Source organism: Clostridium sp., assembly GCF_016650035.1.
Taxonomy (GTDB): Bacteria; Bacillota; Clostridia; order Clostridiales; family Clostridiaceae; genus Clostridium_AD.
Window position 1 is genome coordinate 1 of record NZ_JAENWM010000030.1, and the last position, 41,989, is coordinate 41,989.

Here is a 41,989-nt window from a genome sequence, read left to right on the forward strand (position 1 = left end):
TACGCTATTTAAATATTCTGCTTCTTCCACCATTTTTTCAGCAGTTAAGCTAACAGCTTGAACATGAAGCATTGACTCATTACCTATAATTTTTCTGATACCTTTTAAAATATCTAAAAAGCTTTTGTTTTCTTTGGAAATAATTGTTGGATTAGTAGTAACACCAGCCATAGGGTACAAGTTGTAAGCCCTTTCTATAGCCTCTAAATTTGCAGTATCAATTATATATAACATAATTATCTCCTTTGGTTTATAAATTTATTTTAAATTCACTTAAGCATTTTTTAATTCCATCTGTTGACTCTGAAAACTCTAAACCATAGCTTTTAATTTTATCAGTACATAACCTTACATCTCTATTATGTTCTTTATATTTTTCTGTGTCTGCTTCTAATAATTCATTAATTCTATGTTCTAAACCAACTTCTTTAAATATTAAAGAACATATATCATAACGGCTTAAAGTATTATGACTTCCTACATGATAGATGCCATAAGGAATTTCAAATATCATTGGAAATTGGTCTATAACTTCATGAACATAAGTTAGGCCTCTATACTCGTTTGTTGTAACCAATGCTTTTTTGCCTCGTAAAATATCACTTAAGGTACCCCAAAGTATATTAGGAGACATACCACAATTTCGCTCAGGAACACCAAAGAGCCAAGTAAATCTTACAACCCAAAGTTCATCTAACACTTCTTTTAATAAGCCTTCAGCTTCAAGTTTATTTTTTCCATACATTGTATCGGGACAAGGTGTAGATTCTTCTGTATATGGACCACTTTCAATATTGCCATTAAAAACCTGCTCAGTGCTAAGAAAAATCATTTTTGCATGTACTTGTTTACAAGCTTTTGCAACGTTTAAAGCTCCAGTAACATTAATTTTATATGCGAGGTCTGGATTTTTGTCACAAAATTCTGTACTTGCTTTGGCCGCTGCATGAATAACATAGTCAGGATTAAAGTTTTTAATAGTTCCATTTACCTGTTCTTCATCAGTTACGTCAAGCATTGATGAACTAGCTGAGAGAATTTCGTAAGTGTTCTTATACCTCTCTACAAATCTAGTACAAAAGAAACCATTTCCACCTGTTAATAATATTTTTTTCATTTTTACACCTCATCTTTAAAATTTTTAGTTCTCTAATTACAAAACAAAACAAAACCACAGCACATTAAGACCATTATATCTCATTTCAGTTGTTATTTTTTTATATTTTCATATAAATATTTTCTAAGAATGATATTCTAAGAATGATATTCTAAGAATGAGTGAGAGAACAAGAGTACCTTATAATATAGGGATGAAGGAATGAAATTAGGACTTTTCAAAAGGTTGACAGGTACAAATGTAAACGATATACTAACAATGGATGATGTCGTTTTTTGAATTAAATTGCAGAATTCTAATTGATTTTATAACTTAGTAGGGGGTATGTTCATGAAAAAAACAAATGAAAAGCCGAAAAGAGAACAGTGGAGTTCAAAAACAGGATTTATACTTGCTGCTGCTGGATCTGCAGTTGGCCTTGGGAATCTTTGGAAATTTCCTTACACCGCAGGTAGTAATGGTGGAGGGGCTTTTGTCGTAGTTTATATTGTAATGCTTTTTTTAGTTGGGTTTACTTTAATGATGGCGGAGCTTGTACTCGGTAGACATACACAGCTAAGTGCAGTAGGTGCTTATAGGAAAGTTAAGGAAAAATGGGCATGGGTTGGATTTATAGGAGTAGGGGCATCATTTTTAATATTATCATTCTATAGTGTTATTGGTGGATGGGTATTAAAGTATATTGTTACAGCATTTTCAGGTGGATTTAATACATCAGACCTTGGCGCACTTGAAGGTATATTTACGACCTTCATAGGAAGTCCAGTTCAGCCAATTATTTACCATGGTATATTTATAGCATTAACATTATTAATAGTTATGGGTGGTGTTAGTGGTGGTATCGAAAAGTTTAGTAAAATTTTAATGCCATCATTATTTATAATGATGATTGTGATTATGATTAGATCCGTTACACTTCCAGGTGCTATGGAAGGTGTTGAATTTTTATTAAAACCAGATTTTTCTAAAATTGACAGCTCTGTTATATTAGCAGCAGCGGGGCAGGTATTCTTTTCCCTAAGCCTTGGTATGGGTGTTATTATTGCATACGGTAGTTATCTTTCGAAAGATGATAATCTTGTAGAAAGTGCTTTTTTTATTCCAATGATTGATAGTATAATAGCAATAATTGCAGGACTTACAATTCTACCAGCAGTATTTGCTTTAGGATTTGACCCAGCTGGTGGGCCTGGACTTCTCTTCATAACATTACCAGGTGTATTTGCTAAGATGCCTTTAGGCTCTTTCTTTGCTGTGTTATTCTTCATATTAGTCTTATTTGCTGCTATTACATCTTCGATTTCACTGTTAGAGTCGGCGGTAGCAGTATGTATTGACGAATTTAAATGGGAACGTAAAACTGCAACAATTGGACTTGCAATTCTTGCCTTTCTTATTGGTATACCTTCGTCATTAGCTAATGGACCTATTATGTCGGATATGGTATTTATTAGAGGTCTTAATTTCTTTGACTCAATGAGCTATCTTGCAGAAAGTATCCTTCTACCACTTGCAGGATTACTGTTAAGTATATTCATCGGATGGGTATGGGGCATAGACAAAGCTATAGCTGAAGCTACTAATGACGGAAAAGTAAAATTTGGGCTTGCCCATTTTTGGGGATTCCTTATTAAGTGGGTGGTTCCAGTTGCTGTATTTGTAATTTTATTACAGAGTACTGGCATATTAGATTGGGTTTTATCTGTTATTAAATAGTATGAATTTGTATAATATAAAAAAGTCAACCTGTAAAAGCTTTTACTGGTTGACTTTTTTTTGACCAATAAGCCATTATCATAGCATGCTTTTGAATTTTACTCCGTAAGTACTTTGACTAAAAAGTCATAGATAATGTCTGCTGTTTTTTTAATAGAACTTATGGTAGCATATTCATCAGGACCATGAATATGTTCACCTTCAGCACCGAAAATTATTACAGGCGCATTTAACCTTGAACCTAAGTGGTTAAAATCACCTATGCATTGAAAATAAGAGATACTTGCGTCGCAACCACAAACATTCTTTATTGATTGTAAGAAGGTAGCGACAAGGCAATTTTGTTGTGGTACTATATATGGCAAATAGCCTGGGTTACCGTCTGAAGGGGCATCTCTAAAAGTAATTTTATAAGTGCTTTTAATATTTGTTTTTTTTATTGCACTAATTATATAACTTTCTATCTTTTCTTCATCTTCTCCCATGACAACGTGCCAAAACAGTCTAACTTTAGCATAATCCGGAACACTGCAGGCACCGCCATCGCTTTCTACTGCAATGACACATGCAATACCTTTTCCTAAAAATAATCCTTCAACATAATCGATTTTTTCTAATTCACATATGAATTTTGAAGCATCAACTGCTGCATTGATACCTGATGTTGGTAGCGCCGCATGGCAAGCTTTACCGAAGAATTCAACCTCAAGACTATAGCCACCTCTTGCCCCAAGAGATACATCTGGAAAAGAACGATTATTGAAACCCGCGCTTGGCTCAGTACTGATTATAAAATCCACGTCTTTAAGTAATCCTTCTTCAATTAATGCATTTGTTCCAAGACCGTAAGGGCCTTCTTCATCAGAAACAAATGTTGCAATAATCTTCCCTTTAAAATCTTTGTAAAGTCCATTAAACTTTCTGAGTGCAAGCATAGAAGCACAACAACCGGATTTCATATCAAGAGCACCAAGTCCATAAATTTTATCACCTTCTAAAAGTCCAGTGTAGGGGTTTTTGGACCACCCATTAGAAAGATTAACAGTATCTAGGTGACAATTTATACATATAATAGGGCCATCACGCTGGCCAGTAATTTCACAGATAACATTTTTGCCCATGAAATTAGTTATTTTTGACTCATGGTATAAATGAAGGAACGCTTTCATATGATTATTAATAATCCATTGGTAGGTAAAATCCATAATGCTATCTTCAAAAAAATAGGGACTTGGTATGTAGATCAATTCTTTCATTAATTTAATTGCTTCAAATGTTGTGATTTCGTCATAGGATGCAGTCTCTTCAGTTATTTTGGTCATACAGAAATCTCCCTAAAATTGCTTTCAATATATGGTATGTTTAAACAATGAAAATAAAACCAATGTGTAAAGAATATAAATACAATAATTTGAATCATGCATTAATAATGAAGAATATTGAATAAATTAAATCATAAAAATAATTTTTATGATTTAATTCATGTCGTATACAGTATTGTTTAATGAAAAAATGATTTTTGTTAAAAAAAAACTTGCATTTATTTGACTATAATGATAATATAGTTAACAATTAATACATAATATTAGGGGGTTATTTGTTAAGGTAAAAACACATTCAAGGGGGGCAAATTAATATGAAAAGAAAATTTATTGCTATTATGCTGACAGGAGCGCTTGTATTAGGTACTGTACTTACAGGTTGTGGGAGTAGTGCATCAAATAATGCAGCAAAGCCTGCAACAGAAGATACTGCAACAACAAAGACATTAGTTTATTCTCAAGGAGCAGATCCCAGAGGGCTCGATCCTGCCTATGTTGACGATGGTGAGTCTGCAAAGGTTATATCTAATGTTTATGAAGGTTTAATCAAATACAAAGATGGATCCACGGAAATTGAACCTTGTCTTGCTCTAGACTGGGAAATTAGTGAGGATGGAAAAGAATATACTTTCAATTTAAGACAAGATGTAAAATTTCAAGATGGAACACCTTTTAATGCAGATGCTGTGATATTTAATGTTGAAAGACAACTTCCTCCAAAGGCAACAGATGATATGCCGTATGCATCTTTTACCTATGGACAAGTAGCTAAAATTGAAAAAACTGGAGATTATTCAGTTAAGTTTACATTGACAAGTAAATACACACCGTTTTTAGCAAATCTTGCGATGTCTCTTGCAGCTCCAGTTGTAAGCCCAACAGCAGTAGCAAAATTCGGTGATAAATTTATTGAAAATCCGGTTGGAACAGGCCCATATTCTTTTGTGTCTTGGGATAAAAATCAATCATTGAAACTTACGAAATTTGATGGATATTGGGGAGATAAACCAAAGGTGGATAACGTAGTATTTAAATTTACAAAAGAAAATTCAGTTCGTGCCAGTGATTTAATGACCGGTGGAACAGATATAATTGACGGAGTTGATCCTAATGATATTGAAAAATTAAAATCTGAAGGTATGGAAATATACCAAAGTGATGGAATGAATATTAATTATATGGCATTTAATTGTTCAAGAGAACCATTTAATGATCCTGCGCTTCGTGAAGCTATTTCTCATGCTATTGATAGAGAAGAATTAGTTAAATATTTATATCAAGGATATTCAAGTGTAGCAAACAGCCCACTTCCAACGTTTATACCTGGTTATGACAAGGATGTTGAGCCATATAATTATGACGCGGATAAAGCAAAACAAATGCTTAAAGATGCTGGAAAATCAGACCTAGAGGTTAAGATTATTACTTATTCTAATCCTAGACCTTATAATACAGTTGGCGGACAAAAACTTGCAGAATCAGTTCAAAACTACCTAGCAAAAATTGGAGTAACTGCAACAATAGATTCTTACAATTGGACTGATTATAAAGGAAAGCTTGCGAATGGAGAAGGAGATATATTCTTCTATGGTTGGACAGGTGATAATGGTGATGCAGATAACTTCCTTTCACTATTCGATTCAAATGAAATTAAATCTACTTTGAATTCAGCTCAATATTCTAATCCAGCAGTTGATGCGCTACTTTTAAAAGGTAGAGAACTGGAAAACGGAGAGGAAAGAAATAAAATTTATAAAGAACTTCAAGAGATAGTTGCAAAGGATGCACCATGGCTTCCAATATCTCATTCACAAGCACTTGCAGCCTATTCACCTAATGTTACTGGCTTTAGTATGCATCCAACTGGATCAGTATTCTTTAGCGGTGTTGATAAATAATTCTATTTTAGAACAATTTTTAGGTGGAATATCGTATCATGCGGTCTTCCACTTTTTTTTTAGATTTAAAGAGGAGGGTAACCATGGTTAAATATATTATTAAACGACTGCTTTTACTGATACCAGTTATTATTGGAGTATCAATGCTTGTTTTTTTGGTTATGCACATGTTTACCACTGATCCAGCTGCCACAATTCTTGGGCAGCATGCAAAGCAAGAGCAGATTCAAGCTCTAAGAGAACAACTCGGACTTAATAAGCCTATTTTTGTTCAATATTGGGACTTTTTAAGAGGAATACTTCATGGAAATTTTGGGGATTCACTTATGACAAAAACTCCAGTATGGGATGAAATAATGGCACGTTTCCCAGCTACAATTGAACTTGCATTAGCTGGTGTTATATTTGCTTCTATTATAGGGGTATTTATGGGTGTTATCTCTGCAATAAAACAAAACTCAATTGTTGATTATGTCTGTATGGTAATATCCCTTCTAGGAGTATCCATGCCAATATTTTGGTTAGGACTAATTTTTATATTAGTTTTTGGAGTTCAACTTCAGTGGTTACCAGTATCGGGTAGAATAGACATTGGCCTGGAACCAATTAGAATTACAGGACTATACTTATTTGATTCTTTAGCTTCTGGCAATATGCCTTCGTTTTATAGTGCTGTAAGACATCTAATTATGCCAGCAGTAGCCCTTGGATCCGCATCTACTGCTATTATTGCAAGAATGACTCGTTCTACCATGCTTGAAGTTGTTAGACAGGATTATATAAGGACAGCCAGAGCAAAGGGTCTTTTAGAAAGACCGGTTATTTTTGGACATGCACTTAAAAATGCCTTGATTCCAATTATAACAGTAATAGGACTTCAGCTAGGCACCTTGCTTGGTGGAGCAGTATTAACAGAAACTGTATTTTCATGGCCAGGTGTTGGTAAATACGTAGTACAAGCAATTTTAGTCACAGATTATCCTGTGGTGCAAGGTACAGTAATGATGATGGCAGTAATTTTTGTGCTTGTTAATTTAATCGTAGATATAATTTATGCGTTTATAGATCCAAGAATTAAATATTCTTAAAGGAGTGAAATAAATGACAACTAAAAATTTAAATGAAAATGAAGAAACACAACTTGAACAAGCTCCTAAAGAAGAATCTAAACTTGGAAATGCATGGTACATGCTTAAGAAAAATAAAGCAGCACTTGTAGGACTTATAATAATAACAATCCTTTTGATCATTGCCATTTTTGGACCCTTAATTATGCCTTATAAACCAAACATAGGAGAGTTATCACAAAGCCTTCAAAAACCATCTTTTGCTCATTGGTTTGGTACGGATGAACAGGGCCGTGATATTTTAAGTAGGATAATAGACGGTACTAAAATATCTTTAAGAGTTGGTGTTACAGCTGTTGCAATAGCATTATCTATAGGAATTGTTGTAGGCTCCATTGCAGGGTATTATGGTGGTAAAGTAGACATGTTAATCATGAGATTTATGGATATTATGCTTGCATTTCCATCATTATTACTTGCAATTGCATTCATGAGTGTATTAGGTAAAGGTATAGATAACGCTATAATTGCAATAAGTATTGTTACCATTCCTGAATACGCTAGAATTGTTCGAGGCTCGATATTGTCAATTAAAGATAGTGAGTATGTTCAAGCTGCAAGAGTTATCGGGAATAGTGATGTAGCTATAATATTTAAACATATTTTGCCTAACGTAATTTCTCCTATAATTGTGCGTGCGACTCTTGGAGTATCTAATGCTATTTTAGATACGGCGGCTCTTGGATTTTTGGGACTTGGAGTACAACCTCCACAAGCAGAATGGGGAAGCATGCTGGGAGCAGGGCGTGGTTATTTTTATAATGCACCTCATATAATTCTTTTTCCAGGTATTGCTATAACTATAACTGTACTAGCTTTCAATCTATTTGGTGATGGACTACGAGATGCACTAGATCCAAAACTTCATCAATAAGGGGGATACATAATGTTATTAGAAGTTAAAAATTTACGAACACAATTTAGAGTTAAGGGTGGACTAGTTAATGCAGTAGATGGTGTGGATTTTGAAGTAGATAAGGGTGAAATACTAGCCATTGTTGGCGAGTCTGGTTCAGGCAAAAGTGTAACCTCCCTTTCGATTTTGAGCCTTATACCAAGTCCCCCTGGCAAAATTATAGGTGGAGAAATTTTGTTTAAAGGTGAAGATTTGTTAAAGAAAAGTAATAAGGAAATGCAAGATATAAGAGGAGATAAAATATCTATGATATTTCAAGAACCCATGACTTCTTTAAATCCTGTAGTTACCATAGGAAAGCAAATATCAGAAACTATAATTAGACATAAGAAGTTAAAAAAGAAAGAGGCTACATTGGAGGCAATTAAGATGCTAGAGCTTGTAGGTATTCCAACTCCAAAGAAGAGAATAAATGATTATCCACACCAATTAAGTGGTGGTATGAGACAAAGAGTAATGATTGCTATTGCGCTATCGTGTAATCCAGAATTGCTTATTGCAGATGAACCTACTACAGCACTTGATGTTACTATACAAGCCCAAATACTAGAATTAATTATAAGCTTAAAAAATAAACTTAATACTGCGATTCTTTTAATTACCCACGATCTTGGTGTAGTAGCAGAAACAGCAGATAGGATTGCGGTAATGTATTGTGGTAAGCTTGTTGAAAAAGCAACTTCGCTTCAGCTTTTTGAAAAGCCTTTACATCCCTACACCGAAGGGTTATTGCTTTCTATACCTAAGGTAGATGAAAAGGTAGAAGAGTTATTCATGATTCCAGGAATGGTACCTAATCCACTTAATATGCCAAAGGGATGTCCCTTTAGTGATAGGTGTAGTAAATGTATGGATATTTGCAAACAAAAGGAACCAGCACTTGTTGAATATGAGGGTAGAAGTGTTCGTTGTTTTTTATACAGTGATAAACAGGAAGGACAGGTGTAAATATGGAACCATTAATACAAGTTAAAAATTTAAAAAAATATTTTCCTGTACAATCTGGTGTATTTGGTAAAACTACAGATTATGTTAAGGCTGTTGACGATATATCATTTAATATTTTTAAGGGTGAAACCTTAGGACTCGTTGGGGAATCTGGTTGTGGTAAATCAACTACTGGTAAAATGTTAGTTAATTTACTTTCTCCAACCTCAGGACAGGTGATTTTTGAAGGACGCGATATTGCAAAGTTATCAAAAAAAGAGCAAAAGGGTATGAGGAAAAATATTCAGATTATATTTCAGGATCCTTACTCTTCACTTAATCCAAGGATGAACATTGGGGATATAATAGCTGAACCTATGAAGGTGAATAAAACAGAGAAAAAAGGGGATATAGAAAAAAGAGTGCTTTCACTTTTGAATTATGTGGGACTTGCTAGTTTTCATAGAAATAGATATCCACATGAATTTAGTGGTGGTCAAAGACAAAGAGTTGGTATTGCTAGAGCTCTTTCTTTGAATCCTAAGCTTATAGTTTGTGATGAACCAGTATCTGCTCTAGATGTTTCTATACAGGCTCAGGTACTAAACTTGCTTCATGATTTGCAAAAAGAATTTGATTTGACTTATCTATTCATTGCCCATGGACTAAATGTAGTGAAACATGTAAGTACAAGAGTTGGCGTAATGTATCTAGGAAAGATGGTTGAAATTGCAGATGGAGATATACTTTATAATGGACCTAAACATCCATATTCACAGGCTCTACTTTCAGCCATTCCAATTCCAGATCCAACTAAGAAGAAAAACAGAATAATATTAACTGGAGATGTACCAAGCCCAATTAATCCACCTTCTGGCTGTAGTTTTCATACTAGATGTTCTAAATGTACAGAGATTTGCACAAGAGAGGAGCCTAAATTTGAAGACTTAGGTGGAGGACACAAGGTAGCTTGCTTCCATTTATAAATTTACAAAAATAGACAACTAAATGTTGTCTATTTTTACGTTGTGTATAGCATTATTACATATGAGTCTAATAAACTCTTATCAGCTAAGTTTATAGGGATAATACCTTATATTTAAAGATATATAGGTATTTACATATAGATATGAAAGTAATATTATAGATGGTATGGGTTTAAAAAAAGGAGGTGCATTATTATTAATATAAATGCTTTTATAAGTTTAGGTACAGCATTGATTGTAGGTATTATATTTGGTAAGATAGTAAATAAATTCAAAATACCGTCCGTTGCTGGTTACATAATTGCAGGATTAATTCTTGGAGTTTCGGGATTTAATATTGTTAATCCTGATATGATAAATAAGCTATCATTTGTTAGTGATTTTGCATTAGCAATTATTGCTTTTAAAATCGGAAGTGAACTAGAAGTATCAGTTATTAAAAAACTAGGTAAGTCTATTTTCATAATTGCAACATGTGAAGCTCTAGGGGCTTTTTTCTTAGTTACAATTGCAATGTATTTTTTAACACATAGTATAGCGATTGCTCTAATACTTGGTGCGGTAGCATCTGCAACTGCTCCAGCTGCTACAGTAATGGTTTTAAAGGAATGTAAAGCTAAAGGGCCATTAACTAGCACACTCCTTGGAGTTGTGGCCGTGGATGATGCAATCTGTCTTATGATATACTCTGTCGCATCGTCAATAGCAAAGGTTTTTATAAAACATCAACAAATAACAGTTTTTAAGGTTCTTGTACATCCAATAGCAGAAATTGTATTATCACTTGGATTAGGTTGCGTTTTAGGAATAGCACTATGCTATTTACTTGCTAACTGTCGCAATAAAGAAGAAGATCTTGGCTTCGTAGCAGGAACATTATTATTATTAATCGGTATTTGTACAATATTTGACCTATCTTCGCTACTTACAGCCATGACATTGGGTACAATAGTAGCTAATGTATCATCTTACAGCAGAAAAGCATTCTTTAATATAGATACTTTTTCGCCACCTATTATTGCTGCATTCTTTATATTAGCGGGTTGTAGATTAGATATTGCACTATTACCACAAATCGGCTGGATAGGCGTTGCTTATTTCATTTTTAGGATGATTGGTAAAATCTCTGGTGCGTCGCTTGGTGCAACATTGTCAAAAGCACCTGAAACGGTTAAGAAGTATATAGGTTTTGGACTGCTTTCACAAGTCGGTGTTGCTATTGGACTCGCTATTACGGTAAGTAAAGAATTTAGTGGTACGCCACTCGGTTCTACTGTAATAACAATACTTTTAGCTACTACAATTGTTACAGAGTTAGTTGGACCAATACTAACTAAAAATGCTATAATAAGAGCTAAGGAATCTAATATTTAATTAAGGAGAGATAACATATGTATGCAGTTTTTATTATATTGAGTAACATTAATAAATTAGATGATATTTCTAAGGTGTTTTATGAAAATGGTTGTGGTGCTACAACTATAGATAGTGAAGGACTAGGTAGTGTATTACTTGAAAACAATATTGATATTCCAATATTTGCAGGTATAAGAAGACTGGTTGAAGGAACTAAGCCTTTCAATAAAACTATAGTAAGCGTAATAGAAGGAGAAACTAAACTTAGATTAGTTGTAGATACAATAAGTAAAGATTTCACAGAAGAACCTGGTACTGGTGTTATGTTTGTAATGCCTATTTTAGAATCTTATGGAGTTAAAAATGAAGCGTATGAAACACATTAGAAAGTAGCTAGACTATAGAAAAAAACATCCCATACATAAACCTAGGTTTATGTATGGGATGTTTTTTTCTGTCTCTACTCTCTTTTTTCCTTTAAGCTATCGGCCATTGACACACTGAGTACCTTTCTCCTGTTTAAAGCCTTTGATATCTCATAGGTTATTAGAATTATTATAAAACCAATTAAAATATTTATATTGTTTAATTTAGTGGGTATAGTTATATTCATCTCTTTAGTCATTGTATTAAAAAAGCTTTTGAGTGTCATTAGTATAAGTGGCACTGATATTATATATCCTAAGATAACAAGTATAATGTTGCTACCTAATATAAGCGAAAAGACTTCTTTTTTTGTGTACCCAAGGATCCTAAACATAGAAATATTAGCCTTATTCTCCTCTATTAATAAGGAAGTAACTACATAAAGTACTATTAAACCAATAATAAATGCAGTAGCAGCAATTCCTCCAATCATATAGTTCATTGGTTTAAGCAGTGCGTTGTAGCCATCTATTGCATCTTGGCTGTTAGTCTCTGATATAAGCTTATCTTGTGATATATTAAGTTTTTCCATAGAATCTAATTGAAGGTAACTATTTTCAGGATAGCCATTCAAATTATTGAACTTCGTTAAGGGCATATATATTATGTCCCCAATATAGGTTTTTGCAATTTTATCTATTTTAATTGTAAACTCCTTTGAATTCACTTTATTTTTAACCTTTATGCTATCGCCTTCCACAAGATTGTATTTATCACTCATGGATTTAGTTATTATTATATTATCAAAATTAATAGCATTATTATTTTCATCTACTAAGGTAATTAACTTTGAGTCACTTTCAGCTCCATAAATTATGAAATTCTCATCTTTGTTATTAAACTGGGAGGTAAAAGTGGATAGGGATCTTTTTTCACCGGATTTTATATCTCGAACTTGAAGTGAATTAAAGGTATATTGATAATTATATTTGTAAATGTCCTGATAACTGCTATTTACCATGTAATTCATAGAGTCCTTGGTAGCAAAGCCAAGAAGAAGTAACATTGAGGCAAAAGCTACCCCAAGCAGCATAAGTAGGGTTCTAGGCATACTTCGTACTATTTCTCTTATTTTAAACTTTGTATTGAACTTGAATCTATCCAATTTAAGATTCTTTTCAATGAAGTTTACCTTTGTTTTGTTTGTTCCGCCGTGCATAAGCTCTAGTGGCGATAATTTAAGTGCGCTTTTAATAACTATATAAGTTACTGGAATTAAAAATACAAAGGGAAGTAACAAACTTATAATAGTGTATTTTGCATCAAAATTAATAACGAGCACTGGAAGGTTATAATAACCTGAAACTACTGAAAGTAAGGGTTTTACAAGAAAACTCCCTATTATAGTTCCTGCGATACTCCCAATAGAGGAAACAACTAATGAATATCTAAGATAATGGGACATTATTTCTTTTTTTGTGTACCCAAAGGAGTACAATGTTCCTATAATTAAAAATTCTCCTTTAAGAAGTCTTGAAAGAACAACAGATATAAGTACACAGGTTAATAGAAGAATAGCTATAGGCATATATTTACCAACAGCAACACCGCCATTCAAATCACCATCTATAAATGAAATCCTGTTATTATCTTTTTTGCTTATCCATTGAATCAATATATTATCACTATTTAAGTTCGTCTTGAATTCATCAATGTTTTCCTTATTAAATTTAACGCTATAGTAGGTTAGAGGTGTTCCGATTTTTTCAATATCTGAATTTGACACTACTGCTACCCCAAAGGCCTTTGGATTTTTTAAAAAATCGTTCTCGGATTTTAGTGGGTATACATAATCAGGAGTTGTCATGTAACCTACTATTTTGAAATTTGTATCATTTATATTCAAATTATCATTAATTAATAGCAAATGAGCATTGGCAAAGCCTTTATCAATTAATATTTCATTTTTATTCTGAAGAGTCTTGCCATCTATAATAGCATATTTATCTATTTTTTCTGTGCTTTGAAGTACTCTTAAAACGGATTTACTGTCATAATTGTAGTCTACTGATTTTCTCTCTTCCAATAACAAATCATATTTGTTTTCCAATTCATTAATGTTTTCTAAAGGTTTCTCAGCAATAAAACTGGCATCTTCTAATTTGTTTTCTACTCTGAAACTATTAAGATTATCAAGTACACCTACCATGGCAATATTAAAAGAACTGTAAAGCATGCAGCCTATTATAATAAGTATTATACAACCTACATATTGAGATTTATGTTCATACATAGTCCTCTTTACTTTTTTATTTAATATCATTACCATTCAACCCTTTCTGCAGGCAATACCGCATCATTTATTCTGTTTTCACTCACTGCTCCTGATCGAAGCTTTATTATTCTATTTGCTATTCCGCTAATTGCTGTATTATGAGTTATTATAACCACCGTAGTATTAAACTTTCGGTTTACTTCTGTAAGCAATTTTAGAATCTCTTTTGCGGTGGTGAAATCTAGTGCTCCTGTAGGCTCATCACATAACAATAATTTAGGATTTTTAACTAAAGCTCTGGCAATAGAAACTCTCTGCTGTTCCCCTCCACTCAATTCCCTTGGAAATCTATTCTTAAACTCACTCATACCTACTGAAGCTAATACCTCGTCTATTTTCAGTGGGTGCTTACTTATATTGGAAGCAACTTCTACATTTTCATATACGGTTAAGTTAGGTACTAGATTATAAAATTGGAATATAAAGCCTAAAGAGTTTCTTCTGTACAGAGTTAATTTATAATCACTTAACTTAATTATATCTACTCCATCTACAATTACATTTCCAGAGTCTACATGGTCTATTCCACCGATTATATTAAGAAGTGTAGATTTACCTGAACCAGAAGGGCCGAGTATTACTACAATTTCACCTTCTTCTATACTTAAATTCACGTTCTTTAATGCCTTAAAGGCAACATCGCTTGTTTTATAAGATTTGTCTACATTGTTAACTTCGATAAACATAATATTCCCCCTATTTTAAATTAAAACATTTATTTTGTAGTGAGTTCATATTTGGAGTGTATTCACATTGTAAATCTAATGATTTTTTTTGTCAATTGTTAACTTAATTAAGTAAAATATATAATCTTGTTTTATACTAGATGTATGCTAAAATATATATATTAGAAATTTTATAAATTATGTGAGGTGTTTTGATGGCTGGACTTAGGGAGAAACAAAAAAAGGAAAAAGAATATCGTATAATAAAAGCCTCACTGGAGTTATTTACTTCCAAAGGTTTTAATGAAACTACTATGGAAGAAATAGCAGAAAAAGCAGAGGTTGGTGTTGGCACTCTTTACAACTACGTAAAGTCTAAAGGGGATCTATTACTACTTATTCTAACAGATACAACTGATGATTTATATATAGAAGCAGAAAAGATTATTGAGAATCCAAAGAGCGATGTAGTAGAAACATTGGTGGATTTACTGGAAATTTATATGCAAGGCCTATTTTTATCAATGCCACAAAATTTGTTTAAAGACATTTTAGCTGTAATTTTTTCACAACAATATGATAAATCTAATTTTGGAAAGTTAATGAAATTAGATTATAAATTAATGAATCAAGTTAAAGATCTTTTAAATGTTTACATAGAAAAGGGACTAATTGACTCTAATGTAAATACTGAAATATTATCTTTTAATATATATTCCATACTAATAATGCAATTTATGGGTGCTCTGATGCAAGATCCTATTCCCTTAGAAATGCTGAGTGAGGTTATGAGAGCTCAAATAACGCTACTTTATAATGGGTTCAAACCAGTCACATAGGGCGCACATCAGGTTTTCCGTCTTTTGTTGTAGCTAAATAAAATGGGGTTTCAAAAGTGTTTGAGTCAAGATGAAAATAATTCGACGAAAGAAGGTATAATATGATACTAGGAATAGGCGCAAGTGGAAGAAAAGATATGATAACTAGTAAAACTGTAAAAACCATTTTGGAGGCTAGTGGACTAGAATATGAATTCATTTCATTAGCAGGGAAAAAAATTAATGGTTGTATTGGATGCACTCAATGTGATTCAGATAATACTTGTAAAGTTAAGGATGATTGGAATGAAATAGGTGAAAAAATGAGAAAGGCTGATGCCATTGTCTTTGGTGCACCTGATTACTATGGTACAATAAACGCTCTTGGACATGCGTGCTTAGAGAGGACTTTCTCTTTTAGGCATAGAGGAGGATTTAGTTTGGAAGGTAAATATGGCATATCAGTTAGTGCGAGTTATTCTGAAAAGGGAAACGAGGCTGTTCATTCAATTATTAAGAAGTTTATGTTATCTAATAGGATGATAGTTATAGATTCTGTATCCGCTGAGGGATATTCTCAATGTTACAATTGCAATTATGGTCATATCTGTAGTGTAGGAAATGTGGTTAAAGATAATGGTTATATAGATAAAATTGAAAAGAAACACTGCCCCCCTTGCTTTGAAGAACAAAATAAGGCTAATTCTGAGGCCTATAGAGTTGGAACTGTATTGGGTGAATCATTAAAAAAATAATATGTTAAATCGGAAAGAATAAAGCTTAGAATTGTGAAAACAATTTTAAGCTTTATTCTTTTCAGATAGCTTGTTGGGTAAATTAAATCTTGCCCCTTTGCAATATGGTAAGGGTAACCGTTTATAACCTTTATGATGTTCAATACATTCACTACACATGCCGTGTCTCTCACATTTTATCCTTTTGCAATTACAGATGTTACTCCCATTCTCTAACACATTTTCACCTCCCTTGTTTATATTTATTCCATTTATCTAGTTTTTTATTGGTTTGGCTCTATTTTCTATTTTACAGACACCCAAATATTATTCTTTATGTAAAATCTCCATAAAAAATCCTTTGCTTCTTCTGCATAATCAATACCAATTCTCTTAGTTTCTATAATTTCAATTATTTCTTTTTCTACAGAATCTTCAATATATAGGTTTCTCTAGCATAAAATTCCCTAGTAAGCTTCTGAAAATTTGGTGCCACCAACGTGGCTAGTGGCACGTTTTTATTTTTAACCATACCTAACTCACTCCAAAATACATTTTATTTTAAAAAATACATTTTAAGAACATCGTGTAAAAGCAATTAATAATTAACACTCATGTTTATTATTATCTAAAACAATCTAAATAACAAGTGGAATATGATAGCATTTTATAGCGTCTAAATTAGATGTTGTATTAGAATAGATTGCAACTTTGGAATAGATAACTCTATAAAATTCATATAGAAAATGGGTAGGGAAAGATAAATTATAGTAAATTAAATTAATGATTATTTGCACTTGAAAATAAAAGAAAAGTAGGTAATAATATATATAATATTAAAAAAAGAGGTGTATTAAATGAATTCATGGAAAATTGAAACTAAATGTTTGCAGGAGGGGTATAAACCTGGCAATGGAGAGCCACATGTTTTGCCAATATGTCAGAGCACTACCTACAGATACAAATCTACAGAGCAGGTAGCTAAGCTATTTGATTTACAGGAAGCTGGACATATGTATTCTAGAATTAGTAATCCAACAGTAGAATGTTTGGAGAACAAAATTGCTGCACTTGAAGGAGGAGTAGGTGCATTATGCACATCCTCAGGGCAATCAGCAACACTAATTTCAATATTAAATATTTGTCAAAATGGAGACCATGTAGTTTCGTCAAGCGCAATATATGGTGGAACCTTTAATTTGCTTGCAATGACTATTAAAAAAATGGGTATTGAAGTAACATTTGTAGACGCTGACAGTGATGAAGAGGAAATTCAAAAGGCGTTTAGAACAAATACCAAAGCAATTTTCGGAGAGATAATCGCAAATCCTAAAATTAGTGTGCTTGATATAGAGAAATTTGCACGCCTTGCGAATAAGAACGGAGTACCTTTTATAATTGACAGTACCTTTGCTACGCCAATACTTTGTAGACCTTTTGAGTTTGGTGCAGATATAGTGGTACATTCTACTACAAAATATATGGACGGGCATGCTTCTAGTGTAGGAGGAGTAATAGTAGATTCGGGTAATTTTGACTGGACAAAGGGTAAATTTCCTGAGTTTACGCAGCCTGATCCATCCTATCATGGCTTAGTTTATACAGAAGCTTTTGGGAAAGCGGCCTATATTGCAAAAGCTAGAGTTCAAATCATGAGAGATATGGGTAATTGCATGAGTCCTAACAATGCCTTTTTAACAAATTTTGGTATGGAGACTTTACATCTTAGGATGGAAAGACACTCTGAAAATGCTTTAAAAGTAGCAACCTTCCTTGAAGACTTAGAAAGTGTACAATCAGTTAGTTACCCTTCACTACCAGGAGATAAATATAACGCACTAGCAAAAAAATATTTACCTAAGGGGTCTAGTGGAGTTATTTCCTTTATTATAAAGGGTGGAAGAGAAGCGGCTGTGAAATTTATGGATAAATTACAACTTGCCTCAATAGTTGTACATGTGGCAGATGTAAGAACCTTAGTATTACACCCTGCAAGCTCAACTCATAGGCAAATGAATGACAAACAGCTTTCAGAGGCTGGTATTGAACCAGGTTTAATCAGATTTTCTGTGGGAATAGAAAATGTGGAAGACATAATAGAAGATATTAGGCAGGCCATTAAGTAAAACTATATATATCAGTGGAAGATATTACGACTAAATAGAATTAAAATAGAATATTATATTAATGGAGATATTTTGAGGAGGAAACTATGGAATTCACTAAAATTCAAGGAGCAGGGAATGACTTTATAATAGTAAACAATATGAAACTTAAGTTGCCATTAGATAAGATACCTTGCATAGCTGCGAAGTTATGTAAGAGAAAAGTATCCTTAGGTGCAGATGGTTTTATAGTAGTTGATGCTGCTGAAGGTGATGCTGATTTTAAAATGCGTTTTTATAATTCTGATGGTAGTATTGGTGAGATGTGTGGTAATGGTGCAAGATGCATTGCTAGATATGCATATAGCAATAATATCGCAGGGAAAAAAATGAAGTTTGAAACATTGGCAGGTATAGTATCGGCAGAAATAATAAAGGGTAGACTTGTAAAAGTTCAGCTTAATAGTCCCGAAAAAATTGAACTTGATTCTGATGTTGAAATTGATGGTAAAAAATATGAGTGCTCATATATAGAACTTGGGAATCCAGGAATTCCTCATGCCGTTGTAAAATATCCAGGTCTTCAAAACACGGAGGAAAGTGAATTATTTAATATTGGGAGAAAAATAAGATTTTATAAAGATTTTCCTAAAGGAGCAAATGTAAACTTTTTTGATATTTTAGACGATACGTCAGCAATTTTAAAAACATATGAAAGAGGAGTTGAGGATTTTACATTGGCATGTGGAACAGGCTCTGGGTCAACTGCAGTTGCTCTCGTATTAAAAGGATATTTAAAGGGTAATAAAGTGAAAATTGTTTCACCTGGAGGAGAACTATTTATAGAAATGGAAAGATTAGAGGATAGTGTAGAAAAGTTGTTTTTAATAGGAGATACCAATATTATTGCAATTGGAAAAATAATGGATGAAGATTTATCAACTTCTATTAAGGAGTAATATGATTTGACTACTAGCCATTACCGTGATATAATGTAATCGTATTTAGTAGGATGCTTTTAAGATAAAGATATAATTAATTTAATAAAATATATGTTGACAGTGGTTAAAGAAAACTTATAAGTTTAGCTTTATAAGGTCAGCGCAAAAAACATTTATGTTTTTGTGCTGACCTTTTTTGTTTTAAAAAATAGGCATTTTATTTAATACACTAAACTTTTGGAGGAGGTTTTTAATTATGATAGGACAAGCAGGTAGAGAAAAAGGTGATGATGTTTTGGTTAATGTTAATTTAAATACATCTGATGGTGTAAACGTAGACGTAGAAAGTAAAGTCAAACAACTATTTGGAAAGCAGATAGAAAAATCTGTTAAGGAAGTATTAGATGAAATGAATATTAAAAATGTACTTGTTACATTAAAAGATCAAGGAGCGTTAGACTTTGTAATAAGAGCTCGTGTTAAAACGGCTATTAGAAGAGCAAAGGGAGGAGTGAATTAATGAAGAAATTAAGAAGAACTATGATGTTTTGTCCAGCCAATAATCCTAAAATGCTCTTTACAGCACAAATATATAACCCTGATTGTATAATATTTGATTTGGAAGATGCGATTGTCTTAGCTGAAAAAGACTCTGCAAGAGATTTGTTATGTGAAGCCTTAAAAACTGTGGATTATGGAAACATTGAAGTGTTTGCAAGGATTAACGCATTGTACACACCATTTGGCGAAATGGATGTACGAGAGCTTGTAAAAGCAGGACTTAAAAATATTAGATTGCCTATGTGTGAATCTAGTGAAGATGTTAGAAAATTAGAAATGCTTATTGAAGAAGTTGAAAAAGAAAATGGCATAGAAATAGGAACAGTTAAAATACAATGTGCTATTGAAACTCCAAAGGGAGTAGAAAATGCATATGAAATAGCAAAATCCAGTAGTAGAGTCATAGCAATATCTATTGGTGCAGAAGATTTTACTAGATCCCTCGGTACGGATAGAACAAAAGCTGGAAGAGAATTATTTTATGCAAGAACAAGAGTAGTTATTGCGGCATCAGCTGCAGGAGTAGATTCTATAGATACTGTATGGGCAGATGTTTCAGATATGGAAGGATTTACAGCAGAAGTAAAAGAAGCGAAAAATTTAGGGTTCTCAGGTAAATCTTGTGTGCATCCAAAGCAAGTTAAAGAAGTACATAGGATTTTTACACCTACAAAAGAAGAAATTGGAAAGGCTCTAGAAATTATCTATGCTGCTAAAGAGGCTGAAAAAAAGAATCTTGGAGTAATAACTGTTAATGGCAAGATGGTAGATGTTCCAGTAATTCAAAAGGCTGAAAGAATAGTAGCTCTCGCAAAAGGTGCAGGAGTATATAAGGAGGAGGAATAGAATAATGGAATTTATAGAGAATTCAGTAGGCAGAAAAATACCTAAATACATAGAAGGTGTAGGAGTACTAAAACCTTATAGGGGACCTTTTGCAACAAAACCTGAAGGCAAAAAATATGCGCCAAGTAAAGCATATAGTACACCCAGTGATACTAAAATACTAAACAATATTAGGGAGGTCATTGAAAAGACTGGTCTTAAAGACGGGATGACTATATCTTTTCATCATCATTTAAGAGAAGGAGACTATATATTAAATGTAGTAGTAGATCAGATAGCCAAAATGGGTATAAAAAACATTACAATTTGTGCTTCTTCTTTGAATAAAGTTCATGAACCACTAATTGAACATATAAAAAATGGTGTAATAACAGGACTTCAAACTAGTGGTCTTAGAGGCAAACTCGCTAAGGAAATATCTACTAAAAATATTTTAGGAAAACCTATAATATTTAGAACGCATGGTGGAAGAGCGAGAGCTATAGAAGCTGGAGATGTAAAAATTGATGTAGCATTTTTAGGCGCTTCTGCTTGTGATAGAATGGGGAATATGAATGGAGTAGATGGAAAATCAGCCTTTGGAGCTATAGGATATGCTATGGTTGATGCTGAGTATGCAGACAAAGTAGTAGCAATAACAGATAATTTAGTAGATTATCCTCTATATCCTATAAGTATATATCAAACATTAGTGGATTATGTTGTTGTAATGGATGAAATAGGTAATCCTTCATTAATTTCCTCAGGTGCTACTAGAGTTACTGGAAATCCACTAGAACTTGAAATCGCAGAAAATGCAGCAAGAGCAATAATAGATTCTGGATATATTAAAAATGGGTTTTCATTTCAAGCTGGGAGCGGCGGTTCAGCCTTGGCTGTAGTTAAATTTGTAAAAGAACATATGGAAGAAAATAATATCGTAGGCTCCTTTGCTTCAGGTGGTATAAGCTCATATATGGTAAAAATGTTGGAAAAAGGATTATTTAAAGCGCTATATGATACACAGACGTTTGACTGCGAAGCAGGAACTTCCCTTAAAAGAAATCCTAATCATATAGAAATGTCCGCATCAACATATGCAAATCCACATAATAAAGGGTGCGTTGCGCATCAGTTGGATGTAATGATACTTTCAGCAACGGAAATAGATATTAATTTTAATGTTAATGTGATGACAGGTTCAACGGGAATAATTATGGGAGCTCAAGGTGGACACCCAGATACAGCAGCTGGAGCAAAATTTACAGTTGTAGTGGCACCACTCATGAGAAAAAGAATACCTATAGTTGTTGATAAAGTTACTACAGTTGTGACACCAGGAGAAACTGTTGATATATTTGTAACAGAAAGAGGAATAGCAATAAACCCATTAAGAACAGATATAATAGAGAAATTAAGTAAATCAAATCTTCCTATTATGACTATAGGAGAACTTAAAAATTTAGCGGAAAGCTTTACAAGTATTCCAGAAAAACCAGAATTTGATGAAGAAATTGTTGGAATAGTTGAATATAGGGATGGGACTATAATGGATGTTATAAGAAAAGTAAAGCAAAAATAAACACTCATGTTCAAAAGATTATTAATACTTTGACATAGCGCACTTACTATGCTATAATGATCACATAGTAAGTGAGGGCCATAGGCTTAAGGTAAATATATATATATACGTACTTTGAGATGAAAAGGTTTTCGCTAAATACAGTGTAAACTATAAAATTTAATATTTATGATGACAGGGATTAAAGATAACTATTTAGGTTAAGCTTTATAAGGTCAGTCCAAGAAACTTTGAGGTTTCTTGTGCTGGCCTTTTTATTTTGCTTAAATAAATTAGGCGATTAATCCTTGCACTAAAATATAAATCAAGGCATTAAAATCAAAAATTAAAATTAAGGGGGAAATTATTATGAAAAAGAACAATTTAATCAAAATGATTTTAGTTGGAACATTAGCTGTTACATCTTTAGCAGGTTGCGGAACAAAAGCTACGACAGATGAGGGGACGACACCTGACTATCCTAAAAATGCTATGGAATTTATAGCACCAGGTGGAGCAGGTGGTGGTTGGGATTTAACTATCCGTACTGTAGCAAAAGTATTAGAAGACACAGAGCTTGTATCAGTACCAATGCCAATAACTAATAAACCAGGCGGCGGTGGCGGTATAACATTAGCATACATGCAAGAGAAGAAAGATGCAGATAATTTAATAGCTGTATATTCACCACCAATTATACTTATTAACTTAAATGGTTCAACAGAATTTAGTTATAAAGATACTACCCCACTTGCAGGACTTATTTCAGATTACGCAGCTTTTGCTGTAAATAAAGGTTCGAAATATACAAATATTAATGAAGTAATGGATGCATTAAAGAAAGACCCTAAGAGTGTCAAGATAGGTGGAAACTCTGCGGCAGGAAGTATGGATCATATTCAATTCTTAATAATAGCAAAAGCAGCAGGAGTTAAAGACTTAAAGCAAATAGATTTTATAAGCTTCCAAGATGGTGGAGCTGCTGCTCAATTATTAGGTAACCATATTGATCTTTTAACAACAGGAATTTCTGACGTAGCGCAATTAGCTGAAGCTGGAGAAATAACAGTATTAGCTCAGTCAGCTGATAAGAGGATAGGAACAGGCGTTGTTGCAGAAATACCAACATGTATAGAAGAAGGAATAGATGCAACATTTACAAACTGGAGAGGATTATTTGCACCAAAAGATATGCCTGATTATGCCGTTGAATATTGGCAGGATACTTTAGGTAAAATGGTAGAAACTCCAGAATGGATTGCAGCTTGTAAGACAAATGGCTGGGATCAAAAGTATTTAAATACAGCTGATTTTAATACTTTCTTAGATAAAACTAATGAGGATTATAAATCAATATTAGAAGAAATTGGAATGCTAAAATAGAAAAAATACATGAAGGGCAAATCTGATAAGGAAAAAAAATCTTATCAGATTTACATTTAGAAGGAGGATATAAATTGGATAGTAAGCGTGAATTAAATTTTGATGCTTTGGTTGGAATTGTTGTTGCATTATTTGGATTGATTTATATTTTAGCAGCTTATCTCTTACCAAGGGCAACAATAGGAAAACCATTAGGACCTTCCAAATTTCCGTTTTTATTAGGTGGAATATTGGTTGCTTTAGGAATTTTACTTTTTTTAAAAAGCGATTTGTCAAAGACAAAAGAAGCATTAAATCAGTTAAAGAAAATGAGTGAAAAAGAAAAATCCAATTCAAAGCTTATTGCGTTAACCTGTGTGTTTTGCGTTATATATGCCTTGATTTTTGATAGTTTTGGATTTGTAATTTCAACTTTCATATTTCTTGAAGGTATGCTTTATTTGACTAATAAAAAACGAATAATACAAAATTCAATAGTGAGTATATGTTTTAGTATTGGTATATATATTTTATTCTCGAAGTTTCTAGGAATTATTCTTCCACAAATACCATTTCTAAATATTTAATAGGAGGTGAAATAATGGGTGACGTATTTATAAATTTATTTAATGGGTTTTTGGTAGCAATTACACCTTACCATATACTTATGGTTACTGTAGGTGGAGTTTTAGGTACTATCGTTGGTATGCTTCCAGGACTTGGACCTGCAACAGGGGTTGCAGTATTACTTCCACTTACCTTTTCAATGGGACCAACAGCTGCTTTGATTACAATGTGTGGGGTCTATTATGGATCTATGTATGGTGGTTCAAGAAGTTCGATTTTAATAAACACTCCAGGAGATGGTGCGGCTTTAGCTGCAACTTTTGATGGCTATCCTATGGCTATGAGTGGTAGGGCAGAATCAGCCCTTGCAATATCTGCAATAGCATCATTTATTGGTGGAACGATTGCAGCAGTATTCATGGTCTTTGTTGCTAATCCTATTGCGGATTTTGCTATAAAATTTGGACCGGCTGAATATTTTCTTTTGATGATAGCAGCACTTGCAATGACAGCATCAATGTCTGAAAAGAATATGGTAAAGGGATTTATTGCAACAATTATAGGACTCATGATAACAACAGTTGGTATAGATGGACAATCTGGTGTTCCAAGATTCACTTTTGGGAACTTGCATTTACAAACAGGAATAGATTTTCTTGTAGCTATAATTGGTATCTATGCTTTAGGCGAGGTTTTTAAAAGCTTTAAAACACTTCAAGAAGGAACTAAAAAATCTCAAACAAAGTTTAAGAAGATTTGGGTTACAAAAGAAGAATGGAATAGATGTAAATGGCCTATACTAAGAAGTACACCACTTGGATTCTTTATTGGAGCACTTCCAGGTGCAGGTGGAACAATGGCATCGTTAATGGCATATAACAATGAAAGATCAATGTCGAAAAATAAAGAAGAATTTGGTAAAGGCGCTATAGAAGGCTTAGCGGCACCAGAAGCTGCCAACAACGCTGCGTCAGTTGGAGCTTTGATACCGATGCTTACTCTTGGTATTCCAGGTTCAGGAACAACTGCAGTTATGATGGGAGCATTATTGATGCTTGGTATTCAACCAGGACCACTATTATTCTCACAGCATCCTGCGGTAGCATGGGGACTTATTGCAAGTATGTTTATTGGAAATATTATGTTAGCAATTATAAATATTCCACTTGCTGGTCTTCTTGTAAGGGTTCTAGCTATTCCGGTGAAATTATTGTACCCTTTAGTATTAGCATTAGCGTTTGTGGGAGCTTATGCTATAAGTAACAGTATAACAGATTTTTATCTATTAACTGGATTTGGTATATTAGGATACATAATGAGTAAAATAAATCTTCCATCAGCACCATTGGTACTCGGTTGTATAGTCGGAGGAACAATGGAACAATCATTTAGGCAAGCGATGACAATATCAAATGGAAGTGCGAAAATTTTCGTTAGTTCAGCAGTAGCAATAGGTTTAATAATTATTACAATTGCTTCAATTGTATATCCAATGATTAAAGCATCTTATAAAAAGAAAAAAATGAATATGGTATAGTATCAAAGTATTTAATATTTAGCTAACCCATTATTATAAAATGAGTTAGCTTTTGTTAAAAAGAGGTGAAAAATGGGAAAACTTAAATTTACTGAGACAGTATTAAGAGATGGACATCAATCTTTAATTGCAACAAGGCTTACCACAACAGAAATCCTCCCTATTTTGGAGAAGATGGATAAGGTGGGTTACTACGCTATGGAAGTTTGGGGCGGGGCTACTTTTGATTCTTGCTTAAGGTTTTTAAATGAAGACCCGTGGGAAAGACTAAGAGAAATTAGAAAAAGGGTAAAGAATACAAAACTTCAGATGCTTTTAAGAGGTCAAAATCTTCTAGGGTATAAGCACTATCCAGATGATATTGTAGAAAAATTTATTGAAAAGGCTGTAGAAAATGGTATAGATATTATTCGTATATTTGATGCTCTAAATGATGTAAGAAATTTAGAAACACCAATTAATGCTATTAAAAAAGCTGGAGCTCACTGCCAGTGCGCTATTTCATACACAACAAGTAAAGTACATACCATAGAATATTATATTGATTTAATGGTCGAAATGGAGAATGCTGGGGCAGACTCAATATGCATAAAAGATATGGCAGGTATATTAACCCCTGATGTAGCTTACAAATTAATTAGTAGAGTGAAAAAAGAAATAGAGATACCTATAGAACTGCACAGTCACTGTACTAGTGGGATTGCATCCATGACATACATGAAGGCCGTAGAAGCAGGGGTTGATATTATTGATACTGCTATTTCGCCTTTTTCAGAAGGAACATCCCAACCATGCACAGAATCTTTGGCTGTAGTTTTTAAAGATGGGGAAAGAAATCCGGGACTCAACTTAGAAATTTTAAATGAAGTAGCAGCATACTTTAGGCCGATAAAACAAAAATACTTAGACAATGGAATATTAAATCCAAAAGTAATGGAAACAGAACCAAAGACTTTAATATATCAAGTTCCAGGTGGAATGCTTTCAAACCTTTTATCCCAATTAGAAGGACAAAATGCAGGGGATAAATATGAAGAAGTGCTAAAAGAAATTCCTAAAGTACGTGAAGACTTAGGATTTCCTCCGCTAGTTACTCCCTTAAGTCAAATGGTTGGTACACAAGCAGTATTCAATATTTTAGTAGGAGAAAGGTATAAAGTAATACCAAAAGAAATAAAAGAATATGTAAAAGGTCTTTATGGCAAATCACCAGTACCAATAAGTGAAGATATAATAAAAAAAATTATAGGAAATGAAGAAGTGGTAACAGTAAGACCCGCAGATTTACTGAAGCCAGGATTTGAAAAAGCAAAAGAAGAAATTGGAGATTTAGCAAAGAATGATGAGGATGTGCTAAGCTACGCGCTGTTTGAACAAGTAGCTAAAAAATTCTTAGAAGAAAAAAATATGGATTATAATTATATTGACGTATCATTTTAAATAATACACAAGTAAAGGGGTGTGAAAATGTTAGGAAATGAAGTTTCGATATCCCAGGCTCTTAATGTTTCACTTGGATCTATAATTTTAGTTTTTTCTCTTTTATTTCTTCTTTCATTGATACTATCATCATTTAAGCATATTTTCAAAGAGAAGAAGGTCAAAGTTATTGAAGAGATAAATAGCATTCAAGAAGTAGCAACATGTAGAAATGAAATCGAAATAACAAGCTTAGAAGAAGAGGATGATATAGTGGCTTGCATAGCAGCAACTATTGCAGCTAGTGCTGGTAACAGGAATTCTAGAATTCATGTAAGAAGCATAAAGAGGATAAATTAGAATTAAAACTAGCTATGCAGAAGGGAGGAAGAAATTATGGAAAAATATAAAATTAGTTTAAATGAGAAAGTTTATGAAGTAGAAGTAGAAAAATTAGAGATAGGAGCAGAAGCTCCAAAAAAAGAGGAAAAAGCTCAAGTAAATAACACACCTAAGGTAGCGGAGGCGACGCCATCAGGTAGTGAAGACGTAACAGCACCTATTCCTGGCGGTATATGGGAAATAAAGGTTAAAGTTGGGGATTTAGTTAAAGCTGGCCAGGTATTAGTAGTTATAGAAGCAATGAAATTAGAAAATGAAATAGTATCACCAAAAGATGGAAAAGTGACTGCTATAAATGTGACAAAGGGCGATACAGTAGCTTTAGGGGATAAATTAGTTTCTCTACAGTAGTTTTTAAGAAAAATTAATTTATCACTAATAGAAAGGAGGCAGAATTAAATGGCGGAGATGCTTCAAAGCATTATACAAGGATCTGGTTTTTCAGCGTTAACTTATAAGCATGTAATAATGATGGTAATAGCTTGTATATTTATATATTTAGCAATTGTAAAAAAATATGAACCTTACTTATTAATACCAATAGCATTTGGTATGCTCATTGTAAATTTGCCTTTGGCAAACCTTATGTCGGATGGAGGACTTCTTCATTATTTGTATCAAGGTGTAAATTTAGGTATATATCCACCATTAATATTTTTATGTGTTGGTGCGGGCACGGACTTTGGGCCACTTATTGCAAATCCTAAAAGTCTACTTCTAGGAGCGGCAGCTCAAATGGGAATATTTTTTGCGTTTATAGGAGCCATACTACTCGGGTTTATGGGACCTGAAGCAGCTTCTATAGCAATTATAGGTGGAGCAGATGGACCAACAGCTATCTATTTAACAGGTAAATTAGCACCTCACCTTTTAGGTTCTATAGCTGTAGTAGCTTACTCATACATGGCATTAGTTCCAGTTATACAACCACCAATAATAAGACTTTTAACTACAAAAGCTGAGCGCGAAATTAAAATGGAACAATTAAGACCAGTATCAAAGACTGAGAAAGTAGTATTTCCAATAATTGTTACTATATTAGTCGTATTATTGTTACCTTCATCAGCTCCATTAATTTGTATGTTGATGTTTGGAAACTTAATAAAAGAGTCAGGAGTAGTACCAAATCTAGTCGTTACAGCAAGCAATTCTCTTTTGTACATATTAACTATTTTCTTAGGATTAACTGTAGGCGCGAAAGCTAGTGCAGATGTATTTTTAACAATAGGAACTATGAAAATATTGGTGCTTGGACTTATGGCATTTGCTATAGGAACAGCAAGTGGAGTATTGTTCGGTAAGTTAATGTGTAAATTAACTAATGGAAAAATCAATCCAATGATAGGAGCAGCAGGGGTTTCTGCAGTTCCAATGGCAGCAAGAGTTGTTCAAAAGGAAGGACAAAGGGCAAATCCTTCAAATTTCCTATTGATGCATGCTATGGGGCCAAATGTTGCAGGAGTAATTGGTTCAGCGGTAGCTGCAGGACTATTACTTAATTTGTTTGGTTAGAATATTAATCATTGTTTAGTTGAAATACCTTGTTAAATTTTAAATCAAATACATACATAAAGGGTTAGCAGAATAATTTTGCTAACCTTTTATGTATGTTTTTTAAATTATGGGCAATTTATATGATTAAATGATATAATAATAGGAAATGAAAGACTAAATAGATATAAACTAAGGAGGAATTTATTTTTGTGAAGAATAGATTTGTCAAATTTAAAAGTAAAAGTAAAAATATAAATAAATATATAGCAATCCTTTTTTCAATTGTAATTATAGTGTGTCTTATATTTTTCCTAATATGGTCAAATTATAAAAATTTTAGAGATTCTATAATTAATAATGAACAAGAAAATTTATTAACTATTGCGGAAATGACTGGAAGAAGTTTGGAAACTTCTATGGATGAACAAAGACTAAATCTAGAAATTATAGCTCAGAATTATGCATTTCAAGAAAAATTTAATGTTTTATTGAAAAATGAAAATCTTGATTTTCATATGGATATTCTAGAGGTATACTATAAAACACAACAAGAGATGGTTCAATCAGTAGAACTATTAGATAAAGATGGTGTAATCTTAGAAAAAGAATCTTTAATAATTGATGACAAAGAGAGTATAGGTAATAATATTTCTAATATTGAAGGTGTAAGAGAGGTAATAAAAGACAATAAAGTTGTTGTAGGTAAAATAGAGTTTGAAAAAGAATTTGGGCCTACGATATGTTTGCTCCAACCTGTTTTTTATAAAAATGAATTTATAGGAATTATAAGAAGTAAGCTAAGTTTAAATGTTTTATATAAAAAAATTGTTCAACCTATAAAGGTTGGAGATAAGGGATATGCTTCTGTAAAAGATGAAAATGGAGTGCTTTTAATGCATCCAAAGGGTGAAGACATAGGCGAAAATGTTATGGATGCAAGACAAGGTCAATTTCCTGAATATGATTGGTCAGAACTGGACGAAATTGTTCAAGAACAAAAGAAAGGAGGAGAAGGTGTAAATTTATATTATTCTATATGGCCAGGAGATGAAGATTTTAAAAGGATAAAAAAAATCAGTGCATTTGCACCTGCTTATATAGGAGATGAGTTTTGGATAGTAACAGTTACCATGGATTATAAAGATGTTGTAAGCATTATTAAAAATAATTTATATAATACACTTGTATTAGCTGGAGTTCTTATATTAATTTTCATATTAGTAATAAAATATGTTTATAAAATCAAAGAAAATCAAAGTAGAATTGAAGTTGAGGCTAAATATGTAAGTGAAGTTGAAACTCTGAATGTTGAATTAAAAGAGGACATAGAAGAAAGAAAATTACTCCAAGTTGAACTGATTAGAAATAAAGAAAAATATGAAGTGTTATTTAGCAGTGGCAGCGATTGTATTTTTGTTTTAAATATAAATGATAATTTTTTCGGTAATTTTCTTGAGGTTAATGATAAAGCATGTGCGGTACTTGGTTACTCTAAGGAAGAAATATGCAATATGGAGTATTATGAGATAATTTTTGGATTAAAGAACGACAAAAATGAAGAAATTAAAAAGGCGTTACGTATACAAGAAACAGTATTATTTGAAGCTGTTCTTAAAGCAAAAGATGGTAGTACGATAACAGTAGAGATAAACACACGGTTATTTAAACTTCAAAATCAACAAAAATTAGTACTGATTTCTAGAGATATTACTAATAGAAAAATTGAAGAAGAAACTTTAATTAGAAGTGAAGAGAGGTTTAGAAGCATAATAAATATAGTAGCATCTCAGATTTCTCTTGATGGTGAATATAAAGAGTTTTTTGAATCAATTAATAAAAGTGAAACAGATATAGAAGAAAATGACAATCAAAAGATGATTATAAAGTTAGAAAAGATAAACATGAAACTGGAAAAAATGTTTAAGAAAGAAATGGATGAGAATAAAAGAAAAGAAGCATTGATGATTTATCAATCAAAATTTGTTGCTATGGGTGAAATGATTGGTAATATTGCTCACCAATGGAGACAGCCCTTAAGCATATTAGCACTTATTATAACAAATATAGAAGATATGCATAAGTATAATGATTTAGATGAAGAAACATTAGAAAGTTTAATAGGTAAATCAAGAAACCTTATTGATAAAATGTCTCAAACAATAGATGATTTTAGATACTTTTTTAAACCTACAATGGACAAAGAAAGTTTTTCTTTATATGATAGTATTTTTACAACTATAGAATTAATCGAAGAAAATTTTAAGTTTCATAAAATACAATGTAATATAAAAAACATAGATAATTTTATGGCATATGGATATTCAAATCAATATTCTCAAGTAATCTTCAACATAATAAATAATGCTATTGATGCATTATCGGAATCTAATACAGTGAACAAACAAATTGACATAGAAATAAGTAGCAATGGGTTATGTAATACTGTTAAAATAAAAGATAATGCTGGGGGTATAGATGAGCTTATAGCGAAAAAAATATTTGAACCGTATTTTACAACGAAAAATAAGAAGCAGGGGACAGGTCTTGGTTTATATATGTCAAAAATGATTATTGAAAAGAATTTTAATGGTAGTATAAAATTTTATAATGTGGATGGGGGAGCTTGTTTTAATATTTCTATTCCCGTTAAGGAGGTATAGCATGATTATTCAAAAGGAAGAAAATTTACTTTCTAATTTAAAAGTCCTATATGTGGAAGATGAAGAATTCCATAGAGAGCAACTAGGCATATTTTTAAAAAGAAGGGTTGGTAAATTATATCTAGCAGAGAATGGAGAAGATGGGTTAAATAAGTTTAAGGAATTTAATCCTGATATTGTTATTACTGATCTTAAGATGCCAGAAATGGATGGAATAGAAATGGCAAGGAATATAAGAGATATAGACAAAAACTGTGCGATTATTATTACTTCTGCTTTTTCAGATGTTGAGACGATACTTCAGGCAGTGAATGTGGGAATAGATAATTATGTTATTAAACCTATTAAAAATGATGAACTTATGGAAGCAATGCTTAAAGCGGCCGTTAAAATATTTAAGCAAAGACAAGATGAAACTATTATAAATGATAATACCGTTCTTAGCAAAACATTAAAAACTGAAGTGGAAAGTAAAATAAAAAATTTGTTTGCAAGATTTATTAAGACTAATACTGGAAAAGGTCCTAAAGATGTAAATGTGTTTATTAGTGGAAATATTATACAGATTAAAGCATTGGATACACTTACTTTATTTGAAAAAAAATTATTGGAAAATAGTAAAAATTACTCAATGATAAATTATAATAGGCAAGCATTTTATATGGACAGAAAGGAGGAAATTGAAGAAATCATTAGAGAAGCTTTAATGGCAGATTTAATATTAAAAGAGGTAATTATTGATTCAAGTAAAAATGTAGATATGATGATAATTAGTATAAAATAGATTTTAAATTAAATAATTACTATATATAATGGCGGTTACCTAGTCTATATTTACTAGGTAACCGCCATTTATATACTAGTATGATTGCCTTTTTATGGTATAATAGCATAAAGTAAGATTAAGGGGCGAAGCCATGAAAAGTTATCGTAAATTCAATTTTGTAGTCGCTATATTAATAGCATTGCTTCTTACAGGAACAATAGGATATAAAATTTTATTAGATGTTAGCATTATAGACGCATTGTACATGACGGTTATAACCATATCAACAGTAGGATATGCGGAAGTTGCGACTATGGATGCAAAAGCTAAGATTTTCTCTATACTTATTATAATGTTTAGTTTAGGTACTGTTGGGTATTTATTTACAAGTATTGTTTCTTCATTTTTAGAAGGAGATTTAAGAGATGCATGGAGGAGGCGACGTATGGAATTACAGATAACAGCGTTAAAAGACCATTATATAATATGCGGGGCAGGAGAAACATCACAAAATGCCATAATACAATTCAAAAGAAGTAATGTTCCTTTTATTGTAATAGATAATGAGGAAGAAAAAATAAATGAATTAATAGAAAATAAAATCCATGCTATTCTTGGAGATCCCACGGAGGAAGATATATTAGATAAAGCAAGAATAAAGTATGCAAAGGGTCTTATATCTTGTTTACCTAAGGATTCTGAAAATGTATATACAGTTTTAACCGCAAGAGAAATGAATAGTGATTTATATATTGTGTCTCGAGCTATAAATAAAAATGCAGAGGGGAGACTTAAAAGAGCAGGTGCAAACAATACAATTTCTCCAAATGAAATAGGAGGGACTAGAATGGCAGCATTGATGCTTAGACCTACTGTTATTGCTTTTTTAGATATAATTACCCATGCGGGAGATGTAGTTTTGGACCTCGAAGATGTTGTGATTTATGATGAATCAAATATATTAAATAAGAGTCTTCGTGAAATAAAAATCCCCGAAAAAACTGGGCTAATAGTTCTAGCCATTAAAAAGTATGATAGTGAGAAATTAGTCTTTAATCCTAGTTCTGATGAAATTGTAAAATTAGGTGATACTATGGTAGTTCTAGGAACAGAAGAACAGGTAAATAAACTAAGAAAAATCGCTAATGACATAGGTCAAAGACGCTTGAGTGTATAAATTAATTAAAATAAGTTTTTGGTTTTAATCCAAAGACTTATTTTTGCAAGAGGAAGGTATATAATGAAAAAAAATATAAAAACAGTTATATTGTCAATTTTAATTATGGTAACTATATTTATAATAGTAAGAGGATCCACCATACTATATTTAGAATTTAAAAATATTAAATTGCCTACTAAAGAAAGTAGACAGATTGGAAATATGAGCACTCATAAATGGATTACTGTAAAACAATTATCTGAAAAATATAATATAAGTGAAGAAGATATTTTTAGTGGACTTGGAATTATCCCACAAAATGGTGATGTGAATTTGCGTTTAGAAGGATTGGGTAAAAAATACAATAAATCATTAAAAGAGCTTAGTGATAATTTAAAGAAACTTATAGAAAACAATAAAATTAAAGAAAATAGTATAGAGGGTAATAAACATGAGTGAATTTAGTAATTTATTAATAGAAGGTTTTAGAAACTATAATATTTGGTTTTTAAGTATTATAATTGTACTCCAATGTATAGGTATTCCAACAGGAGCGTCGCTACTTGTATTGGCATCTGGAGCTTTTGCTTATGCTGGTGAATTTAATGTGGGCTTTCTTTTATTAGAAGTTTGGTTTTTTGCATGGCTTGGAGATAATATTGCATATATTATATGGAAAGCTATTGGTAATAAAGTTTTAAACAGACATAATAAATTAAAAAAATATTTTCAACCTAAAATACATAAGGCAGAAAGTTATTTAATAAAGCATGGGAGAATTTCAGTTTTTATTAGTAGATTTTTAATTGCAGCAATGGGGCCGTTTATAAATGCGGCAGCAGGAATTACAGGATATAGATTACGAACCTTTAGTTTCTATGTTGCTTTTGGTGAATTATTTTGGACTTGCATATATTTAGGATTAGGATATTGGTTTGGGGATTCATGGGAAACTATAGTTCCTATAGTATCAGAATTTGGAAGATTTATAACGTATATATTAATTTTAATTATTACTCTATATTTTTTTATTAAAGCAATTAGGAATAATAAGGTAAAAGCTAGCAAATACATCAAGAAAAGAATTTAAGATTTCTGATTGAAATTTAATTAATTAGGGATATTTTTCGGCTTTTGTAGAATATTAGATTTAGTATCTTTAAAATAACATATTATTTTTTATGGAGGAATAAAAAAATGCCAATTAAAAACAAGATTTATAAAATATCAATTACAGATGATGGAATAGATAATTATAAAACTAGTAACACTAGTGCAAAAGATATGGCTGAGAATTTAGGAGTTGATGCTGTGATGACTGATTTTGAGTGGGATGAAGACTTAAACAAAGGCATAATTCTTACTGGAAGGATTGTAGACGATATGTCGGTAGAAGATGCACTGTCGGAACTATTAAATGTTGAATATGTTGCGGGTGTAAAGGAAAGCTAAGCCATTTTAATGTTAAATTTAATTAAAGTCTTGTAAAATTTAATTAACTACTTAATTTTAGAAGGAGTAGTATAGAGTTATTTCCCGGGGTTAATTTATGGATTTTACAGACAAATAGAGAGTATAAATTAAACGATAGTTCAAATAGAATCATAGTAAAAATTAAGGCACCCTAGAAAGTTTTAGGGTGCCTTAATTTTATTACTATATATTTTACTTGAAATCCACATAAAATCCACATAATTCTGACATAATCTTGCCACAATTAAAAACTATAATAAACATAGAAAGAATATAAAAACAAATACAAAAATAATAAATGAAAGGGGAAATTAGTATGAATAGGCTTTCTTTAAAAACAAAAATAATTACAGCACTAATAACAGGAGGTGTACTTGTATCTTCAGCTAGTTTTGCTTTTGCAGCTGATAAAGTAACTCCGTCAACTAATGCAACAGGAACCTTAAAACATAACAAAGGAATTGCTCCAGATAGAGGGGCTAAAATAGAAAGTGAACTTAAAGTAGCGGTAACCTCAAAAATTATTACTCAGGCCGAAAGTGATAAGATACTTGCATACGAAACTAGCAAGGTTCGCAAAGGTCCAACAGGAGAGAAACCGGTAAAAGGAGAAAAACTAGAAAAACCAGATTTATTTACGGAATTAGTAGAAGAAAACATTTTAACACAGGCAAAGGCAGATGCACTAAAAACTAGTCAAGAGGCTACAATGAAGTCTCAAAGACAAGCTAATTTAAACACAAAGGTTAATGTGTTTGTTACAGATAAGACTATAACACAGGCGCAAGCAACTAAAGTTATAGCTGCCATAAATGCAGATGAAGTAACTAAAAAAACTGCTAGAGACAAAGCTAGCACTATGACTGAAACTGATAGAAAGACATATATGGATAGCTTAAGAGATAATGAGGTGAATCCACTAAAAGCTTTAGTTACAGATGGATCTATAACACAGACTCAAGCTGATAAATTAGGTGAGGCTTTTCATATAGGAGGCCCAGGTCATAGAGAACACCATAAAAAATAGTTAGACAAAAATTTAATAATTATTGTAAGAAGAGGCTGTCTAAAAGTAATTTTAGACAGCCTCTTATATTAATTGTTTTTTTACTGCTTTTTTATTTGATGTGGTATAATAATAGTAAAGAATTGGGGATTATTTATTGATATTGAGCAATTATAAGGGGTGGAATTATAGAGATGTTCTTATTAAAAGGGGTTATTATAGGTATGTTTGTTTCCTTTCCTGTTGGTCCTCTCGGGTTATTGTCTATCCAAAGATCTATAAATAAGGGGTGGAAGATAGGCTTTTTTTCAGCTGTTGGTGCAGTTACAGCAGATTTAGTTTATTCTTCGTTAGCAATTTTAGGAATAAGTTTCATAAATAATTTTGTGAATATCCACAAATATTTCATTAATGGTGTAACTGGAATTTTATTTTTAATAGTTGGAATTAATATTCTTAGTAGTGGAATAGAAAGAATAAAATTGAAGGAAGATACTGAAGAAGAGAAAATACATCCATTTTTTGTGCATTTTCTAATGGGCTTATCAAATCCTATGACATTTTTAATTTTCTTTGCTATATTTACTAAAATAGGTATATATGTAGATCATGGGACGACGCTTCAGCATATGATATTTGTTATATCGATATTTTTAGGGTCTTCTATTATATGGTTAATAACTACAAATTTAATAGAGAAATATAAAAAAACATATAAATTTGAGTATTTTAACTTTATAGATAAAATAATTGGTACGGTTATTATTATATTTGGTATTTTTAGCATTCTAAAAGGAATAATAAGATTCTAAAAGTGCCACCCACGTGGCAAGTGGCAAGTTCATATAAGCGAGATAAAAAGAAGGGAATTTAATACATGAGAATTTTAGAAGTAAAGGGAAATACATTTTGCATTAATACTGGTATGACGTACATACCTTTTTATAAAATTAATAATGAAGAAATTATTATGTTGGATTCAGGATGGGCAGAAGGAGAGCAAAAGGGAATAGATGAGCTATTAGAAAAAAACAACTTTAATGTAGTTGCTATAATATGTACTCATGCTCATGTAGATCACATAGGGAACAATGCATATTTAAAGAGTAAATATAATTGTATTATAGCTATGCCAGCTTATGAAGCACTTATTTGCAGTTCTATAGTGAATCTTAAAATGTATTACAATAACCTGACATTATCCGATGTTTCGGAGCATTTTGGACATATGGTTTGCGTTACAGATATTATGATTTTGAATAACCAGGATAGTATAAATGTGCGAGGTGTTAAATTTAATATTATTCATACACCGGGACACAGTCCTGCACATATATGTATTACTACTCCTGATGATGTTGCTTATTTAGCAGATGCCCTTATAAGCTATGAAGTCATGAGAGGGGCTAAAATCCCCTATGCTTATATACTTAGTGAGGATTTGAAAAGCAAATCAAAACTATATGATTTAAAATATAGCAAATATGTAGTGGCACATAAAGGTATGTATGATGATATTACAAAGCTTATAACGGATAATATAGATTTCTATAAGGATAGAGCATTAAAAATAGCTGACCTCATAGAGGGTGCCATGACAATGGAAGATATCCATAAGGCCGTTATTATAAATTTAGATATTAATGTTAAAAACAGATATAGATATACCATAATAGAAAGAATGTTAAAATCTTATGTTGAATATTTGAATGAAACAGGGATTCTAGTTCTAAATATGGATAAGGGATTTCTTAAATATTCAAAAGCATTATAACGGTATTATATTGGGAAATGTTAAATATTAAAAGAAGGGGGATATATAAATGAGAGATAATTGGAAAAGTAGAAAAGGTTTTATTTTTGCAGCGGCAGGAGCTGCAATAGGACTCGGTAATTTATGGAGGTTTCCATTTCAAGCATATAAAAATGGTGGAGGAGCATTTCTTTTGCCATATTTTGTAGCGCTTATTACATGTGCTGTACCCTTAATGATTATGGAATACGCTTTTGGTAGAAAAATCCGTGGGGGGTCGGTAAAGGCATTTTCAAGCTTAGGTAAGAAATTAGAAATTGTTGGGTGGGTTCAAGTAATGGTGCCCATTGTAGTTATGACTTATTATTGCGCAATTATTGCTGTATCTGTTGTATTTATGATATTTTCATTAGGACATGCGTTTGGTATTATTAACTGGCTTTCAGAACCAGGACCTATTATGGGTATGATCACAGGAAGTGCAGAAAATGCATTGGATTTTAGTGCTGGTATAAGTATATATATTTTAGTTGCAGTTATTGTAGTTTGGGTTTGTAATTGGCTTATTGTTAAAAAGGGTATATCCTCCGGAATAGAAAAAATGTCTACCATATTCACGCCTCTTTTAATGATACTTATGATCATATTTATGATTAACTCAATCCGTTTAGAAGGTTCAACTATAGGCCTTGAAGCACTATTTAAACCGGATTTTTCCAAAATTTTGAATCCAAGTATTTGGGTTTCAGCTTACGCTCAAGTGTTTTTTTCAACAACTTTAGCGGTAGGTGTTATGATTGCCTATGGCTCATACTTAGATGATAAAGCGGATATTGTAAATAGCGCAATCATTACAGTTTTAGTCAATGCAAGTTTTGATCTTATTGCTGGGATATTAGTGTTTTCAACGCTAGGGCACCTAGTAAGTAGTATGGGTGTAGAATTTACATCATTTGGTACAGGCACAGGTGTTGCATTTATCGCATTTCCAATTGCTATTTCTACAATGTCAACAAATATAGTTGTCCAAGGATTATTAGGGTTCATTTTCTTCTTTTGTCTATTTGTTGCAGGTATATCATCTAGTATTTCAATGCTAGAATCATTTGCAACTGCCGCCTTAGATAAGTTTGATATATCTAGAGCAAAACTTGTTTCAATTATTTCTATTGTTGGATTTTGTGGTAGCGCATGTTTTGCAAGCTATGCAGGGTTTAACTATATATTAGATATAGTAGATGCTTATGTTGGTAACATTGTAATTGCTGGGCTAGGCCTTGTAGAAGTTATTTTAATTAGCTACATTTACGGAACTGATAAACTTCGCGAAGAGGCAAATGCTTATTCTGATTTTGGTGTTTCTAAATGGTGGGATTATCTATTAAGATACTTTACACCGTTATTATTAGGTGCTGTTGTAATAACAAATATATTAGACTTAATTACTGGACTATTTAGTAGTGGTAAAGTTTCCATAGTTTCAAACATCGTTTTTGGGTGGGGAATTGTTGTCGTAATGATTGGTGCAGCTTACGTATTCTATAAGAAAAAATGGACTGTAAATGCATAAAAAATAAAATTATTTGGAGGTATTCATATGTCGACAGGTGCCATAGTAATGATGATTTTAGGATGTGGAATAGTTTGGGGCGGAGCAGTGGTTGCAATAATTGGTGCCACCCACGTGGCAAGTGGCAAGTTAAAATAAATTTTAAATTTATCCCTACCTTCATATGAAGATAGGGTATTTTGTTTTTTTATAAAAGAAACTCGCGCCTAAGGGCGTGAGTTTTTCAGTTGAACTTCCATCTATAGTGGGCATGGATAGGGGCTGTAAACCAAGAAAGTTTCATCGTAGAAGCATGAGGTTTTGTATTATGAATAACGTAGGGAATCCCATTTTTATCTCGCTTATTAGAAATAATACCAACATGTTCATACCCCTTTGTAAATACCACAATATCACCAGGTTGCCACTCTATTAAATTTTCATAATTTCTAGATTTAATTTCAGTGGTTAAACTAAGGCAGTGTCTACTAAAATATACATCTTGATTTGGCACAAGCCTAAAATCAATATTTGGGTCTGGCGTACCTTGCACTCTCAAATAAAGTTTAGTATTACTACTTATATCTTTATCCATAAGATCTTTTAAATTTATGTTAGCAGTTTTAAAACCTCTCCAAATCACATCAGTGCATACCCCTTCACTATCTGGAGGAAACCCACCGCTATAATAGTTACTTTCGTATTTTGTTTTATTAAGAACTTCATTATATGCACCATTCACTATATCTAATGCATCGGCGACTCCGTTTTTATTATTATCTACTTTAGAAAAATTTTCAGGTACCACAAATTTTGGTTTGAAAATATTTATAACATATTCATTTATAATAGATTTATAAGGTATATATTTATAAGCACAAGCTAATATCAAAAATACAATTATCAAAATTAAAATATGTTTTTTCTTCACTTTATCACCATCCTTGTTATTCTATAATTATAGCATTTATATTTACAAAATAATACAAGTGAATTATTCTTGATAAATTTAAAAAGCATTGATATTATTAATAGATTAGGTTATTAGATATCTTAGCCAAAATCAATTTCAAAGGAGTTTAATTTTATGAATGAATTACTTAAAGCAATACAGCATAATAACGGTGAATTTCCGGAAATACAATTAAAGGAAATAATAAAACGTAAGGAAGAGTTTATCCCTGAATTACTACATATATTAAAAAACGCTAGAGAAAATTATGAGGATATTTTAGAAGACCATGAGTATTTTGCACATATTTATGCATGTTTCTTGTTAGCACAGTTTAAAGAAGTACAAAGTCTAAGTCTTATTATAGATTTAGTTAGTTTGCAAGATGAAATTCCAGACGATTTATTTGGTGATCTTCTAACTGAAGAGTTACACAAAATTCTAGCATCAGTTTGTGGTGGAGATACACAATCAATAAAAAGATTAGTTGAAGATAGTAGTGTTAATGAATATGTTAGATGTGCTGCTATTAAATCATTTATTGTTCTACTAGGAGAGGGTGTTATATCCCAAAGTGAAGTTATAGAATACTATAAAAGTTTATTTGAAGGAAAACTTGAACGAGAATTCTCTCAGGCTTGGAATGAACTTATATGTAGTTCTTGTGAAGCAGGTCCAAATGAATTATACCAGTATATAAGAAAAGCTTATGAAGATAAATTAGTAGAAGAAGATTTTATAACACTTGTAGAAGTTAATGAGGCTGTTAAAATCCACGATAGTGAAAAGTTTCCGAATCTTAAAAATGAAGGATATGCATTTATTGAGGATACTATAGCTGAACTTGGGTGCTGGGTGTGTTTTAGAAAAGATACTGCTAAGGATAAGCCTCAACATATAATGCAAAACAGTAAGTTTAATAAAGGTAAAAAGAAAACTAAGAAGAAGCAAGTAAAAGCTACTAAAAAGAAACAAAGGAAATAGAAAATAAGTGGATTCATCTTTGCTTAATTAATATAGTAAGGTGTTAAATTATTATGCTTCTTAATAATAAGAGTAAATTTCATCCCTAAATTTAGGGATGAAATTTACTCTTATTTTATGGTGAATGTATATTTTTCTTTTATATATGTCTAGTGCTGAAATTTTCAACAAAATTAGGGTAGATAGCAAATGATAAAACACATATATTGACAAAGTTTAGCCAAGTGTATCTACATGTGAAATATTGAACTACTTAAACCTATAGCTAGGAATAAGGGCATAATTTAATTAGAACACTTGTTTACCTGAATTATGATCTTATTTATATGATAGAATATTCCTTGTCGTCGCAAAGCGGTGGCAAAGCAAATTCAATGTTGATTGTTATTCAATTAGTTTTTATATGAAAATAAATTTTAGAAACTTGTTGACAAATAAAGAAACATCTAGTATTATAGTAGAAGTCGTCAGCAATTGACGGATACAAATAACAAATTGGTCTTTGAAAATTAAACAGAGAAATAGGTAAAGAATAGCAAAATAATATTTTGTTAAACCAGTTAATTACTTTAGTAAAAAGAAGTAAATTTTTAGTCGTAAGACTAAATAGTATGTAATGAGCTTGAGTAA

Annotated in this window: 41 protein-coding genes and 1 pseudogene; 34 read left to right on the plus strand and 8 right to left on the minus strand. The window is 32.0% G+C overall.

Translation table 11 applies throughout. From position 1 onward, the window contains the following. The coding region (locus tag JJD95_RS08970) for a transaldolase family protein (RefSeq protein ID WP_291634931.1) at nt 1–234 on the minus strand (234 nt) is incomplete at its 3' end. Between the two features lie 16 nt (nt 235–250). After that, nucleotides 251–1,117, minus strand: coding sequence for a sugar nucleotide-binding protein (locus JJD95_RS08975; protein ID WP_291642514.1), 867 nt, complete (start codon nt 1,115–1,117; stop codon nt 251–253). Between the two features lie 330 nt (nt 1,118–1,447). On the opposite strand from JJD95_RS08975, the gene JJD95_RS08980 reads away from it, so the two are divergent. Next, entirely contained in the window at nt 1,448–2,833 is a 1,386-nt protein-coding gene (locus JJD95_RS08980) for a sodium-dependent transporter (protein WP_291642516.1), read from the plus strand. 98 nt (nt 2,834–2,931) lie between these two features. Here the strand turns inward: JJD95_RS08980 and JJD95_RS08985 are convergent, their stop codons facing one another. Further along, on the minus strand, nt 2,932–4,155 hold the full coding sequence (locus JJD95_RS08985) for a M20/M25/M40 family metallo-hydrolase (RefSeq protein WP_291642518.1): 1,224 nt from the start codon (nt 4,153–4,155) through the stop codon (nt 2,932–2,934). Nucleotides 4,156–4,469: 314 nt separating this feature from the next. Here JJD95_RS08985 and JJD95_RS08990 point away from each other — a divergent pair, with 314 nt between their 5' ends. From JJD95_RS08990 to JJD95_RS09020, 7 genes are all read left to right on the plus strand, one after another. Further along, the gene (locus tag JJD95_RS08990) at nt 4,470–6,053 is read left to right on the plus strand and encodes an ABC transporter substrate-binding protein (RefSeq protein WP_291642520.1); all 1,584 of its coding nucleotides are present in this window, start codon (nt 4,470–4,472) and stop codon (nt 6,051–6,053) included. Between the two features lie 83 nt (nt 6,054–6,136). Further along, nucleotides 6,137–7,141 carry an ABC transporter permease gene (locus JJD95_RS08995; protein WP_291642522.1) on the plus strand — a complete coding sequence of 335 codons (1,005 nt, stop codon included), beginning with the start codon at nt 6,137–6,139 and terminating at the stop codon, nt 7,139–7,141. Nucleotides 7,142–7,154: 13 nt separating this feature from the next. Further along, the gene (gene nikC, locus JJD95_RS09000; protein WP_291642523.1) at nt 7,155–8,054 is read left to right on the plus strand and encodes a nickel transporter permease; all 900 of its coding nucleotides are present in this window, start codon (nt 7,155–7,157) and stop codon (nt 8,052–8,054) included. 12 nt (nt 8,055–8,066) lie between these two features. Continuing rightward, a complete protein-coding gene (locus JJD95_RS09005; protein ID WP_291642525.1) occupies nt 8,067–9,044 on the plus strand; it encodes an ABC transporter ATP-binding protein in 978 nt (325 codons plus the stop codon). 2 nt (nt 9,045–9,046) lie between these two features. Beyond that, the gene (locus JJD95_RS09010; protein WP_291642527.1) at nt 9,047–10,009 is read left to right on the plus strand and encodes an ABC transporter ATP-binding protein; all 963 of its coding nucleotides are present in this window, start codon (nt 9,047–9,049) and stop codon (nt 10,007–10,009) included. 231 nt (nt 10,010–10,240) lie between these two features. Further along, nucleotides 10,241–11,383 (plus strand): cation:proton antiporter, encoded by a 1,143-nt coding sequence (locus JJD95_RS09015; RefSeq protein ID WP_367114796.1) that lies wholly within the window; start codon nt 10,241–10,243, stop codon nt 11,381–11,383. A 17-nt stretch (nt 11,384–11,400) separates the two neighbouring features. Further along, nucleotides 11,401–11,751, plus strand: coding sequence for a hypothetical protein (locus JJD95_RS09020; RefSeq protein ID WP_291642529.1), 351 nt, complete (start codon nt 11,401–11,403; stop codon nt 11,749–11,751). Between the two features lie 74 nt (nt 11,752–11,825). On the opposite strand, the gene JJD95_RS09025 is transcribed toward JJD95_RS09020, so the two are convergent. Further along, nucleotides 11,826–14,054, minus strand: coding sequence for an FtsX-like permease family protein (locus JJD95_RS09025; protein ID WP_291642531.1), 2,229 nt, complete (start codon nt 14,052–14,054; stop codon nt 11,826–11,828). Beyond that, entirely contained in the window at nt 14,054–14,752 is a 699-nt protein-coding gene (locus JJD95_RS09030) for an ABC transporter ATP-binding protein (protein ID WP_291642533.1), read from the minus strand. Before JJD95_RS09030 ends, JJD95_RS09025 begins: the two co-directional genes overlap by 1 nt. A gap of 194 nt (nt 14,753–14,946) precedes the next feature. On the opposite strand from JJD95_RS09030, the gene JJD95_RS09035 reads away from it, so the two are divergent. Next, entirely contained in the window at nt 14,947–15,570 is a 624-nt protein-coding gene (locus tag JJD95_RS09035) for a TetR/AcrR family transcriptional regulator (RefSeq protein WP_291642535.1), read from the plus strand. A gap of 101 nt (nt 15,571–15,671) precedes the next feature. After that, nucleotides 15,672–16,304, plus strand: coding sequence for a flavodoxin family protein (locus JJD95_RS09040; protein ID WP_291642537.1), 633 nt, complete (start codon nt 15,672–15,674; stop codon nt 16,302–16,304). 45 nt (nt 16,305–16,349) lie between these two features. On the opposite strand, the gene JJD95_RS09045 is transcribed toward JJD95_RS09040, so the two are convergent. Both JJD95_RS09045 and JJD95_RS09050 read right to left on the minus strand, forming a co-directional pair. Then, the gene (locus JJD95_RS09045) at nt 16,350–16,523 is read right to left on the minus strand and encodes a hypothetical protein (protein WP_291642539.1); all 174 of its coding nucleotides are present in this window, start codon (nt 16,521–16,523) and stop codon (nt 16,350–16,352) included. Between the two features lie 65 nt (nt 16,524–16,588). Further along, nucleotides 16,589–16,729 (minus strand): annotated as a pseudogene (locus tag JJD95_RS09050) (DNA-3-methyladenine glycosylase); the annotation flags it as partial. A gap of 411 nt (nt 16,730–17,140) precedes the next feature. Between JJD95_RS09050 and JJD95_RS09055 the strand changes: the two are divergent. The 23 genes from JJD95_RS09055 (at nt 17,141) to JJD95_RS09165 (ending at nt 39,582) form a co-directional block, all read left to right on the plus strand. Further along, on the plus strand, nt 17,141–18,409 hold the full coding sequence (locus JJD95_RS09055) for an O-acetylhomoserine aminocarboxypropyltransferase/cysteine synthase family protein (protein WP_291642541.1): 1,269 nt from the start codon (nt 17,141–17,143) through the stop codon (nt 18,407–18,409). 86 nt (nt 18,410–18,495) lie between these two features. Beyond that, the gene (dapF, locus tag JJD95_RS09060; protein WP_291642543.1) at nt 18,496–19,347 is read left to right on the plus strand and encodes a diaminopimelate epimerase; all 852 of its coding nucleotides are present in this window, start codon (nt 18,496–18,498) and stop codon (nt 19,345–19,347) included. A gap of 238 nt (nt 19,348–19,585) precedes the next feature. Further along, nucleotides 19,586–19,849 (plus strand): citrate lyase acyl carrier protein, encoded by a 264-nt coding sequence (gene citD, locus JJD95_RS09065; protein WP_291642545.1) that lies wholly within the window; start codon nt 19,586–19,588, stop codon nt 19,847–19,849. Continuing rightward, nucleotides 19,849–20,736, plus strand: a complete 888-nt coding sequence (locus JJD95_RS09070) for an aldolase/citrate lyase family protein (RefSeq protein ID WP_291642547.1) — start codon at nt 19,849–19,851, stop codon at nt 20,734–20,736. Before citD ends, JJD95_RS09070 begins: the two co-directional genes overlap by 1 nt. A 4-nt stretch (nt 20,737–20,740) precedes the next feature. Then, nucleotides 20,741–22,297: a citrate lyase subunit alpha gene (gene citF, locus JJD95_RS09075; RefSeq protein WP_291642549.1), complete on the plus strand. Its 1,557-nt coding sequence runs from the start codon at nt 20,741–20,743 to the stop codon at nt 22,295–22,297. 348 nt (nt 22,298–22,645) lie between these two features. Beyond that, nucleotides 22,646–23,659 carry a tripartite tricarboxylate transporter substrate binding protein gene (locus tag JJD95_RS09080; RefSeq protein ID WP_291642551.1) on the plus strand — a complete coding sequence of 338 codons (1,014 nt, stop codon included), beginning with the start codon at nt 22,646–22,648 and terminating at the stop codon, nt 23,657–23,659. A gap of 74 nt (nt 23,660–23,733) precedes the next feature. Further along, nucleotides 23,734–24,225, plus strand: coding sequence for a tripartite tricarboxylate transporter TctB family protein (locus JJD95_RS09085; RefSeq protein ID WP_291642554.1), 492 nt, complete (start codon nt 23,734–23,736; stop codon nt 24,223–24,225). Nucleotides 24,226–24,239: 14 nt separating this feature from the next. Further along, a complete protein-coding gene (locus JJD95_RS09090) occupies nt 24,240–25,742 on the plus strand; it encodes a tripartite tricarboxylate transporter permease (protein WP_291642556.1) in 1,503 nt (500 codons plus the stop codon). A gap of 72 nt (nt 25,743–25,814) precedes the next feature. Next, nucleotides 25,815–27,182 (plus strand): oxaloacetate decarboxylase subunit alpha, encoded by a 1,368-nt coding sequence (locus tag JJD95_RS09095; RefSeq protein ID WP_291642558.1) that lies wholly within the window; start codon nt 25,815–25,817, stop codon nt 27,180–27,182. A gap of 27 nt (nt 27,183–27,209) precedes the next feature. Beyond that, entirely contained in the window at nt 27,210–27,521 is a 312-nt protein-coding gene (locus tag JJD95_RS09100) for an OadG family transporter subunit (RefSeq protein ID WP_291642561.1), read from the plus strand. A gap of 36 nt (nt 27,522–27,557) precedes the next feature. Next, entirely contained in the window at nt 27,558–27,914 is a 357-nt protein-coding gene (locus JJD95_RS09105; protein WP_291642563.1) for a biotin/lipoyl-containing protein, read from the plus strand. 48 nt (nt 27,915–27,962) lie between these two features. Further along, nucleotides 27,963–29,075 (plus strand): sodium ion-translocating decarboxylase subunit beta, encoded by a 1,113-nt coding sequence (locus JJD95_RS09110; protein WP_291642565.1) that lies wholly within the window; start codon nt 27,963–27,965, stop codon nt 29,073–29,075. A gap of 191 nt (nt 29,076–29,266) precedes the next feature. Next, nucleotides 29,267–31,717: an ATP-binding protein gene (locus tag JJD95_RS09115; protein ID WP_291642567.1), complete on the plus strand. Its 2,451-nt coding sequence runs from the start codon at nt 29,267–29,269 to the stop codon at nt 31,715–31,717. 1 nt (nt 31,718) lies between these two features. After that, the gene (locus tag JJD95_RS09120) at nt 31,719–32,501 is read left to right on the plus strand and encodes a Na-translocating system protein MpsC family protein (protein WP_291642569.1); all 783 of its coding nucleotides are present in this window, start codon (nt 31,719–31,721) and stop codon (nt 32,499–32,501) included. Between the two features lie 133 nt (nt 32,502–32,634). Next, complete coding sequence (locus tag JJD95_RS09125; RefSeq protein ID WP_291642571.1) at nt 32,635–33,660, plus strand: TrkA family potassium uptake protein; 1,026 nt, start codon at nt 32,635–32,637, stop codon at nt 33,658–33,660. A 63-nt stretch (nt 33,661–33,723) separates the two neighbouring features. Continuing rightward, on the plus strand, nt 33,724–34,101 hold the full coding sequence (locus JJD95_RS09130) for a hypothetical protein (RefSeq protein ID WP_291642573.1): 378 nt from the start codon (nt 33,724–33,726) through the stop codon (nt 34,099–34,101). Then, the gene (locus JJD95_RS09135) at nt 34,094–34,732 is read left to right on the plus strand and encodes a DedA family protein (protein WP_291642575.1); all 639 of its coding nucleotides are present in this window, start codon (nt 34,094–34,096) and stop codon (nt 34,730–34,732) included. The genes JJD95_RS09130 and JJD95_RS09135 overlap by 8 nt, the downstream gene beginning before the upstream one ends. Before the next feature lie 107 nt (nt 34,733–34,839). After that, on the plus strand, nt 34,840–35,094 hold the full coding sequence (locus JJD95_RS09140; protein ID WP_291642577.1) for a hypothetical protein: 255 nt from the start codon (nt 34,840–34,842) through the stop codon (nt 35,092–35,094). A 337-nt stretch (nt 35,095–35,431) separates the two neighbouring features. Then, nucleotides 35,432–36,142 (plus strand): hypothetical protein, encoded by a 711-nt coding sequence (locus JJD95_RS09145; RefSeq protein ID WP_291642578.1) that lies wholly within the window; start codon nt 35,432–35,434, stop codon nt 36,140–36,142. Between the two features lie 173 nt (nt 36,143–36,315). Continuing rightward, nucleotides 36,316–36,933: a LysE family transporter gene (locus JJD95_RS09150; RefSeq protein ID WP_291642580.1), complete on the plus strand. Its 618-nt coding sequence runs from the start codon at nt 36,316–36,318 to the stop codon at nt 36,931–36,933. A 65-nt stretch (nt 36,934–36,998) separates the two neighbouring features. Next, the gene (locus JJD95_RS09155; protein WP_291642582.1) at nt 36,999–37,895 is read left to right on the plus strand and encodes an MBL fold metallo-hydrolase; all 897 of its coding nucleotides are present in this window, start codon (nt 36,999–37,001) and stop codon (nt 37,893–37,895) included. 49 nt (nt 37,896–37,944) lie between these two features. Next, the gene (locus JJD95_RS09160) at nt 37,945–39,444 is read left to right on the plus strand and encodes a sodium-dependent transporter (protein ID WP_291642584.1); all 1,500 of its coding nucleotides are present in this window, start codon (nt 37,945–37,947) and stop codon (nt 39,442–39,444) included. A gap of 27 nt (nt 39,445–39,471) precedes the next feature. Further along, a complete protein-coding gene (locus JJD95_RS09165; protein WP_291642586.1) occupies nt 39,472–39,582 on the plus strand; it encodes a MetS family NSS transporter small subunit in 111 nt (36 codons plus the stop codon). Nucleotides 39,583–39,667: 85 nt separating this feature from the next. Here the strand turns inward: JJD95_RS09165 and JJD95_RS09170 are convergent, their stop codons facing one another. Next, nucleotides 39,668–40,354 carry a DUF1287 domain-containing protein gene (locus JJD95_RS09170; RefSeq protein WP_291642588.1) on the minus strand — a complete coding sequence of 229 codons (687 nt, stop codon included), beginning with the start codon at nt 40,352–40,354 and terminating at the stop codon, nt 39,668–39,670. A gap of 156 nt (nt 40,355–40,510) precedes the next feature. Here JJD95_RS09170 and JJD95_RS09175 point away from each other — a divergent pair, with 156 nt between their 5' ends. Next, complete coding sequence (locus tag JJD95_RS09175) at nt 40,511–41,359, plus strand: DUF1186 domain-containing protein (protein WP_291642590.1); 849 nt, start codon at nt 40,511–40,513, stop codon at nt 41,357–41,359. The last annotated feature ends 630 nt before the right edge of the window (nt 41,360–41,989 follow it).

What these genes read in the sequence shown, in the direction of transcription:
- JJD95_RS08975 (WP_291642514.1), bottom strand. Translation starts at nt 1,117, where the DNA reads ATGAAAAAAATATTATTAACAGGTGGAAATGGTTTCTTTTGTACTAGA.
- JJD95_RS08980 (WP_291642516.1), top strand. Translation starts at nt 1,448, where the DNA reads ATGAAAAAAACAAATGAAAAGCCGAAAAGAGAACAGTGGAGTTCAAAA.
- JJD95_RS08985 (WP_291642518.1), bottom strand. Translation starts at nt 4,155, where the DNA reads ATGACCAAAATAACTGAAGAGACTGCATCCTATGACGAAATCACAACA.
- JJD95_RS08990 (WP_291642520.1), top strand. Translation starts at nt 4,470, where the DNA reads ATGAAAAGAAAATTTATTGCTATTATGCTGACAGGAGCGCTTGTATTA.
- JJD95_RS08995 (WP_291642522.1), top strand. Translation starts at nt 6,137, where the DNA reads ATGGTTAAATATATTATTAAACGACTGCTTTTACTGATACCAGTTATT.
- nikC (WP_291642523.1), top strand. Translation starts at nt 7,155, where the DNA reads ATGACAACTAAAAATTTAAATGAAAATGAAGAAACACAACTTGAACAA.
- JJD95_RS09005 (WP_291642525.1), top strand. Translation starts at nt 8,067, where the DNA reads ATGTTATTAGAAGTTAAAAATTTACGAACACAATTTAGAGTTAAGGGT.
- JJD95_RS09010 (WP_291642527.1), top strand. Translation starts at nt 9,047, where the DNA reads ATGGAACCATTAATACAAGTTAAAAATTTAAAAAAATATTTTCCTGTA.
- JJD95_RS09020 (WP_291642529.1), top strand. Translation starts at nt 11,401, where the DNA reads ATGTATGCAGTTTTTATTATATTGAGTAACATTAATAAATTAGATGAT.
- JJD95_RS09025 (WP_291642531.1), bottom strand. Translation starts at nt 14,054, where the DNA reads ATGATATTAAATAAAAAAGTAAAGAGGACTATGTATGAACATAAATCT.
- JJD95_RS09030 (WP_291642533.1), bottom strand. Translation starts at nt 14,752, where the DNA reads ATGTTTATCGAAGTTAACAATGTAGACAAATCTTATAAAACAAGCGAT.
- JJD95_RS09035 (WP_291642535.1), top strand. Translation starts at nt 14,947, where the DNA reads ATGGCTGGACTTAGGGAGAAACAAAAAAAGGAAAAAGAATATCGTATA.
- JJD95_RS09040 (WP_291642537.1), top strand. Translation starts at nt 15,672, where the DNA reads ATGATACTAGGAATAGGCGCAAGTGGAAGAAAAGATATGATAACTAGT.
- JJD95_RS09055 (WP_291642541.1), top strand. Translation starts at nt 17,141, where the DNA reads ATGAATTCATGGAAAATTGAAACTAAATGTTTGCAGGAGGGGTATAAA.
- dapF (WP_291642543.1), top strand. Translation starts at nt 18,496, where the DNA reads ATGGAATTCACTAAAATTCAAGGAGCAGGGAATGACTTTATAATAGTA.
- citD (WP_291642545.1), top strand. Translation starts at nt 19,586, where the DNA reads ATGATAGGACAAGCAGGTAGAGAAAAAGGTGATGATGTTTTGGTTAAT.
- JJD95_RS09070 (WP_291642547.1), top strand. Translation starts at nt 19,849, where the DNA reads ATGAAGAAATTAAGAAGAACTATGATGTTTTGTCCAGCCAATAATCCT.
- citF (WP_291642549.1), top strand. Translation starts at nt 20,741, where the DNA reads ATGGAATTTATAGAGAATTCAGTAGGCAGAAAAATACCTAAATACATA.
- JJD95_RS09080 (WP_291642551.1), top strand. Translation starts at nt 22,646, where the DNA reads ATGAAAAAGAACAATTTAATCAAAATGATTTTAGTTGGAACATTAGCT.
- JJD95_RS09090 (WP_291642556.1), top strand. Translation starts at nt 24,240, where the DNA reads ATGGGTGACGTATTTATAAATTTATTTAATGGGTTTTTGGTAGCAATT.
- JJD95_RS09095 (WP_291642558.1), top strand. Translation starts at nt 25,815, where the DNA reads ATGGGAAAACTTAAATTTACTGAGACAGTATTAAGAGATGGACATCAA.
- JJD95_RS09100 (WP_291642561.1), top strand. Translation starts at nt 27,210, where the DNA reads ATGTTAGGAAATGAAGTTTCGATATCCCAGGCTCTTAATGTTTCACTT.
- JJD95_RS09105 (WP_291642563.1), top strand. Translation starts at nt 27,558, where the DNA reads ATGGAAAAATATAAAATTAGTTTAAATGAGAAAGTTTATGAAGTAGAA.
- JJD95_RS09110 (WP_291642565.1), top strand. Translation starts at nt 27,963, where the DNA reads ATGGCGGAGATGCTTCAAAGCATTATACAAGGATCTGGTTTTTCAGCG.
- JJD95_RS09120 (WP_291642569.1), top strand. Translation starts at nt 31,719, where the DNA reads ATGATTATTCAAAAGGAAGAAAATTTACTTTCTAATTTAAAAGTCCTA.
- JJD95_RS09125 (WP_291642571.1), top strand. Translation starts at nt 32,635, where the DNA reads ATGAAAAGTTATCGTAAATTCAATTTTGTAGTCGCTATATTAATAGCA.
- JJD95_RS09130 (WP_291642573.1), top strand. Translation starts at nt 33,724, where the DNA reads ATGAAAAAAAATATAAAAACAGTTATATTGTCAATTTTAATTATGGTA.
- JJD95_RS09135 (WP_291642575.1), top strand. Translation starts at nt 34,094, where the DNA reads ATGAGTGAATTTAGTAATTTATTAATAGAAGGTTTTAGAAACTATAAT.
- JJD95_RS09140 (WP_291642577.1), top strand. Translation starts at nt 34,840, where the DNA reads ATGCCAATTAAAAACAAGATTTATAAAATATCAATTACAGATGATGGA.
- JJD95_RS09145 (WP_291642578.1), top strand. Translation starts at nt 35,432, where the DNA reads ATGAATAGGCTTTCTTTAAAAACAAAAATAATTACAGCACTAATAACA.
- JJD95_RS09150 (WP_291642580.1), top strand. Translation starts at nt 36,316, where the DNA reads ATGTTCTTATTAAAAGGGGTTATTATAGGTATGTTTGTTTCCTTTCCT.
- JJD95_RS09155 (WP_291642582.1), top strand. Translation starts at nt 36,999, where the DNA reads ATGAGAATTTTAGAAGTAAAGGGAAATACATTTTGCATTAATACTGGT.
- JJD95_RS09160 (WP_291642584.1), top strand. Translation starts at nt 37,945, where the DNA reads ATGAGAGATAATTGGAAAAGTAGAAAAGGTTTTATTTTTGCAGCGGCA.
- JJD95_RS09165 (WP_291642586.1), top strand. Translation starts at nt 39,472, where the DNA reads ATGTCGACAGGTGCCATAGTAATGATGATTTTAGGATGTGGAATAGTT.
- JJD95_RS09175 (WP_291642590.1), top strand. Translation starts at nt 40,511, where the DNA reads ATGAATGAATTACTTAAAGCAATACAGCATAATAACGGTGAATTTCCG.